We start from the raw sequence: 56,675 nt of genomic DNA, 5'->3' as shown, positions 1-56,675 counted from the left end.
CGTCACCGCCATCGGGCTCTACCAGATCTGGGGCGGCCAGCACCACAAGGCCTACAAGCCGCGCCGCTACCAGGTCTGCGGCCAGGCCGGGCCGCTCGGCTGGGAGATCCCGGCGGCGATCGGCGTCAAGAAGGCCCGCCCGGACGCGCAGGTCGTGGGCGTCGTCGGCGACTACGGCTTCCAGTTCCTCGTCGAGGAGCTGGCCGTGGCCGCGCAGTACAACGTGCCCTTCGTGCTCGTCATGCTCAACAACGAGTACCTCGGGCTGATCCGCCAGGCGGAGATCCCCTACGGAATGAACTACGAGGTGGACATCCACTACGACGAGTACGGCTCCGACAACGTCAAGATCATGGAAGCGTACGGCTGCGCCGGTCGGCGCGTCTTCGAGCCCGCCGAGATCCGGCCCGCGCTGGAGTGGGCGGTCAAGGAGGCCGAGCGCATCTCCCGCCCGGTGCTGGTGGAGATCATGATCGAGCGCGAGGCGAACACCCCGCACAGCCTGTCGTCCATCGACGCGGTGCGGGAGTTCGAGCCGCTCCCCGCCGGTTCGTGATGGCGCGTCACAATGGGGCACGCCTTCCTGCCCGCTCGCACCGGGCAGGAAGGCGCGTACGCGCATCGTAGTCACGGATCTGGGAGTTCGCAGTGGTGGAGCACGTCCTGGTCGCGCCGGACAAGTTCAAGGGGTCGCTGACGGCCGCCGAGGTGGCCCGGCACGTGTCGGCGGGGCTGGGCGTGCCGACCGTCGAGCTGCCGGTCGCCGACGGCGGCGACGGCACCGTGGACGCCGTCGTGGCCTGCGGGTTCACGCGCGTCTTCGCCGAGGTGACCGGGCCGGCGGGGCTGCCCGTCCAGGCGTCGTACGGCTGGCGCGACGACGGCGTGCCGACGGCGGTGGTCGAGCTGGCGGAGGCCTCGGGGTTGCGGCGGCTCCCGGGCGGGCTGGAGCCGCTCACCGCGACCAGCTACGGCACCGGCGAGCTCGTCGCCGACGCCCTGCGCCGCGGGGCGCGGCGGATCGTGCTCGGGCTGGGCGGGAGCGCCTGCACCGACGGGGGCGCGGGCATGGTCCAGGCGCTGGGGGCGCGGCTGCTCGACGCTTCCGGTGCCGACCTCGGCTTCGGCGGGGCGGCCCTGCGGTCGCTGGAGCGGATCGACCTGACCGGCTTTCCTGATTTGTCGGGCATCGAGGTGATCGTCGCCAGCGACGTCGACAACCCGCTGCTCGGCCCCAACGGCGCCGCCGCCGTCTACGGCCCGCAGAAGGGGGCCACGCCGGAGGACGTCGCGCTGCTGGACGCCGCGCTCGCCCGGTTCGCGGCGGTGGCCACGCACACGCATGGCCTGGTGGGGGCGGTCGAGCACGACGGGACGCCCCGGCCCATGGGCGTGGCGGGCGCTCCGGGGGCCGGGGCGGCCGGGGGAGTGGGCTTCGCGGCGCTGGCCTTCCTGGGGGCGGAGATCCGGCCGGGGATCGAGTACCTGCTGGACCTGCTGGGATTCGCGGAGCACGTGCGGGGCGCGCGGCTCGTCGTCACGGGGGAGGGGTCGCTGGACGAGCAGTCGCTACGCGGCAAGGCCCCCGTGGGCGTGGCCGCCGCGGCGGCCACGGCGGGCGTGCCCGTCGTCGCCGTCTGCGGCCGGCGGTCGCTGCCGGACGAGGACCTGCGGGCGGCCGGTATCGAGGCCGCCTACGCGCTCACCGACATCGAACCCGACCCCGCCCGCTGCATGGCCGAGGCGGGCCCGCTGCTGGAACGCCTCGCGGCCCGCATCGCCGCCGACCGCCTGTGAGGCACCCGTGACACCCTCCCACGCCTCCCTCACTCCTCCCCGGGCCCGCTCACACGGCGGCGGGAAACGGGCTATGACCAGGCCAGCCACGACGTGAGAGCAGGATGGGTGATATGAGCGACTACGACCTGGTGGTGCGGTCCCGCAGGGCGGTCACGCCCGAGGGGGAGCGGCCCGCGGCGGTGGCCGTGCGCGACGGAAAGATCCACGACATCCTCCCCCACGACGCCCCCGTCCACGCGCGCGAGGTGGCCGACCTGGGCGAGACCGCGCTCCTACCCGGCCTGGTCGACACCCACGTGCACGTCAACGAGCCCGGCCGGACCCACTGGGAGGGCTTCGCCTCGGCCACCAGGGCGGCGGCGGCCGGGGGCGTGACGACGATCGTCGACATGCCCCTCAACTCCGTCCCGCCCACGGTCGACGTCGAGGCCCTCCAGGCCAAGCGGCGCGCCGCCGAAGGCCAGTGCCTCGTCGACGTCGGCTTCTGGGGCGGCGCGATCCCCGGCAACCTCGGCGACCTCGTCAAGCTCCACGAGCAGGGCGTCTTCGGCTTCAAGTGCTTCCTGTCCCCCTCCGGCGTGGAGGAGTTCCCGCCGCTGACCCTGGAGGAGGTACGGCAGGCGCTGGAGGTGATCGCCGGGTTCGACGGGCTCATGATCGTCCACGCGGAGGACCCGGCGCTGCTGCGCGAGCCGTCCGGCCCGACATATCGCGAATTTCTGGACTCGCGCCCCGGCGAGTCCGAGCGCCGAGCCGTCGAGCAGGTGATCGGCCTCGCCCGCGAGACCGGCGCCCGCGTCCACATCCTCCACGTGTCGAGCGCCGAGTGCCTGCAGCCCCTGGAACACGCCAAGCGGGAAGGGGTCCGGATCACCGCCGAGACCTGCCCCCACTACCTCACCCTGGCCGCCGAGCAGGTCCCCGAGGGCCGCACCGAGTTCAAGTGCTGCCCGCCCATCCGCGACGCCGCCAACCGCGACCGCCTCTGGAACGGCCTGGCCACCGGGATCCTCGACTGCGTGGTCTCCGACCACTCGCCCTCGACCGCCGACCTGAAGGTCCCCGACTTCGCCCGCGCCTGGGGCGGCATCGCCTCGCTCCAGCTGGGCCTGCCCGCCGTGTGGACCGAGGCGTCGGCACGCGGCCACGGCCTGGCCGACGTGGCCCGCTGGATGGCCCAGGCGCCCGCCGCCCTGGCCCGCATCCCCGGCAAGGGCGCCATCGCCCCCGGCAACGACGCCGACCTGGTCGCCTTCGACCCGCGCGCCGACTTCCCGGTCGAGGCCGCGCGCCTGCACCACAAGAACCCGGTCACGCCGTACCACGGCCGCACGCTCAAGGGCCTCGTCACCGCCACATGGCTGCGCGGCCGCGAAGTCGACGGCGTGCCGCACGGCACCTTCCTGGAGAAAGCGAGCACCTGAATGCCATCCTTCACCGCCCTGCCCGACCTGGCGCTGCGCTCCTACGGCGGCTCGGTCGTGGCGGCCAGCGACGAGTCCTTCGCCGAGAAGGAGAGCCTCATCCGTCCGGGACGTCCCGGGTTCAAGGCGGAGACGTTCGGCAACAAGGGCCAGGTGTACGACGGCTGGGAGACCAGGCGCCGCCGCGAGCCCGGCCACGACTGGGCCATCGTCCGGCTCGGCCTGCCCGGCGTCATCCGCGGCGTCGTCGTCGACACGGCCTGGTTCAAGGGCAACTACCCGCCCCACGCCTCCGTCGAGGCCGCCGCGGTCGACGGCTACCCCTCGGTCGAGGAGCTGCGGCAGGCGGAGTGGGTGGAGATCGTGCCCAAGAGCGAGCTGAAGGGCGACGCCGAGCACCACTTCGAGGTCGCCGACGAGACCCGCTACACCCACGTGCGGCTCAACATCTTCCCCGACGGCGGGGTGGCCCGGCTGCGCGTCCACGGCGAGGTCCGCGCCGACCTGTCGGTCTACGAGGGGCTGGGCCTGGACCTGGCCGCCCTGGCCAACGGCGCCACCGCGACCGCGTCCAACGAGTTCTACTCGGCCCCTGACAACGCCATCGCGCCCGGCCTGGCCCGCCACCAGGCCGAGGGCTGGGAGACCGCGCGGCGGCGGGCCGAGGGCAACGAGTGGCTGCTCATCCGCCTGACCGCCCGCGGCGTCATCAAGCTGGCCGAGATCGACACCACGAACCTGCTGTTCAACGCGCCCGGCTGGATCTCGCTCACCGGCCTCGACGGCGACCGCGAGGTCGAGCTGCTGCCCAAGACCAGGGTCCAGCCCGACACGCCGCACCGCTTCCGCCTCCACGACGCGCCGCCGGTGACCCACGTGCGCGTGGACATCTACCCGGACGGCGGGCTGGCACGCGTGCGCCTCCTCGGCCACCCCGCCTGACCGCACCAGGTGGTCAGCGCCAGCCGGGTCAGTGCCAGATGGTCACGGTCCACCCGGCGGGCCGCTCGGTGTCCCTCGGGTGCTGGTAGGCCACCACGCCGGTGCCGGCGGCCCGCCGTACCCGCACCTTGAACCCGAGCTGCTCCAGCTCCCGCTTGGCGTCGCCGACCTGCTTGCCCAGCACCGAGGGCACGACCACGACCTGGGAGTCGTCACGGGCCTCGTGGTCGCCCCACGGCCAGACGAAGCTGAACCCGCAGTTCACGACCGTGATCTGGACCGCCTGGCCCTTGTCGATCTCGGTCTTGGCCTTGGGCACCTGGGCGATGACCGTGCAGGGTTCGTTGTCGTCGTTGACCTCGTGGACCTGGACCTGCAGGCCGAGGGACTCCAGGTGGGCCTTGGCCTCGTCTCTGGACATGCCGCCCACGTCCGGCATCGTCAGCCCCGCGCTGATGCGCAGCTCGACCGCCGTGCCCTCCTTGACCCGCTCGCCCGCCGGCGGCCGCGTCTCCATCACCAGGCCGCGCTGGACGTCGGGGTTCTCCATCCGCCTGACCTTGCCGACCTTCAGCCCGGCCTGCGTGATGAGCACGCGGGCCTGCTCCTCGGTCATGTCGCGCACGCCGGGGACCATCACGAGCTTGGGACCCAGCGACGGCACCAGCTGGACCGTGGACTTCTCCTCCACCTCCGTCCCGGCCGGCGGGTTCATCGACAGCACGCGCCCCTCGGGGACCTTGTCGTCGTGCCTGCCGTCGAGGACCTTGACGTCAAGGCCCAGGGAGGCCGCCTTCTGCTGCGCCGACACCAGGTTCAGCGACGTCAGGTCGGGCAGCGTGATCATGGTGGGCCGGCTGACGAACCACGCGGTCAGCCCGATGGCGACCACCATGAGGGCGGCCAGTCCCACGAGGAACCAATGGGGCCGCCAGCTGCGCCGGGCGGGCGGGGCGGTCAGGACGTCGGCACGCGGCTGGATGAGCGTGCGCTGGGGCGCGGGCGGCACGGTCGCGGGCGGTACGGGCCCGGGCGGTACGGCATGCGGCCCGGAGGCCATGGGCGGGGGCGTGAGCAGGTGGGCGCCGGACCCGGTCGGCGGCGTCGACAGGCGCGGCAGCAGCCGGTGCGCGTCGACCGCCGCCACCAGCATCGCCGAGGCGTCCTGGTAGCGCGCGGCCGGATCGTGGGCCGTCGCGGTGGCGACCAGCGTGTCGATCAGCGGCGAGGTCTCCGGCACCAGCGAGGAGGGCGGCGGCACGGTCTCGTGCACGTGCTTGTAGGCCACCGCCATCGGCGTCTGCCCGTCGTACGGCTGCCGCCCGGTCACCAGCTCGAACAGCATGATGCCCGAGGCGTAGACGTCGCTGCGCACGTCCGCCCCGCCCGTGGTCACCTGCTCGGGCGCCATGTAGCCGATCGTGCCGATCATCACGCCGGTGCGCGTCTGGTTGGTGGCCTCGATCGCCCGGGCCAGGCCGAAGTCGACGACCTTGACGCGGCCGTCGTCGGTCAGCAGCACGTTCTCCGGCTTGACGTCGCGGTGCGCCATGCCCGCCTGGTGGGCGGCGCCCAGCGCGGCGAGGACGGGAATCATGATCTCCAGCGCCTCGCGCGCGCTCAGCCTGCCCCGCTCGCGCAGGACGTCGCGCAGCGTGCGGCCCGGCACGTACTCCATCGACAGGTACACCACGTCGCCGTCGGTGCCCTGGTCGAAGACGTGCACGATGTTGGGATGCGACAGGCTCGCCACAGACTTGGCCTCGCCGATGAACCGCCGCACGAACGCGGGGTCCTCGGCGAGCGAGCGGTGCATCACCTTCACGGCGACCGTGCGGTCGAGCCGGACGTCCAGAGCGAGGTAGACCGAGGCCATGCCACCACGGGCGATCCGGGACTCGACGCGGTAACGCCCGTCGAGTAGCCGCCCGACGAGGGGGTCCGCAGTCGTCGTGTCCACGCCCCGAGTTTACGGGCGATTTGCCACCCGGAGTGGCCGGGCATCCGAAACCGATGCCGTTTTGATGGTCACCTTTGACGGCGCTCGCCGGGATGGCCGTCGAGAAGGCCGCCGGGATAGTCGTCGAGAAGGCCGAGGTAGGCGGCGAGCTGGGCCGAGCCTTCGAGCAGCGCCCGGCTGCGCCCCCGGAGCCTCCCCCGCCAGACGTCGAGCGTCTCCTCGAGCGGGACGACGCCGCCGGCCTGCCGTACCTGGGCGATGACACGGGCGATGTGGCCGAGCGGGTAGCCGCCGCGCCGGAGCTGGCGGGCCAGGTGGGCGTCGCGCACCGAGTCGGGCGGGTAGCGGCGGTAGCCGGTCGCCGGGTCGCGCTCCGGCCGCAGGATGCCCGCCCTCTCCCATTTGCGCAGCGTGGCCGGGTGCAGGTCCAGCCGGCGGGCCAGGACGCCGACGGTGACGGGCCCGCGGACCGCCTGCGCAGCCGGCGGGGTGCCCGCCAGTTCGGTGAGCGCTCCGGAGACCTCGTCGAGGGTGCGGCGCTCCTGGAGCAGTTCGGCGTGGCAGTGGCCGAGGAGGCGGAAGACCGCCTCCTCGTCGCGGGCGTTGGCCGCCCGCAGGACAGCGGCCGCGGCCTGGTGCCCGCAGCCCGGCCGCAGAGCCAGGAAGGCGCGCAGCGCCTGGGCGTGGAGCGGGGAGTACCGGCGGTATCCCTGGGGGCCGCGCGGGGCGGGAGGCAGGATGCCCTCCTCCTCGTAGTTGCGCACGGCCTGCGCGGACAGGCCGTGCTCACGCGCCAGATCGCTGGGCCGCAGCCGCGCGGCGTGCCCTGCCATGAGCCTCCCCGGTGAAGGTCGCCTCAGCCGACGGAGTAGTAGTCGCCGAGCGGCGTGCCGGGCGAGGAGGCCTGGGCGTAGCGGCGCCGGGGGATGCGGCCCGCCAGGCGCGCCAGGCGCCCCGCCCGCACGGCGTCGGCCATCGCGGCGGCCATCAGCTCCGGCCGCTGCGCCCGCGTCACCGCCGTCGCCAGCAGCACGGCGTCGCAGCCCAGCTCCATCGCCAGTGCCGCGTCGCTGGCCGTGCCGACGCCCGCGTCGAGGATCACCGGCACGTTCGCCGCCTCGACGATGAGCTCGATGCTGTGCGGGTTGCGGATGCCCAGCCCCGACCCGATCGGCGAGCCCAGCGGCATGACGGCCGCGCACCCCGCCTGCTCCAGGCGGCGGGCCAGCGCGGGGTCGTCGCCGATGTACGGCAGGACCACGAAGCCGTCGGCCACCAGCCGCTCGGCCGCGTCGAAGGTCTCGATCGGGTCGGGCAGCAGCGTCCGCTCGTCGGCGATGACCTCCAGCTTGACCCAATTGGTCTCCAGCGCCTCCCGCGCCAGCCGGGCGGTCAGCACCGCCTCGCCCGCCGTGAAGCAGCCCGCGGTGTTGGGCAGCACCTTGATGCCGCGCCTGCGCAGCACGTCGAGGACCGAGCCGCGGGCGGAGGGGTCCAGGCGGCGCATCGCGACCGTGGTCAGCTCGGTGCCGGAGGCGGCCAGCGCCTGGTCGAGCACCTCCAGCGAGGGCGCGCCGCCGGTGCCCATGATGAGCCGGGAGGAGAACTTCTCCCCGGCGATGACGAGCTCGTCCACGTCGCTCACCCGCCCCTGCTCATCCACCCTGCACCGCCGTCAGCACCTCCACACGGTCGCTCTCGCCGAGCGTCGTGCTGTCCCATGCGCCCCGCCGTACCACCTCGTCGTTGACGGCCACGGCCACGCCCGTCGTCTGGGCGGTCAGGATCCGCACGGCCTGCGCCACGGTCATACCGTCGGGCACCTCGCGAGGGGTGCCGTTGATCGTTATCTTCATCGGAACCTTTCCGGTGAGCACAACGCGGCCAGCTCGCTCTGCTCGCCCAGGACGATGGCCGCGGTGAGGGGGGCCAGCAGGACGCCGCCGCGGTGGTGGCCGGTGGCCAGGACCAGGCCCGGCGTGCCGCTCGGGCCGATCAGCGGGAGGTTGTCCGGCGTGCCGGGCCGCAGCCCGGCGATCGTCTCGGCCAGCTCCAGCTCGGTCACGCCCGGCACCAGCTCGTGGGCGTCCCGCAGCAGCTCGTACACGCCGCCCGCGGTGACCCTGGTGTCGAAGCCCAGCTCCTCCTGCGTCGCGCCGACCACGAGTTCGCCGTCGCCGCGCGGCACCAGGTACACGTGCGAGCCGTGCACCATGCCGCGCACGCACCTGGTCAGCAGCGGCTGGGGGGAGCGCAGGCGGATGATCTGCCCCTTGACCGGGCGCACCGGCACGTCGGCCAGCTCGCCGCTCCACGCCCCGGCGGCGAGGACGACGCGGTCGGCGTGGAGATCCCGGGCGTACGGCTCGGCCAGCCGTACCCCTCGGACGGCGCCTGCCTCGCGGAGCAGCCCGGTCACGCGGGCGGGGATCAGGGCGAAGCCGCGCCTGTCGAGAGCGGCGCGCAGGGCCCTGGTGACGCGGCGGGGGTCGACCCAGGCGTCGTCGGGGGCCAGCAGGCCGCCCCGCACGGCGGGGGAGAGCATGGGCTCCAGCCGCCGGCACTCGCGCCCGGTCAGCCGCTCGACGCGCAGGCCGAGCTTGTCCATGAAGCCGGCGAGCTCGTCGAGGACGGCCAGGTCGTCGGCGCTGAAGGCGACGTCGAGCGTGCCGTCCTCGCGCAGGTCGACGAGCGCGCCCGGCTCGCCGGACGCGGCTCCCGCGTCCGCCGCCAGCTCCGCCGCGAAGGCCGGCCACATGCGCAGCGAGGCGATGCCGAGCCGCAGCAGGGGCTCCTCGGTGTAGGTCACCTCGCTCACCGGGGCCAGCATGCCCGCCGCCGCGTGCGAGGCACCCGAGCAGGGGGCGGGGTCCACGACCGTGACGGGCCGCCCGGAGCGGGCCAGGCGCCAGGCGATCGCCAGCCCGGCGATCCCCCCGCCCACGATCACGTCCATGTCCGCTCCCTTCGCCGGCATGATCCGGATCAGGTGGCTTGCGGTCGAAGGCCCTCATCAGCCTTCCTCTCAGCCCGGTGCGGCCGGACTCCCGCGCGTCTTCCCGTCCCAGCCTACCCATAGGCTCGGAGCCGTGAATCACATCGTGGTGGTAGGCGCCGGCCTGGCCGGTGTGCGCACCGTGGAGGCTCTGCGCGCACGTGGGTACGAGGGCCGGATCACGCTGGTCGGCGAGGAGCGGCACCGTCCCTACGACCGCCCGCCGCTGTCCAAGGCGGTCCTGCTGGGCGAGGCGGACTCCTCGGCGGTCGACACCGACCTGGAGGGCCTGGGCGTGGACTTCCGCCCGGGCGTCGCGGCCAAGGCGCTGCGCGAGGGCGTCGTGGAGACCACCGAGGGCGAGCTGCCCTTCGACGGCCTGGCCATCGCCACGGGCGCCGAGCCGATCCGCCTGCCCGGCGAGGGCCCGCAGCACGTGCTGCGCACCATCGACGACGCCCTGCTCCTGCGCGCCCTCCTCGTCCCCGGCGCCCGCGTGGCGGTCATCGGGGCGGGCTGGATCGGCGCGGAGGTGGCGACCGCCGCCCGGCGGGCCGGATGCCGGGTGAGCGTGATCGAGGCCGGTCCCGCGCCGCTCAGCCATGCGCTGGGCGCCGAGGTCGGAGCCCGCATGCTGCCCTGGTACGACGGCATCGATCTGCGCCTGGACACCATGGTGAGCGAGGTGGACGAGGGCGGGGTCCACCTGGTCGGCGGGGAGTTCGTCGAGGCGGACGTGGTGGTGACCGGCATCGGCGTGCGCCCGGCGATCGAGTGGCTGGCCGACGCGGACATCGACCTGCACAACGGCGTGGTGACCGACGAGTGCCTGCGCACCTCGATGCCGAACGTCGTGGCCGTCGGCGACTGCGCCGCCTGGTGGTCGCGCCGTTACCGGACCCGCCTGCGCGTGGAGCACTGGGACACCGCGCTCAACGCGCCCGAGGTGGCCGCCGCGACCCTGCTGGGCCAGGAGGCCGTCTACGATCCGGTGCCGTACTTCTGGTCGGAGCAGTTCGGCCGCATGGTGCAGTACGCGGGCCACCACCGCGGCGCCCGCCTCGTGGAGCGCGGCGAGCAGACCCTCTGCTGGCTGACCGGCGACGACAGGCTGGCCGCGCTGCTGACCGTGGACCGGCCGCGCGACCTCGTCCAGGGCCGCAGGGTCATCGAGGGCGGGCGCGCCGTCGATATCTCACGCCTGGCGAATCCACAAGTACCTCTACGAGACTGTGTAGTTTGAGCAAGGACACCGTGTGGTAGTTGTGGTGTCGTGACGCTCACTGTTGCACAGATCGACCGGGAGACCGAGCAGCTCGTCAGCGAGTGGCTCACCCTTCCCGAGGTGGCCGAACGTCTCGAGATCACCCCCGCGCGGGCCAAGCAGCTGCTGAAGGACCACAAGCTGCTGGGCGTGCGCAGGGGCGGCGGCGGACCGCAGGTGCCCGCCGTGTTCCTCCACGGCAAGGAAGTGGTCAAGGGCCTCCCCGGCACGATCACGGTGCTGCTCGACGCGGGATTCGACGAGGTCGAGGCGCTGCGCTGGCTGTTCACCCCCGACGACTCGCTGCCCGGCTCGCCCATCGAGGCCATCAGGGCCGGTCGTCACACGGAGGTCAAGCGGCGTGCCCAGGCCCTCGCGTTCTGACGCGCTGAGACAGGCACGGCTCTACCTCTGCACCGACGGCCGCCGGGACAAAGGTGACCTGGCGGACTTCCTCGACGCGGTCCTGGCCGGCGGCGTCGACATCGTCCAGCTCCGGGAGAAGGGGCTGGAGGCGCGGGAGGAGCTCGCGCTGCTGGAGGTCTTCCGCGACGCGTGCGACCGCCACGGCAGGCTGCTGGCGGTCAACGACCGGGCCGACGTCGCCTACGCCGCCCGCCCCGACGTCCTCCACCTCGGCCAGGACGACCTGCCCGTGCCGGTCGCCCGCGAGATCCTGGGGGAGGACATCCTGATCGGGCGCTCCACCCACTCGCCGCAGGAGGCGTCGGCCGCCGCGGTGGAGGAGGGCGTGGACTACTTCTGCTGCGGCCCGATCTGGCCCACGCCCACCAAGCCCGGACGGCCCGCGCCCGGCCCGCCGCTGCTCAGGCACGCCGCCTCGCTCCGCACCGACCGGCCGTGGTTCGGCATCGGCGGCATCGACCTGGCCAACCTGGACGAGGTCATGTCGTACGGCGTGCGCCGCGTGGTGGTGGTCAGGGCGATCACCGAGGCGGACGACCCGGGGGCGGCGGCGGCCGAGTTCGCCAAGCGCCTGGCGAGCGCCTGAGCTCCCGCCCGACCTGATAAAGCGCGATAAGTCGCGATAAATCGGCTCAGGTCTTGCGGGAGGTGGCGGCCACGGCCAGCTCCGCGAGCGCCAGCCGGGCCTCCGCCGTGAGCGGCGCGCCGTCGAGCGAGGCGAGGGCCTCCTCCAGGTACTGGGCGATCAGGTCCTCGCACTCCTGCAGCGCGCCCGTGTCCTCGATGATCTCGCGCAGCGTGGCCACGCCGGCCTCGTCCAGCCGCGGGTCGCCCAGCAGCCGCCGCACGGTCCGGGCCTCCGCGGGCGACGCGGCGGCCAGCGTGCGGGCCACCAGCATGGTCCGCTTGCCCTCGCGCAGGTCGTCGCCCGCCGGCTTGCCGGTCTGCGCCGGGTCGCCGAACACCCCGAGGATGTCGTCGCGCAGCTGGAACGCGATGCCCACGCGCCTGCCGTACGCCTCGCACAGCTCGTCCATCCACGGCTCCAGGGCCGCGCGGCCGAGCACCAGGCCGAGCCTGAGCGGCTGCTCCACCGAGTAGCGGCCGCTCTTGTAGAGGGCCACACGCAGCGCCGACTCGAAGGTGTTCTCGCCGCCCGCCTGCTCCAGCAGGTCCAGGTACTGCCCCAGCATGAGCTCGGCGCGCATGTGGTCGTGGACCGGCTGGGCCGCCCTGAGCGCCTCCTCCGGCAGGCCGCTGCCGCTCCACATCTGGCCCGACCACAGCAGCAGCAGGTTCCCCAGCAGGATGGCCGCCCCCTCGCCGAACTGCTCGGCCGAGCCCTGCCAGCCGTTGCGCTCGTGCAGCGCCTGGAAGCGGCGGTGCGCGGCGGGCATGCCGCGGCGCAGGTCGCTCTTGTCCATCACGTCGTCGTGGACCAGGGCGCTGGCCTGCAGCAGCTCCAGCGAGGCCGCGGCGGCGACCATGGCCTGGCTCTCGCCGCCGCCCGCGCCGCGCCAGCCCCAATAGCAGAAGGCGGGGCGCAGCCGCTTGCCCCCGGCCAGCAGCTCCTCGGCGGCCTGGAAGATCGGATCGAACTCCGGCCCGTCGAGGACGGCGCGCTGCCGGTCGACGAACTCCCTCAGCGCGCGGTCGACCGCGATGCGGAGGGCGTCCATCCCGGCGGTGCTGGTGGTCATGCTGTGCTCCATGGTGAGCTGGTCGAGTCCCCTCACGCCCTGGCTCCGCTCGGTCATGACTTGAGAGTAGTGGCTGCCCGGTGCGCTGCCTGTCCCCGCGGGGGTCGGTACTCTTGACCCATGGCTCTGGGTCGCCCCTCCGTCCTTCCCACTCGCGTGCCGACGGTGCGCGAGTTTCTCGCCTCCGGGCGGCGGACGTTCTCCTTCGAGTTCTTCCCGCCGAAGACCGACGAGGGGGAGCGGCAGCTGTGGCGGGCCATCAGGGAGCTGGAGGCGCTGCGGCCCACGTTCGTGTCGGTGACGTACGGCGCGGGCGGCTCGACCCGCGACCGCACGGTCGACATCGTCGAGCGGGTGGCGCACGAGACCACCCTGACCCCGGTGGCGCACTTCACCGCGGTCAACCACTCGGTGCGGGAGCTGCGGCACCTGATCGGCCGCTTCGCCGACGCCGGGGTGCGCAACATCCTGGCCGTGCGCGGCGACCCCCCGGGCGATCCGACGGGCGAATGGGTCCCGCATCCGGAGGGGGTGCTGTACGCCGAGGAGCTCGTCCGGCTGATCCGTCAGTCGGGCGACTTCTGTGTGGGCGTGGCCGCCTTCCCCTACAAGCATCCACGCTCGCCGGACATCGAGTCCGACACCAAGTACTTCGTCCAGAAGTGCCGGGCGGGCGCCGACTACGCGATCACGCAGATGTTCTTCCGCGCCGACGACTACCTGCGGCTGCGCGACCGCGTGGCGGCCCAGGGCTGCGACACGCCGATCATCCCGTGCATCATGCCGGTCACCCAGATGAGCACGATCGCGCGCTCGGAGCAGCTGTCGGGCGCTCCGTTCCCGCCGGAGGTGGCCGAGCGCTTCGAGCGGGTCAAAGACGACCCGGCCGCGGTGCGCAGGCTGGGCATCGACCACGGCGCGGAGCTGTGCCGGCGGCTGCTGGACGAGGGCGCTCCCGGCATCCACTTCATCACCTTCAACCGCTCCAGTGCGGCGGCCGAGGTGTTCGAGCGGATCCGGCCGGCCGAGGCGCTGTCGGCCTGAACATCGGCCTGATCGCCGGGCGGGCGCGGCTCAGGGCTCGCGCGGCTCGCGCAGGGGGAGCGGCGCGCCCGCGATCGCGTACAGCTCCCGGCCGCCCGGGAAGACGAACTGGGTGAGCAGGTCGATGAAGCCCATCGACCGGTACAGATGGCGCGCGACCGTGGGCTGGTCGTGCGTCGACAGCACCACCGACCTTTCCCGCCGCTCCCGGCACAGCTCGACGAGCAGCGTCCGGCCGATGCCCTTGCCCTGGTAGTCGGGGAGCACGTGGATCTCGGCCAGCTCGAAGGCGTCGCCGAGCCAGGCGTCGGCCACCTGACCGCCCGCCTTGTCCGCCAGCGCCCTGTGCACCACGTCGTGCCACCACTGCCCGGGAGCGCCGTGGAAGCCGTAGGCGAACCCGACGGCCCTGCCGTACAGCTCGGCGAACAGGCACCGGAAGGCCGGATAGGCCGCGTGGCCACGCATGATCGCCTTTCTGCCGGGCAGCTGTTCCACAGGCGGTCGCATGGCCGCGGCGTAGATGTCGATCACCTCGTCCAGGCGATCGGCGAACTCCGCCGGGCCCGCGCCGCTCAGCTCGATCATTCGACGTCCACCGGGGTCCCTTCGGTGATGCGCACCAGCTCCTCGAAGGAGGTCGGGAAGACCGTGTGGGGATGACCGCCGGCGGCCCACACGACGTCGTGCTTGGCCAGCCACTTGTCCACCAGCGTCCGCACCGGGGCCGGATGGCCGGTGGGCGCCACCCCGCCGATGGGCTGCCCCGTGGCCGCGCGGACGAACTCCGGCGAGGCCCGCCGGACCTTGGCGACCCCGGCGACGCGGGCGATCAGCTCGACGTTCACCCGGTGCGCGCCGCTGGTCAGCACGAGCAGCGGCTCCCCGTCCGCCTCGAAGATCAGGCTGTTGGCGATCGCGCCGACCTCGCAGCCCAGCTGGGCCGCGGCGGCGGCGGCCGTGGGAGCGGGCTCCGGCAGGACCACGATCTCTCCCGCGGCGCCGAGTTCCCGCAGGGCCTCGGCCACACGCTGGGCGTTGGGGTGCAACTTTTCCGGCATGCGGCCACTCTAAACAGCTTGACCGGCGGATTACCCCGCCCAAGGGGTGCGCTAGTGTCACTTGATCTGATTGTTAACGCTTTTTGGGGTGATACCAGTGGGCATTGGCCAGAGGGGATTGGCTGTCGCGCTCCTGGCGACCGGCGCGCTGCTCGCTTCGGGCTGCGCGCAGGCCGCGACGGGCGCCCAGCCGGTCGCGCGTCCCCTCGCGGCCCAGGCGCAGGCCTGGGCGACCCCGGCGGCCGCGGGGGCGATCGGCGCTGCCGACCCCGTCGCGGCGCCGAGGAAGACACTGAAGCTGGGCGCCAAGGGCGCGGCCGTCAAGTGGCTGCAGACCCGCCTGAAGGAGCTCGGCTACATGCCCGGCAAGGTCGACGGCCGGTACGGCGGGACGACGCTCATGGCCGTGTGGGCCTTCCAGAAGGTCAACGGCATCAAGCCGACCAGCACCATCGGCAAGCGCACGTGGGCGGCGCTGGAGAGTCCCAGGACGCCGTCGGTGCTCGTGCCCAAGGGCAAGCCGACCAGGGTCGAGGTCAACCTGACCAGGCAGATCATGGTCCTGTACGTGGACGGCCGGCAGAAGCTGATCTCCCACGTCTCCTCGGGCAGCGGGATCCCGTACTGCGAGACGACCGTCTGGCAGGGCAAGAGCCAGCGGTTCTGCGGCTCGGCCAGGACGCCCACGGGCGACTACAAGACCACCTGGCGCAGGGACGGCTGGCACAAGTCCTACCTGGGCCAGCTGTACAACCCGATCTTCTTCAACGGCGGCATCGCGCTGCACGGCGCGCTGTCGGTGCCGCTCTACCCGGCCTCGCACGGGTGCGTGCGGCTGCCGATGAACGTCGCCGAGGTGCTGCCGGACATGCTGGGCACGGGCGTGCCCGTGCACGTGAGGGGCAAGTTCAAGCGCTGACCGGCCGCACGCCGGCGGATGAGAGGGGAGCGGGCCGCCCGGGCGGCCCGCTCCCTTCGTCGTTTCCGCGGACGTCGCACCACCAGGGCGAACGGCCGGACGCGGAGGGGAGATCTGACTGCCTTGATCGAACCCGTGTTCGGCGATTCGGTTGACACCACACGTGATCGAAATTATGTTCGACGTAGTGATGTGGGACTCGCGGCTCACGTCCGAGAGCCTGGTCGTGCCGTCGCTTCCCCCAAGCGGCGGCCACGGCCAGGCTCACCCGGGCAAGGGGCGCGTCCTCGTCGTCGGCGGAGACGAGTGGGCGCGTCCCGGCCGGACGGGGAGAGGGGAAGCTCCTCGTCCGGCCGCCCGGCGGAAATGTCGGTGCGGTCTGCGATTGTGGGCTTCACCGGCGAAACCTCAAGGAGGCTGGCAGATGACCGCTCGCCGAAGCGACGCGAACGGGCCCAGGCTTTCGCCCGCGGTCCGGGCGCACCTCAATGACGCACGTTCATGCCTGGCGGAGGCGGCGACCGCCCGCACCCCCGCTTCCCGATATGTGGCAGCGCACCTCGCGGCGCTGCGTGCCGCGGCGGCGATCCTGGCCGCGCGGCCCCAGCCCGTGCAGGGCCGCAGGCGCCGCCTGCGCAGCGCGTGGGAGCTGTTGCCCGAGGCCGAGCCGCAGCTGGCCGAGTGGGCCGCCTATTTCGCCGTGAGCGCCGCCAAGCGAGCCGCCGCGGAAGCGGGCATGGTCCGGAATGTGACGGCGGCCGACGCCGAGGAGCTCGTGGCCGAGGCGGAGACTTTTGTGGCGCGAGTGGAGGAGATCCTGGGCGTTCCCGCCCAGCCTCTTCTACCGCTCGGCATTCCCCTTGCCGGATGAGGGAGCCGGGTGAGCGAGCCGGCGGCCAGTGACGCCCGCCGGCTCTTCGCTGTGCCGTCACGCCGGTCCTGAAGCGAGTTTCCGCCCTCAAGGACGCCGGGAAAGCCGCGAAGCATCGAAAAGGGCGCGTCCTGGGGCGGACGCGCCCTTTCTCTCTTCGCCGGGGAGACATCCCGGCCGGACCCTGAGACGGGGCGGGGCCGGCCGGGCGCGTTCCCGCAAGCAGCCGATGCCGGAGGTGGCCGGTCTCAGAACGACTCGACGGCCCGGCGGGCCTCGGCGTCCAGCACACCCCAGCTGATCAGCTCTTCGGTCAGCTCGCTGGGCGACTTGTCGTAGATGACGGCAAGGGAGCGCAGGTCCTCCTGGCGGATGGACAACACCTTGCCGTTGTAGTCGCCACGCTGGCTCTGGATCGTGGCCGCGTAGCGCGCCAGCGCCCCGGCCTTCTCCTTGGGCAGCTGGGCCAGCCGCTCCAGGTCGATGACCAGCTTGGGCGTCGGCCCGAGCGGGCTCGGCGCGGTGCCGCCAGGCAGCAGCTCGGAGACGGGAACGCCGTAGAAGTCCGCCAGCTCGGCCAGCTTCTGCACGGTGACCGCACGGTCGCCGCGCTCGTAGGAACCCACGACCACGGCCTTCCAGCGGCCACGCGACTTCTCTTCGACTCCGTGCAGGGACAGGCCCTGCTGGGTGCGGATGGCGCGGAGTCGAGCACCCAGCGACTTTGCGTACTCAGACGGCATCGTGTGGCCCCCCGGCTTCTCTATGTAGTGCTCTCAGTATTGTGCATTGTCCTCCCTTGCGGCCTATGCCCCAGCCGCCGGGGGGTGTGATGCCGCGAGGCACCGTCGGCAGCCATGGCCCTGGTTGACCCAGAAACGCCGCGAGGGGTGGTTACGCACAGTGACGGTAAAGGTCCCATGGCCGAAGGTCAAGCTGATTGGAAAAAAGATGCCGAATCCGGTCCGGTGGGAACTGCCTCATAAGCCCCACCAGCTCCGTCTGTAGCGCTATGTCGTCATTGCCGGCCGGCGCCGCGGGCGCGCCGGCCGGCCCCGCCTTCACGCCGCGTCGCGCTCCAGAGGGCAGCTCATGCACCGCGGCCCGCCCCTGCCGCGGCCGAGCTCCGAGCCCCGAATCGTGATCACTTCGATACCGTGGGCCCGGAGGTGGTTGTTGGTCGTGGTGTTGCGCTCGTAGGCCACCACCACGCCGGGCCGGACGGCCAGCACGTTGCAGCCGTCGTCCCACTGCTCCCGCTCGGCGGCGTAGACGTCCTGCGTGGGGGTCAGGACCTTGATGTCGTCCAGCCCGATCGCGTGCGCGATGGCCCGGTGCATGTCCTCCGGCGGGTGGTCGGTGACCTTCAGCTCCTTGTCGGTGTCGCCCGGCTCGATGGTGTAGGAGGGCAGCATGCCGAGCCCGGCGTACTTGGTGAACACCCCCACGTCCACGTTGGTCATGACCGTGTCCAGGTGCATGAAGGCGCGGGCCTTCGGCATGTTCAGGGCGACGATCCGCTCGGCGGCCCCGGCGGCGAACAGGTTGTGCGCGAGCATCTCCACCGCCTGCGGCTGGGTGCGCTCGCTCATCCCGATCAGCACCGCGCCGTTGCCGATGACCAGCACGTCGCCGCCCTCGATCGTGGCGGGGGCGGTGGCCTGGCCCGGCATCCAGACGTGGTAGCCGCCCTCGTCCGGCCTGCCGTACCCGGAGGCGAACAGCGGGTGGTGGCGGTAGACGGCCTCCATGTTGACGGTCTCGCGCAGCCGCGCCTTCTTGCGCATGGCGTTGATGGACACGCCGTTGTAGACCCAGCAGGACGGGTCGCGCGTGAACAGGTGGTTGGGCAGCGGCGGCAGCACGAAGTCGTCCGGCTCCAGGGCGTGGAAGGCCACCGACTTGGGATCGCAGCCCAGCTCCTGCAGCTCCCGCTTGGTGATGCCCCCGGTCAGGTACGGCTGGAGCGTCGCGGAGTCCATCGAGTCCAGCGCGTTGCGGATGGCGTCGGCGGCCATGGGGCCGAACCAGCGGTCGTCGATGATGCCGTCCAGGATGTGCTTGCGCGCCTCGGGGATGTCGACGGTCTCGCTGAGCAGGCCGGAGAGCATGTGGACGGTGACGCCGAGGTCGCGCAGCACCGTCTGCCACTCCTGGTGCTCCTCCCGCGCGCGCTGCACCCACAGCACGTCGTCGAAGAGGAAGGAGGCCATGTTCGTGGGGGTCAGGCGCTTGAGCGCGAGGTCCGGCTCGTGCAGCAGCACCTGGCGGAGCCTGCCCACTTCCGAGTCAACGTGGAAGGTCATCGTCGTCCTCTCGCCTTGGTCCAAAGCAGACTCGTACCCCGGTGACCTGCTGTGAAGCGCCCGCACCCTTACGGCATCGCACCAGGTGGCGCCTGGTACTGTGGGCCTGGCCAACACCCTTTAAGACCCGTCCCGTGAGGCGGGAAAGGTGGTGAACTTCGTCATGTCCGATTCCAGGGCCGTTCTCGAAGGCCCGGACATCCATCGGGCGCTCACCCGCATCGCGCACGAGATCCTCGAGCGCACCAAAGGCGCCCGCGACGTCATCCTCCTCGGCATCCCCACCCGCGGCGCGACCCTCGCCAAGCGTCTGGGCGAGCGCATCGCGCAGGTCGAGGACGTCAAGGTGGCCTCCGGCTCGCTCGACGTCACCATGTACCGCGACGACCTGCGCTCGGGGCCCGCCCGCGCGCTCGGCCGCACCGAGCTGCCCGCCGACGGCGTCGACGACAAGCTCGTCGTGCTCGTCGACGACGTGCTCTACTCCGGCCGCACCATCCGCGCCGCGCTCGACGCGCTCAACGACCTGGGCCGCCCGCGCGCCGTCCAGCTCGCCGTCCTGGTCGACCGCGGCCACCGCGAGCTGCCCATCCGCGCCGACTACGTGGGCAAGAACCTGCCGACCGCCAAGAGCGAGAAGGTCAAGGTGCTGCTCACCGAGATCGACGGCCGTGACGCGGTGGAGCTGATCAAGTGAACAAGCATCTGATCTCCGCGGCCGACCTGTCCAAGGACGACGCGCTGCTCATTCTTGACACCGCCGAGGAGCTGGGGAAGGTCTCGGAACGCTCCATCAAGAAGCTCCCGACCCTGCGCGGGCGCACGGTGGTCAACCTCTTCTTCGAGGACTCCACGCGCACCCGCATCTCCTTCGAGGCCGCCGCCAAGCGCCTGTCGGCCGACGTGATCAACTTCTCGGCCAAGGGCTCCAGCGTCTCCAAGGGCGAGTCGCTGAAGGACACCGCGCTCACGCTGGAGGCCATGGGCGCCGACGCGGTGGTCATCCGCCACTCGGCCTCCGGCGCGCCGTACCGCCTGGCCACCTGGGTGCGCGGCAGCGTCGTCAACGCCGGCGACGGCACCCACGAGCACCCCACGCAGGCGCTGCTCGACGCCTTCTCCATGCGCCGCCGCCTGGGCTCGCTGGAGGGCCGGCGCGTCACGATCGTGGGCGACGTGCTGCACAGCCGCGTCGCGCGGTCCAACGTGCTGCTGCTGAACACGCTGGGCGCGGAGGTCACCTTGGTCGCCCCGCCCACCCTGCTGCCCGTCGCGGTCGACACCTGGCCCTGCCAGGTGTCCTACGACCTGGACGCGGTGCTGCCCAAGTCCGACGTCGTCATGATGCTGCGCGTGCAGAAGGAGCGGATGAACGCGGCGTACTTCCCGAGCGAGCGCGAGTACTCCCGCCGCTACGGCCTGGACCGCGACCGCTTCGCGCGGATGCCGGAAGAGGCGATCGTCATGCACCCCGGGCCGATGAACCGGGGCATGGAGATCGCCGCCGAGGTGGCCGACTCGCCGCGCTCGACCATCGTCGAGCAGGTCGCCAACGGCGTCACCATCCGCATGGCCGTGCTGTACCTGCTGCTCGGGGGAGAGATCTGATGCTCATCCGCAACGTCAGGATCCTCGGGGGCGACCCCGTCGACATCCTCGTCAGAGACGGGATCATCGCCGAGATCGGTACGGGGCTGGAAAGCGCCGGCCAGGCCGTCGACGGAGGCGGCGCGATCGCCCTGCCCGGCCTCGTCGACCTGCACACCCACCTGCGCGAGCCCGGCCGCGAGGACGCCGAGACCGTCCTGTCGGGCACCCAGGCCGCGGCCCGCGGCGGCTACACGGCCGTCCACGCCATGGCCAACACCTCGCCCGTCGCCGACACCGCCGGCGTGGTGGAGCAGGTCTGGCGGCTGGGCCGCGAGTACGGCCACTGCGACGTGCAGCCCGTCGGCGCGGTCACCGTCGGATTGGAGGGCCGCCAGCTGGCCGAGCTCGGCGCGATGGCCGACTCCGCCGCCCGCGTGCGCGTCTTCTCCGACGACGGCCGCTGCGTCGACGACGCGGTGCTCATGCGCCGCGCCCTGGAGTACGTCAAGGCGTTCGACGGCGTCGTCGCCCAGCACGCCCAGGAGCCCCGCCTCACGCAGGGCGCCCAGATGAACGAGGGCGTGGTCTCCGGCAGGCTGGGGCTGGCGGGCTGGCCCGCGGTCGCCGAGGAGGCGATCATCGCCCGCGACTGCCTGCTGGCCGCGCACGTCGGCTCCCGGCTGCACGTGTGCCACGTCTCCACGGCCGGCTCGGTGGAGATCATCCGCTGGGCCAAGTCGAAGGGCTGGAACGTCACCGCCGAGGTCACCCCCCACCACCTGCTGCTCACCGACGAGCTGGTGGAGGAGTCCCCGGTGGGCGCCTACAACCCGATCTACAAGGTCAACCCCCCGCTGCGCACCCACGAGGACGTCGCGGCACTGCGCGAGGCCCTGGCCGACGGCACCATCGACGCCGTGGCCACCGACCACGCGCCCCACCCGGTCGAGGACAAGGAGACCGAGTGGTCCGCGGCCGCCATGGGCATGATCGGCCTGGAGACCGCGCTCAGCGTGGTCCAGGAGGCCATGGTCGACACCGGGCTGCTGGACTGGGCCGGCGTGGCCGAGCGCATGTCGCTCGCCCCGGCCCGCATCGGCCGCCTGCCCGGCCACGGCCAGCCGCTCCAGGTCGGCGCCCCGGCCAACATCACGCTCTACGACCCTGACCACCGCGCCGAGGTCGACCCGTCGGGGTTCGCCTCCAAGAGCCGCAACACCCCCTACACGGGCATGACGCTGCCCGGCCGGGTGGTGGCCACGTTCCTGCGCGGCAGGCCCACCGTCCTCGAAGGGAAGCTGGTGTGAGTAACGCGATGCTCGTCCTGGAAGACGGCCGCGTCTTCCGGGGGACCCCCTACGGCGCCGAGGGCGAGACCTTCGGCGAGATGGTGTTCAACACCGGCATGACCGGCTACCAGGAGACCCTCACCGACCCCTCCTACCACCGCCAGATCGTCGCCATGACCGCGCCGCACATCGGCAACACCGGCGTCAACGACGAGGACCCCGAGTCCAGGCGCGTGTGGGTGGCCGGCTACGTGGTCCGCGAGCCGTCCCGCGTGGTGTCCAGCTGGCGCGCCACCGGCTCGCTGGAGGACTACCTCAAGCAGCAGGGCGTGGTCGGCATCGCCCTGCCCGGCACCCGCGCGCTGACCCGCCACCTGCGCGAGCGCGGCGCCATGCGCGCCGGGATCTTCAGCTCCCCGTTGCGGCCGGTGGAGGAGCTGGTCGAGCGGGTACGGCAGGCGCCCAAGATGGAGGGCTCGGCGCTCGCCGAGGAGGTCTCGACGGCCGAGCCGTACGTCGTGAAGGCCATCGGCGGCAAGCGCTTCACCGTGGCCGCCGTGGACCTGGGCATCAAGGGCATGACCCCGCAGCGGCTGGCCGAGCGGGGCTGCGAGGTGCACGTGCTGCCGGCCACGGCGACGTTCGAGGACATCCTGGCGGTCGAGCCGGACGGGGTGTTCTTCTCCAACGGCCCCGGCGACCCCGCCACCGCCGACGTCACCGCGCTGCGCAAGGTGCTGGAGGCGGGGATCCCGTTCTTCGGCATCTGCTTCGGCAACCAGATCTTCGGGCGGGCCCTGGGCCTGTCCACCTACAAGCTGCGCTACGGGCACCGCGGCGTCAACCAGCCGGTCCAGGACCGGCGCACCGGAAAGGTGGAGATCTCCGCGCACAATCACGGCTTCGCCGTCCGCGCCCCGCTGGACGGGCCGTTCGACACGCCGTACGGCAGGGCGGAGGTCTCGCACGTCAACCTCAACGACGGCTGCGTGGAGGGGCTGCGGCTGCTGGACAGGCCGGCCTTCAGCGTGCAGTACCACCCCGAGGCCGCCGCCGGTCCGCACGACGCCGCCTACCTGTTCGATGAGTTCTGCGAACTCATGGAGGCGGCGTCATGACGCCGCCACTGTGCCCCCAACCCCGTGTTCGACGAGTTCTGCGAGGTCATGTCCCGTGCCCAAGCGTGAAGACATCAGGTCGATCCTCGTGATCGGCTCCGGGCCGATCGTCATCGGGCAGGCCTGCGAGTTCGACTACTCCGGCACCCAGGCCTGCCGCGTGCTCAAGGCCGAGGGGTTCCGGGTGATCCTGGTCAACAGCAACCCGGCCACGATCATGACGGACCCGGAGTTCGCCGACGCCACCTACGTCGAGCCGATCACCCCCGAGTACGTCGAGAAGATCATCGCCAAGGAGCGGCCCGACGCGCTGCTGCCCACCCTCGGCGGGCAGACCGCGCTCAACACGGCCGTCGCCCTGCACGAGGCCGGGGTGCTGGAGCGGTACGGCGTCGAGCTGATCGGCGCCGACTTCGACGCCATCCAGGCGGGGGAGAACCGCGAGCGCTTCAAGGAGATCGTCGCCAAGGTCGCCCGCGAGCACGGGCTCAACGCAGACTCCGCGCGCAGCGTCATCTGCCACTCCATGGAGGAGTGCCTGCGGGCGGCGGGGGAGCTGGGCTACCCGCTGGTGGTCCGGCCCTCCTTCACCATGGGCGGCCTGGGCTCGGGCTTCGCCTACGACGAGGACGACCTGCGCCGCATCGCCGGGGCCGGGCTCGACGCCTCCCCGACCACCGAGGTGCTCCTGGAGGAGTCCATCCTCGGCTGGAAGGAGTACGAGCTGGAGGTCATGCGCGACAAGAACGACAACGTCGTCATCGTGTGCTCCATCGAGAACATCGACCCGATGGGCGTCCACACCGGCGACAGCGTCACCGTCGCGCCCGCGCTGACCCTCACCGACCGCGAGTACCAGAACATGCGCGACGTGGCCATCGCGGTCATCCGCGAGGTCGGCGTCGACACCGGCGGGTGCAACATCCAGTTCGCGGTCGACCCGCGGACCGGGCGCATGATCGTCATCGAGATGAACCCGCGGGTGTCCCGGTCGAGTGCGCTGGCGTCCAAGGCGACCGGCTTCCCGATCGCCAAGATCGCCGCCAAGCTGGCCATCGGCTACACGCTCGACGAGATCCCCAACGACATCACCGCCGAGACGCCGGCGTCCTTCGAGCCGACGCTCGACTACATCGTGGTCAAGGTGCCGCGCTTCGCCTTCGAGAAGTTCGCCGGGGCCGACCAGACCCTCACCACCCACATGAAGTCGGTGGGCGAGGCCATGGCCATCGGCCGCTGCTTCACCGAGGCGCTGCAGAAGGCGCTGCGCTCGCTGGAGAAGAAGGGCTCCGCCTTCACCTGGGCCGGTCCGGTGGGCCACAAGGACGACCTGCTGGCGGCCTGCCGTACCCCCCACGACGGGCGGCTGCGCACCATGCAGCAGGCCATCAGGGCGGGCGCCACGGCCGAGGAGCTGTATGACGCCACCAGCGTCGACCCGTGGTTCCTGGACCAGCTGTTCCTGCTGGAGGAGGAGGCTCGGGCGATCCGCGAGGCGCCCGAGCTGACCGCCGAGGTGATCGCGCGGGCCAAGCGGCACGGCTTCTCCGACGCGCAGATCGGCGAGATCCGCGGCATGGACGAGTCGCGGGTGCGCGACCTGCGCCACGCGCTCGGCATCCGGCCCGTCTACCACACGGTCGACACCTGCGCCGCCGAGTTCGCCGCCCGCACGCCGTACCTCTACTCCACCTACGACGAGGAGAGCGAGGTCCCGCAGGGCGAGCGGCCCAAGGTCATCATCCTGGGCAGCGGGCCCAACCGCATCGGGCAGGGCATCGAGTTCGACTACGCCTGCGTGCACGCCTCCTTCGAGCTGTCGCGCGCCGGGTTCGAGACCGTCATGGTCAACTGCAACCCCGAGACCGTCTCCACCGACTACGACACCTCCGACCGGCTGTACTTCGAGCCGCTCACCCTGGAGGACGTGCTGGAGGTGGTCCACGCCGAGCAGCAGACCGGCCCGGTCGTCGGCGTGATCGTGCAGCTGGGCGGGCAGACGCCGCTGGGCCTGGCGCAGGCGCTCAAGGACGCGGGCGTGCCGATCGTCGGCACCTCGCCCGAGTCGATCCACCTGGCCGAGGAGCGCGGCGCCTTCGGGCGCGTGCTGGCCGAGGCCGGGCTGCCCGCGCCCAGGCACGGCACCGCCACCACGGTGGCCGGGGCGCTGGAGGTGGCCGGGGAGATCGGCTACCCGGTGCTGGTACGGCCCAGCTACGTGCTCGGCGGCGCGGGCATGGCGATCGTCTACGACGACGAGACGCTGTCCACCTACATGGCGCGCCAGGAGGGCGGCCATCCGGTGCTCATCGACCGCTTCCTGGACGAGGCGGTCGAGATCGACGTCGACGCCCTGTTCGACGGTGAGGAGCTGTACCTCGGCGGCGTCATGGAGCACATCGAGGAGGCCGGCATCCACTCCGGCGACTCGGCGTGCGCGCTGCCGCCGATCACGCTGGGCGGGGCCGACATCAAGCGCATCCGCGCGGCCACCGAGGCCATCGCGCGGGGCGTGGGCGTGCGCGGCCTGCTGAACGTCCAGTACGCCATGTCCGCGGGCGTCCTTTACGTGCTGGAGGCCAACCCGCGCGCCAGCCGTACCGTGCCGTTCGTCTCCAAGGCGACCGCGGTGCCGCTGGCCAAGGCGGCGGCCCGCGTCATGCTCGGGGCGACGATCCGGGAGCTGCGGCGTGAGGGCATCCTGCCCGCCGAGGGCGACGGCGGCACGCTGCCGATGGACGCCCCGATCGCGGTCAAGGAGGCGGTGCTGCCGTTCAACCGCTTCCGCGGCGTCGACACCGTGCTGGGCCCGGAGATGCGCTCGACCGGCGAGGTCATGGGCATCGACGAGTTCTTCGGCATCGCCTACGCCAAGTCGCAGGCGGCGGCCTACGGCGAGCTGCCCACCAAGGGCCGGGCGTTCGTCTCGGTGGCCAACCGGGACAAGCGCCACATGATCTTCCCGGTGAAGGCGCTGGCCGACCTGGGATTCGAGATCCTGGCCACGGAGGGCACGGCCGAGGTGCTGCGCCGGCACGGCGTCCATGCCAAGATCGTGCGAAAGCAGAGCGAGGGGACCGGCCCGGGAGGTGAGCCCACGATCGTGCAGCGCATCCTCGACGGCGAGGTCGACCTGATCGTCAACACGCCGTTCGGCAGCCCCGGCCAGTCCGGGCCGCGCCTGGACGGCTACGACATCCGCACCGCCGCCGTGCTGCGCGGCATCCCCTGCATCACCACGGCCCAGGGACTGGCCGCCGCCGCGGCGGGCATCCAGGCCATCGTGCGGGGCGATGTGGGCGTACGGTCTCTCCAGGAGCACGCACGCGCATTGCGCGGAGAGAAAGCCGAACCGGACGCCTGGGCTCAGCGACGCTGACCCGGGCGCCAGGTGAGGCGGACTCGACCCATGGAAAGGGTGATGGGCCGCTGGCCACGACACCGGTGCAGGTCACCGGCACGGTGCTGACCACGCGCCGTGTCGACGCTTTCCATGCGCTGACCGTCGTGGCCCCCGGCATCGCCGAGCGCACACGGCCCGGCCACTTCGTGACCGTGGCCGTGGGCGGGCCGTCCACCTCCATGCTCACGCGCAGGGCGCTGTTCGTGCACGACGTCAAACCCGACTACGGCGGCACGGTGGAGCTGGTCTTCACCGTGCGCGGTCCCGGCACGCGCTGGCTGGCCGACCGGCGCGCCCGCGACCCGCTGGACCTGGTGGGGCCGCTGGGGCGGCCCTTCCCGGTGCCCCGCGACCCGGTCGCGTGCGTGCTCGTCGGCGCCGAGTACGGCTCGGCCGTGCTGTTCCCGCTGGCGGACACGCTGCTGGCGCGCGGCTGCCGGGTGGACTTCGTCCTGGGCGGGGCCGGCGCCGAGCGGGTCTTCGGCGCCATGCGGGCGCGGCGGGTCGCGCAGACCACCACGCTCACCACGGAGGACGGGTCGCTGGGGCTGCGCGGCAGGGTCGCCGACGCGCTCCCCTCGGTGATCGCCGACACGCGGGCGGACGCCGTCTACGCCTGCGGCCCCATGGACACCCTGCGTGAGGTCACGGCGGTGGCCATGAAGTTCGACATCCCGGTCCAGGTGGTCGTCGAGGAGGCGATGGCCTGCGGGGTCGGGATCTGCATGACGTGCGTGCTGCCGGTCATCGGCGAGGACGGGACCACGCGGATGGTGCGGGCCTGCGTCGAGGGGCCGGTCTTCCGGGGGGAGCGGGTGCGGTTCGAGGACGTGGGCACCATCCCGTTCGACGCGATCGGGGCGCCGGGCGGAGGTGCCCGCCATGCCGGTTGAGCCTCTGGGGCCGGGCGAGGCTCGGGGAGGTGGCGGGCGTGCCGGTTGACATGCGGACCTTCCTGGCGCACGTGGAGCTGGCCACGCCCGTGCTCACCGCGGCCGGGTGCGCGGGATCGGGGCGGGAGCTGGCCCAGTTCTTCGACCTGCACCGGCTCGGCGCGCTCGTCACGCCCTCGGTCACGATGGCGCCCCGGGCGGGCCGGCCCACCCCGCGCATGACCGAGACGCCCTCGGGCCTGCTCAACGCCGTCGGCCTGCAGGGGCCGGGCATCGACGCCTTTCTCGAGCGCGACCTGACCTGGCTGGCGCAGCGCGGCATCCGCACCATCGTGTCCATCGGCGGCGGCACCGTGGCGGAGTACTCCGCGCTGGCCCGCCGCCTCACCGACGCCCCCGGGGTCACGGCCGTCGAGGTCAACCTGGCCTGCCCCAACCTTGAGGACCGCGGCCGCGTCTTCGCCCGCGAGGGCGGCGCCGCCGCCGAGGTGGTCGCGTCGGTCCGGTCGATCCTGCGCGGCGACGTCCCCGTGATCGCCAAGCTGTCGCCCGACGTGGCCGACATCGTCGCCGTCGCCCGCGCGTGCGTCGACGCCGGAGCCGACGCCCTGTGCATGATCAACAATCCGCTCGGCATGAGCATCGACACCCTCACCCTGCGGCCGGCGCTGGCCGCGGTCACCGGAGGGCTGTCCGGCCCGGCCATCCTGCCGCTGGCCGTACGCTGCGTGTGGCAGGTCCACGAGGCGCTGCCCGGCGTCCCCCTGATCGGCGTCGGCGGCGTGCTCAGCGGTTCGGACGCCCTCCAGCTCATCCTGGCGGGGGCGTGCGCGGTCGGCGTCGGCACCGCCCTGTTCCACGACCCGTATGCGTGCCTGCGCATCGAGCGGGAGCTCGAGGACCTGCTGCAGGCCCGCGGATTCCAGCGGCTGGCCGACGCCGTCGGCCTGGCCCACCGACCGCCGGGAAGCTCCCCCCGGATCCCGCTCGAGGAGAACACACCGTGACGCCCGCACCCATCGCCGTCGCCCTGGACGCGCCCGACCTGGAGACCGCCGCACGCTGGGCCGCGCTGGTCACCCCCCACGTCAGCACGGTCAAGGTGGGGCTGGAGCTCTACCTTCGCTACGGGCCCGACATCATCGCCTCCCTCAGGGGCGCCAGCGGCGTGCAGATCTTCCTGGACCTCAAGCTGCACGACATCCCCAACACCGTCGCGGGGGCCGCCCGCTCGGTCCAGCGGCTGCGCCCCTCGATCCTCACCGTCCACGCGGCGGGCGGGGCCGCGATGATCCGCGCCGCGGTCGACGCCGCCCCGCACACCAAGATCGCCGCGGTGACCGTGCTCACGTCGCTGTCGGCGGCCGACCTGGACCTGGTGGGCTTTTCCGGACCGCCCGCCGACGTGGCGCGCCGCCTGGCCACGCTGGCCGTCTCCGCGGGCGCCACGGCGCTGGTGTGCTCGCCGCACGAGGTCGCCTCCGTGCGGGCCGAGGTCGGGCCGGACATCACGCTCATCACGCCGGGAGTACGGCCGGCCGGGGCGGACTCGCAGGACCAGGCCCGGGTGTCGACGCCCGAGCAGGCCCTGGCGGACGGGGCCGACCTGCTGGTGATCGGCCGGCCCATCACCGCCGCGCCGGATCCCGGGGCGGCCGCCGCGGCCATCGCGGCCTCGCTGCGCCGCCTGGCGGCCCGCTCCGGCTAGCGCGGACACCGGGCCGTCAGGGGCGCCGGGGGACGGGTTCGTCTCGGGCGGCGCTCGTCGCGCCGGGAAGCTCACGCGGGCGGGCGCCCGGAGCATGCCGCCTCGGCGCGGCGGCGGACGGCCGCCAGCCACACGCGCCGGATCAGGCCGCTGGGCAGGCGGACGACCAGCCAGTAGGGGCGGAACAGCAGCCTGGCGCGGGCACTGGTGGCCAGCACCCGCGTCTCGGTGACCAGCTCGGCGCCGGCCAGGCGGAAGCTCATGGCGATCTTGACGAGGTCCGGCGCGGTGAGGTCGCGCATCGCCGTACCGGGGGAGCCGGCGGGCAGCGCCACCCGGCGGCCGCCGGGCAGCCGGGCGACCGTCCCCACCACGATCTCGTCCGCGTCGCGGTCGAGCACCGCGAAGCCGTCGCCCAGCAGGCCGTCCAGCACCCGGGCCGAGGACGGCCGCCGCCGGGACCCGGGGAAGCGCAGCGCCATCAGCGCGCGGAAGACCGGCACCTCGGCCCAGGTGAGGTCCTCGATGGCGCGGAAGACCTGTTCGCGAGAAGCGTAGACCGGTGTCCGGTGCACTTCGCGGAAGTGCCACCGTGGCAGGATCTGCTGGAGTCCCATGCGGCCGATCGTCCGGCCGTGGCGGGTCCCGCCGCCTCCCCCGCGAGAGGGGTCGGCACCCCACTCCCGGGGGAGTCCGCCATGTCCGGATATGCCTAGTTTGTCCGTATATATCGGGATATTAGGCCCCGGTGTTTCTTTGGCGTGCCTTCTTTGGCGGAGCCGGACGCCCGGCGCGCCGCGGGATTCGGGCCTATGTCCCAATATGTTTCGGAAAAATCGCCCATCGCGAATTGAGGGTCGCCCGGCCGCCGGATGCCGCGCGGAGAACGGGAAGTGAGGGCGATTCGATAGACCCACGGTAATAATGCGGGCACTCACCGTGACGAAGTTGATTTTGTGATGAGAGAAACGCCGCTTGACGTTGCTAACGACACGTTGACCAGCTAGTTTCCCTTCCCGACCGAGTACATCGACAGAAATTCGAGGTGACCCGGCGTGGCTCTTCCTCCCCTGACCCCCGAGCAACGCGCGGCAGCTCTGGAGAAGGCTGCCAAGGCCCGAAAAGAGCGTGCCGAGGTCAAGAACGATCTCAAGCACGGCAGGATTGCTCTGGCCGAGGTGTTGAAGAAAGGGCAGACCGACGACGTCATCGGCAAGATGAAGGTGTCGGCTCTGCTGGAGTCGCTTCCCGGCGTCGGCAAGGTCCGCGCCAGGCAGCTGATGGAGCGGCTGCAGATCGCCGAGTCGCGCCGCGTGCGCGGTCTCGGCGCCAACCAGAGGGCAGCCCTCGAGCGCGAGTTCGGCGGTTCCGAGAGCTAATCTCGGATCCACACGTCCGCGCAGTCTCAGGGGGTAGGGAAGTGACCGACAGGTCCTGGTCCGGCACAGCGGGACAGATGGAGGTCGGTGACTTCCCGCCTTCGAAGCGTCGTCTGACGGTGCTGTCCGGGCCGTCGGGCGTCGGCAAGTCCACGGTCGTCGCCGAGCTCCGGCGCCACCACCCCGAGGTGTGGCTGTCGGTCTCGGTGACGACCAGGAAGCCCCGGCCGGGCGAGACCCACGGGGTGGAGTACTTCTTCGTCGACGACGAGGAGTTCCAGCGGCTGGTCGACCGTGGCGAGCTGCTGGAGTGGGCCGAGTTCGCGGGCAACCGCTACGGCACGCCGCGCCAACCGGTCCTCGACCGGCTCGCGCGCGGCGTCCCCACCCTGCTGGAGATCGACCTGCAGGGCGCCCGCCAGGTACGGCGGAGCATGCCCGAGGCGCTGCTGGTCTTCCTGGCCCCGCCCTCGTGGGAGGAGCTGGAGAAGCGGCTGCGTGGCCGGGGCACCGAGCCGGAGGACGTCATCGCACGCCGCCTGGAGGCCGGGCGGATCGAGATGGCGGCCGAGCCCGAGTTCGACACGACGCTGGTCAACACCGACGTCCACGATGTGTGCCACAGGCTGATAGCCTTGATGACCGACCCTCAGAAGGTCACCCCAGTTTCCAACCGAGAGGTCTGACAGACGTGGCAGGCACTGCCCCCGTGGCCGAGGGGATCACCAACCCGCCCATCGACACGCTGCTCGACATCGTCGACAGCAAATACTCCCTGGTGATCATGGGCGCCAAGCGGGCGCGCCAGATCAACGCCTACTACTCCCAGCTCGGCGAGGGCCTTCTGGAGTACGTCGGCCCGCTGGTGGAGACGCACGCCCAGGAAAAGCCGCTGTCCATCGCGCTGCGCGAGATCGCGGAGGGCCTGCTGACCGCCGAGCCGATCGAGGGCCAGGCCTGAGCCTCGGCGACGCATCGCTGGACAGGCTCGACGTGACCCCGCCAGTCGACACGCCCGCCGGCAGGGGCCGCCCGCGTGTCGTGCTGGGCGTCGGAGCGGGCATCGCCGCCTACAAGGCGTGCGAGCTGCTGAGGCTCTTCACCGAGTCCGGGCACGACGTGCGTGTCGTGCCCACCCGCGACGCCCTGCGCTTCGTCGGCGAGCCGACCTGGGCGGCGCTGTCCGGCCATCCCGTGGCCGCCGACGTGTGGGAGTCCGTCCACGAGGTGCCGCACGTGCGGATCGGCCAGGAGGCCGACCTCGTCGTGGTCGCCCCGGCGACGGCCGACATCCTGGCCAAGGCCGCCCACGGCCTGGCGGGCGACCTGCTCACCAACACGCTGCTCACCGCGCGCTGCCCGGTCGTGTTCGCGCCGGCGATGCACACCGAGATGTGGGAGCACCCCGCCACCCGCGCCAACGTCGCGACGCTGCGCGAGCGCGGCTCCATCGTGATCGACCCAGCCGTGGGCCGCCTGACCGGCGCCGACACCGGCCCCGGGCGGCTGCCCGACCCGGCCGAGATCTTCGAGGTGTGCCGGCGCGTCCTGCGCGGCCGCCCCCGCGACCTGGCGGGGCGCACCGTCGTCGTCTCGGCGGGCGGCACGCGCGAGGCCATCGACCCGGTGCGCTTCATCGGCAACCGCTCCTCGGGACTGCAGGGCTACGCCCTGGCCCGGACGGCTGTGGCCCGCGGGGCGGAGGTCGTGCTCGTGGCGGCGAACGTCGCCCTGCCCGACCCGGCCGGGGCCAAGGTGGTGCGGGTCGAGTCGGCGCTGGAGCTGCGCGAGGCGGTGCTGTCGGCCTCGGCGGGCGCCGACGTGGTGGTCATGGCCGCCGCCGTGGCGGACTTCCGTCCCGCCCAGGCGCGGGAGTCGAAGATCAAGAAGTCGTCCGGCGATCCCGAGCCCATCCAGCTGGTGAAGAATCCCGACATCCTGGCCGAGCTCGGCGAGCGCCGCAGGCAGGCGCCGCGGGCTGTGCCGTACCCGAGGGTGATCGTGGGGTTCGCGGCGGAGACGGACGACGTGCTGGCCAACGGCCAGGCCAAGCTCGCGGCCAAGGGGTGCGACCTGCTCGTGGTCAACCAGGTCGGCCGGGGGCTGGCGTTCGGCACGCCGGACAACGCGGCGACGGTGCTCGTCGCGGGCGGCGAGCCGGTGGAGATCCCGCGCGGGCCCAAGGACGACGTGGCCGACGCGGTGTGGGACCTGGTGGCGGCCAGGCTGGCCTGACCCGCGTCCGGCTCCGGGACGGCCGGTCGCGAGCTCTCCGGGGGCGGCTGGGCCGATCGCCCTCCTCCCGGACAGACCGGGCGTCCTCGCCGGACATGTGGACATACGCCTTATCCGATCACCTGTTGCGGCGTTTCGCCCACCTCCGGATACTTGGCCCGAAGGGGGACGCATGCCGGTGAGTTCCACGGTGAGAGAGCGATGCAGGACGCTGTTGGGCCAGGAGGACATCCGTTACGTCTTTCCGGCGCTCTCGACGGGACCGCCCGGCATGGCGGGCTTCCTCGTGGTCGTCACCGACCGCGCCGTCCACGTGCTCGCCACCCGGACGCTCAGGAGCGACCGCCCGACGTCGGTCTACGCGAGCCATCCCCGGGCCACCAGGCTCGGGCCGATCCTGTACGGCACCGGGCCGCTGATCGAACTCGGGTCGCTGGTCCTGGAGTTCGACGAGGAGTACGCGGCCGTGGTCAACGCCGCCGACGCCGAGGTGTTCGCCCCCGAGACCCTGCCGCCCGACCCGCTGCCCGACCTGTGATGCCCGCGGGCGGAGCCGGGCCCGGGCGATTTCGCGACAGCGACCCGGGTAAGGCTACACTCGGCGAAGCCTTCCGCGTTCATCCCGCACAGGCACACACCGTCAGCAGCCGCTGCATGAGGAGCCACTGAGTTGTCCCGTCGCCTTTTCACCTCCGAGTCGGTCACCGAGGGCCACCCGGACAAGATCGCCGACCAGATCAGTGACGCGATTCTCGACGCCATGCTCAAGGACGACCCCAAGAGCCGGGTCGCCGTCGAGACGTTGATCACCACCGGCCAGGTCCACGTCGCGGGCGAGGTGACGACGGAGACCTACGTCGACATCCCCTCGCTGATCCGGGAGAAGATCCTGGAGATCGGCTACGACGCCTCCCACAAGGGTTTCGACGGAGCCTCCTGCGGCGTGTCGGTGTCCATCGGCGCGCAGTCGCCCGACATCGCCCAGGGCGTCGACGACGCCTACGAGCACCGTGAGGAGGGCATCGGCGACGAGCTCGACCGGCAGGGCGCGGGCGACCAGGGGCTGATGTTCGGCTACGCCTGCCGCGAGACCCCCGAGCTGATGCCGCTGCCGATCATGCTGGCCCACCGGCTGGCCAAGCGGCTCGCCGAGGTGCGCAAGTCCGGCGTGGTGCCCTACCTGCGCCCGGACGGCAAGACCCAGGTCACCATCGAATACGACGGCGACAAGCCGGTGCGTCTCGACACGGTCGTCGTCTCCACCCAGCACGCGGCGGAGATCGACCTCAAGGAGATGCTCACGCCCGACATCCACGAGCACGTCGTCGAGCACGTGCTCAAGGGCCTCGACATCCAGACCGAGGGCTACCGGCTGCTGGTCAACCCGACGGGCCGCTTCGAGATCGGCGGTCCCATGGGCGACGCGGGGCTGACGGGCCGCAAGATCATCATCGACACCTACGGCGGCATGGCCCGCCACGGCGGCGGCGCCTTCTCCGGCAAGGACCCCTCGAAGGTCGACCGGTCGGCCGCGTACGCGATGCGGTGGGTGGCCAAGAACGTGGTGGCCGCCGGGCTGGCCGACCGCTGCGAGGTGCAGGTGGCTTACGCCATCGGCAAGGCCCACCCGGTGGGCCTGTTCGTGGAGACCTTCGGGACCGAGCAGGTGCCGGTGGAGCGCATCCAGGACGCGGTGCTCCAGGTGTTCGACCTGCGCCCGGCGGCGATCATCCGCGACCTCGACCTGCTGCGGCCGATCTACTCCGAGACCGCCGCCTACGGGCACTTCGGGCGGGAGGGCTTCTCCTGGGAGTCGACCGACCGGGCCGAGGCCCTGCGCCAGGCAGCCGGTCTCTGAGATCTCCAAGATCTCCAAGATCTCCGGGAGGGACCTCCCAGAAGGGAGACGTCCGGAGGCGGGCGCCGCGTTCCCCTGCGGGTGCGTGGCGTCCGTTTCGTTCGCGTGCCCTTGACCGGGTCGCGCCGCCGACCCGATTCCACGACCGACCTGGCCAGTGACCGGCCGAGCCACGTGCCGGCCGACTCGCGCCGCCGCCCGGTCACGCTGCCGGCCAAGTCGTCCACAGGCGCGGGCAAGCGTCCGCCGCCGTCGGCGGCATCTGGTAGACCTGTGGTTCGTGCCTGAGACCGACGACGCCCTGCTCCCGCTGGAGGCGGTGGGGGCGGCGGCGAAGCCTGCCAAGGGTGCGCCGGTCCCGGCTCCGTCCCGGCCCGTCGCACGGGTGGCGGTCGACACCCCGCTTCCTCACCTGGACCGGCCGTTCGACTACCTCGTGCCCGAGTCCCTGCACGAGGCCGCCCAGCCGGGCGTGCGGGTGCGGGTGCGGTTCGCCGGCAAGCTCGTCGACGGCTTCCTGCTGGACCGGGCCGACGACACCGGGCACGAGGGCAGGCTCGTCCCGCTGGAGCGGGTGATCTCGCCCGAGCCGGTGCTCACTCCGGAGATCGCGGGGCTGGCCCGCGCGGTGGCCGACCGTTACGCGGGCACGCTCGCCGACGTCCTGCGCTTGGCGATCCCACCCAGGCACGCCAGGGTGGAGGCCGAATCCGCGACCGTCGGCGAGGACGGCGGCAAGGGGAAAGACAAGGCCGGCGGCGAGGTCGGCGGCGGGGAGAGCAGCAGGAGCAGCGGCGAAGACGGCGACGAGGGCCGCGACAAGGACAACGGCGGGGACGGTCGCGAGGGCCGCGACAAGGGCCGTGACGGAGATCGCGGGAAGAGCGGCGGCGAGGGCAGCAGCGAGGACAACAGCGAAGACAGCGGCGGGGACAGAGACGGGAACAGCAGCAAGGACAACGGCGAGGGCCGCGGCGGAGAGAGCGGGGAGAGCAGCGGGGAGGGCGCGGAGAGCCCGTCGCCCGGCGCGGAGAGCCCGCCGCCCAGTGCCGCCCACTGGGCCGACTATCCCATGAGCGCCTCCTTCCTCGACGCCCTCCGGCGCGGACGCGCGCCCAGAGCCGTGTGGGGCGCCCTGCCGGGCAGAGGGTGGGCCGAGCCGATCGCCGAGGCGGTGGGCGCGACGCTGGCGGGCGGGCGCGGCGCCGTGGTGGTCGTGCCGGACGGCAAGGACGTCGCCCTGGCCGACCAGGCCTTCGCCGAGATCCTCGGCCCCGGCAGGCACGTCGCGCTGACCGCCGGGCTGGGGCCCGCCGAGCGCTACCGCCGCTGGCTGAAGGTGCTCAGAGGCGAGGTCAGGGCCGTGGTCGGCACCCGGGCCGCGATGTTCGCCCCGGTGCGGGACCTCGGCCTCGCGGTGATCTGGGACGACGGCGACGACCTGCACGCCGAGCGGCTCGCGCCCTACCCCCACGCCCGCGAGGTCCTGGCCCTGCGCGCGCACCGGGCGGGAGCGGCGATGCTGATCGGCGGATACGCCCGCACCGCCGAGGCCACCCAGCTCATCGCCACCGGCTGGGCGCGTCCCCTCCTGGCGGCCAGGCAGACCGTCAGGGCCGTGGCGCCGCTGGTGCGTCCGGCGGGTGAGGACGCCGAGCTGGCCAAGGACGAGGCGGCCAGGGCGGCGCGGCTGCCGAGCCTGGCCTGGCGGGCGCTGAAGGAGGGCCTGGAGCACGGGCCCGTGCTGATCCAGGTGCCCAGGCGGGGATACGTCCCGGTGATCGCCTGCCGGCACTGCCGGGCGCCCGCGCGCTGCTCCCAGCCGCCGACGCGCGTGCCGTACCTCCAGCAGGCCGGCGAGCCGCCCCTCCAGCAGGGCCTGCCGTACGGCCAGGAGGGGCCGGGCTGCCACGGGCCGCTGGCGCTCAGGGCGGGGCACGCGGCGCCGTACTGCCGCTGGTGCGGCCGCGTGGACGCGGCCTGGCGGTGCCCGAGGTGCGGCGGCGCGGGCCTGCGCGCGGTGGTCATCGGAGCCCGGCGCACGGCCGAGGAGCTCGGCAGGGCGTTCCCGTCGGTGCCGGTCAAGACGTCCGGACGGGACGGCGTGCTCGCGACGGTCGGGCCGCAGCGCGCCCTCGTCGTGGCCACGCCGGGGGCCGAGCCGGTGCCAGAGGGCGGGTATGCCGCGGCCGTGCTGCTCGACGGCTGGGCCCTGCTGGGCCGGGCGGACCTGCGGGCGGCCGAGGAGACGGTGCGCCGGTGGATGAACGCGGCGGCGCTGCTGCGCCCGAGGGCCGAGCTGGTCGTGCTGGCCGACGCGGCCCTCCCGGCCGTGCAGGCGCTGGTCCGCTGGGACCCGGTGACGCACGCCGAACGCGAGCTGGCCGAACGGGCCGAGCTGGGCTTCCCGCCCGCCGTGCGGATGGCCACCCTGACCGGCGCCGCCGCGGCGGTCCGGCAGATGCTGGAGGAGGTACGGCTGCCGCGCGACGCCCAGGTGCTCGGCCCGGTCCCGGTCGACGACGCCGGCCGCGAACGCGCCATGATCCGCGTGCCCCGGCAGGAGGGGCCGGCCCTGGCGGCGGCGCTGAAGGCGGCCGGCGGCGTGCGGGCGGCGCGCAAGGCCCCCGAGGTGGTCAGGGTGAGCGTCGACCCCCTCGACCTGGTCTGACAAACCGTAGGAGCGTCCCCGTTACCAAGACGAGACGTCGCCCGCAGGCGTGAATTCGCAGGTCAGACGGTGTGGCGGCGCTCGAAGGTCCAAGGGGTGGGTCCGACATTGGTAGCGTCTCCCTGTGTCCATCGAATGGGTGAACCGAGCCATCGACGACCTGCGAGCGTGGGGGCGCGAGCAGCATGTCGAGGTGGATGCCGACGAGGTCCGGCTGCTGTGCGACTACGCCAGCGACTACCTGAGCGTCGAGCGGCTGGGCGACTTCACCCCGTCGACCTTCGACGAGCTGCTGCTGTCGATCTACCCGCGCAAGGTCATCACGCCGCCGGAGAGCGCGGCGGAGACCGTGGCCGCGGCGCACACCCTGGTGGACTTCCTGCTCGCCAGGGGCGAGATCGACCAGGCCAGGGCCGACGCGATGCGGGAGCGGCTGGCCGACATCGCCGAGAAGATGCCCGCCGCGCTGGCCGACCCGGCCAACTTCGGGGTGACCAAGAGCCTGTTCAGCTCCATCGGGCCGGAGGCGCTGGAGCAGCCGGTCTCGATCCCGTCGGGCGAGCCGTCGCCGCTGCCCGCCGTACGGCTGGCGCCACGGGAGGAGCTGGAGGCGGCCGCGCGTGCCGTCCCCCTGCTCAACGACCCGGACACCCCGCTCGGCCTGCCGCCCGGCGGCGACCCGCTCGACCGGTGGACGCTGCTGGTGGAGCAGGTGATGGAGCGTGACACCGGCGGGGCGGTCACCGGGTCGCGCGCGCTGGACGCGGAGCTGCACGACCTGTTCGACATGCTGTATCGGCTGCAGCTGCCGGTGCCGGCGTCGCTGGTGGCGGAGTACGTCGAGGAGGTCGTGGAGGACCGGGTCGACGTCGGGCGGGCGCTCGACGGCCTGGCGCGGTGCGGGCTGGTGGAGGTGTCGGGGGAGCCGGGGGAGCCCGGCGGGACCGTGGCGCTCACGCCGCTGGCGGTGTGGGGCCTGCGCGAGTACTACCTCGAGCGCGGCGTCGACTCCCCGGAGGCGCCCGATCTGGCCGACGCCGACGCGATGGGGCTGATCGAGGGGCTGCTCCAGGGCATCCCGACCGAGCTGGCCGAGGAGGACATCCGGCGCTGGCTCGAGGGGCGGACCCCGGCGGAGGCCGCGGCGGAGCTGCTGGGCACGGCCTCGGGGGCGCCGGCCGTGGCGCGGGGCATCGCGATCACGATCGTCGACCGGCTGGGGCCGGAGGCCGAGCCGGCGGTGCGCGCCTGCCTGGACGACCCGGAGCTGCGGCCGCACGCCATCCACTGGCTGTCGGCCAGGGGGCTGCCGGCGCCGCCGCTCACGCGCGAGGAGCTGCTGTGGGTGAGCGTGGACATGCTCGCGCTGGCGATGCCGGCGGCGCAGGAGGATCCGGAGATGTTCGCCGAGAACATCGCCGCCTCCGGGCCGCCCGCGCACATGATCGAGGAGATGTGGCGGGTCGACCATCCCGACGTGGTCGAGGTGCTGGAGCTGCTGGGGCGCGCCCTGCCCGACGGCAAGCTGGCCAAGGCCGCGCGGAAGGCGGCGCTCAAGGCCCGCTCCCGGGCGATCGGCTGAAGCGGCGCTCCCGCCGGCGGTGCCGAACGGGCTAACCGTGTTACTGGTGTGCAGTAAGTTGCCTGAGTGGCAAACAACGTCTTCGACCTGTCCGCCTTCAAGGTCGCGGCCGGGGCCGGATGGCCGGCGGCGACCAGGCCGGACCGGCCCGCCACCACCGGGTGCGGCTGCCCGGCGTGCCGGCGCCTGAGCTTCCCCCCGGTGGACATCGCGACCGACGCCGAGCTGGCCGCGCAGGTGGCGGCGGTGCCGCTGGTGCGCGACGCCGTACGGCTGGCCGCCTGGACCGGTGTGCGGCCGGTCATCTCCGGCGGGCACCTCACGGAGGCCGACGCCACACGGGCCGGACTGGAGCTGGACATCACCCCCTCCAGGCTGCGCCTGGCCTGGATCGTGGCGGTCAACGGCCGCCTGCTGACGATCGCCCGCGGCCACGCGGCTCCCGGCCCGTTCACCCTGGACCGGGGCGACGGCGCCACGCTGGAGTTCTGGGACGGCGTGGTCATGGACGTCCTGGACCGCGCGGAAGACGGGCTGACCGGCTCGGCGCTCATCGACGAGCACCTGGTCGAGACCCTCGCCACCGTCTACTCGGTCCGCGCCGGCGTGTCGGTCGCCGCCCTGGCGCGCGGCATCCTGCAGTCCCACGAGGTCGCCTGCGGGCCCTACCCCGGCAGGTCGGTTCTTCACGAGCTCCAGGCGGCCCTGGACCTGCTGGCGTACTGCGGCCTGGTGGAGCCCAGCGGGGCCGGGCGAGTCAGGCTCACGCCGCTGGGGGTGTGGGGCGTGCGGCAGGACCTGCGCCGCGAGGGCCACGACGTGCCCACGGTCGCCCAGGTGGAGGTGTTCGCCGAGCTCGACGCCCCGCGGCTGGTGGCCGCCATGGTGGCCGGCGAGGTCACCCCCAGCGCGATCGGCACCTGGCTGGAGCGCCGCCCGCCGATCGACGCGGCCGAGGCCCTGGTCGCGATCGCCGCCCGGGGCAACCCGGGCGAGCGTGGAGTGGTCCGCACGATCCTGGACGAGCTGGGCCCCGAGGCCGAGCCCGCGCTGCGCGCCGCGCTCCGGGAGCCGTCACTGTGGCGCTACGCCGCGTCCTGGCTGCACATCCGCGACCTGGACGCCCCGCCGCTGGCGCCCGAGGACCACACCTGGCTGGCCGTCGACACGCTCGCGGCCCTGCTGTACCTGTCCGACGCCCCGGCCACGCTCGGCGGCCTGGACGAGGACCTGGCCGGGCTCGTGACGCGGCTGCCGGAGGCGGACCACCCCGACGGCCTGGCCGTCCTGGACCTGCTCGCCTCCCACCACGACGACCCCGCGGTGGCCAAGCTGGCGCGCAAGGCGGCGATGCGGGCCCGATCGCTGAGCGCCCTTAAACTGGAGTGATCCCGCGAGGAAACGGAGAGGTCACTTGGCGATCCAGAAGATCAGGTTGTTCGGAGATCCGGTGCTGCGCACCCCGGCGGCGCCGGTCGTCGACTTCGACAAGGAGCTCCGCAAGCTGGTGAAGGACCTCACCGACACGATGCTCGACGCGCCGGGCGCGGGCCTGGCGGCGCCGCAGATCGGCGTGGGGCTGCGGGTGTTCACCTACTACGTCGACGACCAGCTGGGCCACCTGGTCAACCCCGACCTGGACCTGTCGGAGGACAAGGACGAGGAGGGCGAGGAGGGCTGCCTGTCCTTCCCCGGCCTGAGCTTCCCGACCCCGCGCGCCGTCCGGGCCGTCGCCAAGGGCTTCAACATGTACGGCGAGCCGATCGTGCTCGAGGGCACCGACCTGATGGCCCGCTGCTTCCAGCACGAGACCGACCACCTCGACGGCATCCTGTTCATCGACCGGATGGACCCCAAGCAGCGCAAGCTCGCGATGAAGGCCATCCGCGAGGCCGAGTGGAGCGGATTGCAGCCGCCCACCGTCAAGTTCTCGCCCCACGCGACCCGCGGGAAGGCGCTCTAGCCATGCGCCTGGTCTTCGCCGGCACGCCGCAGACCGCGCTGCCGTCGCTGCGCGCGCTCATCGGCTCGCCCCGCCACGAGGTCGTCGCCGTGGTCACCAGGCCCGACGCGCAGTCCGGCCGCGGGCGCAAGGTGCATCCCTCGCCCGTGGCGCAGCTGGCCGAGGAGTCCGGCATCGAGATCCTGCGCCCCGCCAAGGCCTCCGACCCCGCCTTCCTGGAGCGGCTGCGGGAGCTGGCGCCCGACTGCTGCCCGGTCGTGGCCTACGGCGCGCTGCTGCCCCAGGCCGCGCTCGACATCCCCCGGCACGGATGGGTCAACCTGCACTTCTCCCTGCTGCCCGCGTGGCGCGGGGCGGCTCCGGTGCAGCACGCCGTCCTCCACGGCGACGAGATCACCGGGGCGTGCACGTTCCAGATCGTCAAGGAGCTCGACGCCGGGCCCGTCTACGGGGTGCTCACCGAGCGGATCCAGCCGCACGACACCAGCGGCGCCCTGCTGGAACGGCTTGCCGAGGCGGGGGCGGAGTTGCTGGTCGCCACCCTCGACGGGATCGAGGACGGCACCCTGGAGGCCCGGCCGCAGCCGCCGGAGGGCGTCTCCTACGCCCCCAAGCTCACGGTCGACGACGCCCGCGTCGACTGGGCCGCGCCCGCGATGCGCATCGACCGGCTCATCCGGGCCTGCACCCCCAGCCCGGGCGCGTGGAGCGAGTTCCGCGGCCAGCGGGTCAAGCTGGGCCCGGTACGGCTCGCGCCCGGCGCCGAGCGGCTCAAGCCGGGCGAGATCTCGGCCGGCAAGAAGGCGGTCCTGGTCGGCACGGGGACGCACCCCGTGGAGCTGGGCGAGGTGCAGCCGCAGGGCAAGCGGGTGATGACCGCGGTGGAGTGGGCCCGCGGCGTGCGGCCGGCGCCCGAGGACCGGCTCGCCTGATGGCGGCACGCGACGACTCGGGCACCGGCGGGCGAGGGCGGGGCGGCTCTCGCGGACGGGGCGACTCCGGCTCTCGCGGGCGGGGCCGTGGCGGGTCGCGCGGGCACGCGGGCCGTACCGGAAAGCCGCCCCGCGACGAGGCCCGCAACGCCGCCTACGACCTGATGAGGGCGGTCGGCGAGCGCGACGCCTACGCCAACCTGCTCCTGCCCCGCCTGCTGCGCGAGCGTGGGCTGACGGGCCGCGACGCCGCCCTGGCCACCGAGCTCGCGTACGGCACGCTGCGCGGCCAGGGTACCTACGACGCGATCATCGACGTGTGCGTGGACCGCCGCCCCGACCCCGACGTGCTCGACGCCCTCCGCCTGGGCGCCCACCAGCTGCTGCGCATGCGCATCCCGCCGCACGCCGCCGTCGGCACCACCGTCGACCTGGCGCGGCTGCGCATCGGCCCGGGCGCGGCGAAGTTCGTCAACGCGGTGCTGCGCAAGGTCGGCGCGCGGACCCTGGAGGAGTGGACGGCCATCGTCGCCCCCTCCGCGGAGGAGGACCCGGTCGGCCACCTGGCGGTCGTGCACAGCCATCCGCGCTGGATCGTCTCGGCCCTCCGCGACGCGGTGGGGGAGCGGGAACTGCCCGCCCTGCTGGAGGCCGACAACGCCCGCCCGGCGGTCACGCTGGTCGCCCGGCCGGGCCGCGCCTCGGTGGAGGAGCTGCTGGAGGCCGGGGCGCGGCGGGCGCGCCTGTCGCCGTACGCCGCCTACCTGCCGGAGGGCGACCCGGGGAGGATCCCGGCGGTGGCCGAGTATCGCGCCGCCGTCCAGGACGAGGCCAGCCAGCTCGTCGCCCTCGCCCTCACGCGCGTGCCGCTCGACGGCCGCGAGCGGGAGGTCTGGCTGGACATGTGCGCCGGTCCCGGCGGCAAGGCGGGCCTGCTCGACGCCATCGCGACGCACGGCGACCCGGCGGGCCCGGGCTCCCCGGCAGCCGAGGGCTCGCCGGCCCCCGTGGCCTTCCCCGGCGGCGCCCGGCTGCTGGCGGCCGACGTGCAGCACCACCGCGCCCGCCTGGTCCGCCAGGCCACCGCCGACGCGGCCGTGATCACCGCGGACGGCACCGAGCCGGCCTGGCGCCCGGGCGCCTTCGACCGGATCATGCTCGACGCGCCCTGCACCGGACTGGGCGCCCTGCGCCGCAGGCCCGAGGCCAGATGGCGGCGCGGCGCGGCCGGCGTCCCCGAGCTGACCGCGCTCCAGCGGCGCCTGCTCGACAGCGCGATCGACGCCCTGCGTCCCGGCGGCGTCGTGGCGTACGTCACCTGCTCGCCGCACCTGGCCGAGACCCAGGTGGTCGTCGCCGACGCGCTCAAACGCCATCCGGAGCTGGAGCAACTCGACGCACGCGCCTTCCTGCCCGAGGTGGACGGCCTCGGCGACGGCCCGCACGCCCAGTTCTGGCCGCACCGCCACGGCACCGACGCGATGTTCCTGGCCCTGCTGCGTAAGGCGGGATGAGCGGCCGCCGCGCGAAGGTCGAGGCCGCCGCGTCCTAGACTCGGTGCCATCATGGCCGTACAGATCTCACCCAGCATCCTGTCCGCCGACTTCGCCAGGCTCGCCGACGAGGCCGCGCGGGTGCCCAACGCCGACTGGCTGCACGTCGACGTCATGGACTACCACTTCGTGCCGAACCTCACCCTCGGCCTGCCCGTCGTGGAGGCGCTGCTCAAGGCCACCACCACGCCCCTCGACTGCCACCTGATGATCGAGGACCCCGACCGGTGGGCGCCCGCGTACGCCGAGGCGGGCGCGGGCAGCGTGACCATCCACGCCGAGGCGGCCAAGGCGCCGGTGCGGACCCTGCGGCAGATCCGCTCGGCGGGGGCGCGGGCGGGGCTCGCGCTGAATCCGGGTACGGCGGTGGAGCCGTACGAGGACCTGCTCGGGGAGATCGACATGCTGCTGCTCATGACGGTCGAGCCGGGCTTCGGAGGGCAGCGCTTCCTCGACATGGTGCTGCCGAAGATCCGGCGCGCCCGCCGGCTCATCGACCGGCACGGCGGCCAGGTGTGGCTGCAGGTCGACGGCGGCGTCGCCGAGGACACCATCAAGCGCTGCGCCGAGGCGGGCGCCGACGTCTTCGTCGCGGGCAACGCCGTGTACGGCGCCGCCGACCCCGCCGAAGCCGTCGACCGCCTCCGCGCCCTCGCGGAGACTAGATGACCATGCCGAAGTCCACCGTTATCTCGTCGAGCTCGGGGATCATCATGGTGGTCCCCGACTGCTCGCCGGCCCATTTCCGGGGCTGCGCGGTGACGAACCCGAGCGCCCGCTGAATGTCGGCCCGTTGCGTCGGCGTGATGCCGGAGATGTAGTAGACGTACACGCGCGAGGTGAGCGCGGATCCCTTGCTCCGTATGTAGCGGTCGTAAAGGCTGAGGGCCTCGTCGAGCTCTATCGAGGTGCCGTCGGTCCACCGCTCGTCATAGGTGATCGTCGTCCTGCCCGCGGTCATGTGGAGCTGGTGCCTGGCCCAGTCGATGCGGAGCGCGAGCTGGCACCAGATGAGGCCGCTCGTGTCCTCGCCGCAGATGGTGATCTTCTCGATCCACTGGTTCCGTATCCCCCTGGACACCTTCTCGATGGTGGAGGAGGCGATGTAGGTGCGGCGAAGGGCGATGCGCACCTGGGAGATCAGCGCGTCCATCCGCGTCAGGGTGAAGGAGGTCGTCTCCGTTCGGGATCTGGCGTAGGTGAATGCCACGGGTTGCTCCACAGGTGGTTGACGTGACTGCTGGCTTCCCGGATGGCGTGGCCGGTGGCGATGATGTCCGCCAGGGTGACGTTCCGGGGAATCCTGGGCTGGAGCCCGTCGGAGATCCGCTTCATCGCCTCCAGCGGCCCGATGGCGGCGATGTGTTCCCATAACAGGTTGTCGGCCAGGTCGTTCCTGATGGCCGCGAAGAACGCGATCGGCATGCCGGGGAACTCCTCCAGCAGCGCCGGATGGCCGCCTTCCAGCTCGGGGAAGATGCTCGCCAGGACCGCGGCCTTCTCCTCGCGAGAGGGCACCCACGGAAACGACCGCATGCGCCCCGGCCGAATCAGCGGGCCGTAGAGCTTGGTGAAGTCGTTGGCCGTGAGAATGATCGGCACACGCCGTACCCGCTGGCCGTCGACGTCGTGTGGGAAATCGGCCAGATGCATCAGCTCACCGAAGATGTTCTGCCGATTCACGGTGTACTGGACCATGTCGCCCCAGTTGCCGATGGCGGCGTCGATGTCGTTGAAGATCAGCACCGCCGGGTGGAAACCGCGGCCGCCGTTCGCCCTGATCCTGGCGCATTTCAGGTACTTGTCCCTGACCAGCCTGGCTGGCTCGCCCGCCTCCACACTCTCCAGCTCGCCGCCCGAGACGAGCACCGGCTCGATCCCGAGCTGCTCGATGAGTCTTTCGCACTGGTAGGTCTTGCCCTCGCCGGACGGACCGTGAATGCCGAGGATCAGCGGCGTTGACGGGTCCGGGACGGGCATGAGGTTCTTGTACAGGTGCAGGATGACTTCGCGGCGGAATCTGTGCGAGATCTTCGTGTCACTCATCGCCCGTCCTGTGCCTGCTCGGCTCCGGCGGGTTGACACGCCGCTCGTGGACGCGCCGCTTCATCGCCTCCAGCTCCGCCCGCCACAGCTCCGAGTCCGGGCCGGTGCCCTCGATTCGCTCGTACTGGACGGCATCGGCCGGATTCTCCGCCGGGGGCCGCGGTGGGCCCAGCGGGAGGCCGAGGGACGCCCTGCGCTGGGCGACGATGTCGTTGAGCCGGGCGAGCTGTTCGACGAGCAACTGCTCCCGCACGTCGGGCGTGTTCTTCTTGGCCACCTGCCTGGCGAGCTTGACGCCGCCGAGCGGCCCGACGGTGAGGTCGGGGTTGCGCTTGACGATCTCCGCGATCTCGTCCATCACCTTCCGGACGACCTCATCCAGTTGCTCGGTGCTCAACGATGCGCGTTCGCGGGCGATCGAGGCGGCGGCGGCCTCGATCTCCTGTTTCCGTGCGGTGTCCCGCTTGCCCCGCATCAAGTCGACGATGATGGATGAGACGACGCCTTGAGCCACCGCGATCGCGAACTCGATGATCATTGCCACCCGCCGAGGTCGGTTCCGGGTTAAGGCTCCCAGCGCGGAGAGCGGAGCGGCAATGCGTAGTTATGCCCATTACTTTTGCCCGCTGCCCTGTGTCCGTCGCCGACCGTCGGAGGGCCGTGTAGGTCCGCGCCAGCGTGGGTAACCATCCACTTACAGGAGGTGGGAGCATGGACCACGGTCTCTTCGGCCCCCAGTCGGTGACCTGGCGCGTGATGGGCGAGCCGATCCTGCTGGTCGGCGGCTTCCGAGCCCTGCTGATGCAGGGCCTGCACCCCCGCGCCATGCGCGGCGTGCTGCAGAACTCCGCCCTCATGGACCCCCGCGAAGCCTGGTCGCGGTTCATGCGCACGAGCGAGTTCGTCCGCGTCAGGACCTACGGGACGCTCGAAGAGGTGGAACGGGCCGGGCGCAGGGTGCGCCGCATCCACGCCACCCTGACCGCGCTCGACCCCGACACCGGCGAGCGCTACCACCTCGACGACCCCGAGGCCCTGCGCTGGGTGCACGTCGGCGAGGTGGACTCCTACCTGTCGGTCGCCCGCCGCGCCGGGGTGCGCCTGAGCGACGAGGAGGCCGACCGGTTCGTCGCCGAGTGGCGGCGCGCCGCCGAGGTCGTGGGCCTGAGCGCCGACGAGGTGCCCGGCAGCGTCGCCGAGCTGCGTGACTACATCGCCGCCCAGCGTCCGGGCCTGCGGTTCGTGCCGGAGGCGGCCCACCCGCTGCGGCTGTCGTTCAGCGCCCCGCTGCCCCTCAAGCTCGCCCCGCTGCGTCCCGTGCTGCCCGCGCTCACCCTGCTCGCCTTCGCCACCCTGCCGCGCTGGGCGAGGCGGCTGTACGGGCTGCCCGCCACCCCGGTGGGCGACCTGTGGGCCACCGCCACGCTCAAGACCCTGCACACCAGCCTGGGCCTGGTGCCCGCGCAGGTGCGCTACGGGCCGGACGCCCGGCGGGCGCGGAGCCTCATGGCCGCGTGAGTTTGACCAAGCGATCGCTTGGTTGACATGATGGGGGTGCCTCGCGCCCGCCGTTTCCGGCATGGCACACTTGGAGGAGTCATTTCGAGCTAGCGTGCTCCGGGGTCGGTGAAAGTCCGAACCGGCGGTGACAGTCCGCGACCCGGCCGAAGCCATCGGCCGGTTGACCCGGTGGAATTCCGGGACCGACGGTGAAAGTCCGGATGGGAGGAAGCACGCGGGTGTCCGGCCAGGCGGCCGGGCGCCTTCGTCGATGCTGACGCATCGCGGCAAGACCCCCGGGGCAGCTCCTTGCGAAGCAGGAGGTCCAGGGGGTGGACGAGACCACCGGCGCCCGCTCGGCGCCGCCGCGCCCTCGCGGCGCGGCCGCGTCCCGCCGCCGGGCCCTCCCCGCGTCATGCGACTCCCCGCGTCCTGACCGCTTCAGGGAGCTCCCCGCGTCCTACGGCTCTCCGGGCCGCGTGCCCGCCTGTGCTCGCCGTACGAGAAACCCGTCCCCGCCGCCGGGCACCCGTGCCCGCCACGGTGTTCGCCACGGTGCCCGCCGTACCCCGACGGCCCCTCCCAGGAAGCCCCGAGGCGTCGGACGGGTTCCTCAACGACAACGACCATCGGCCCGGACCCCGCGCCCGCGCGGGGCCGGCACCCCCACGAGTGCTAAGGAGCGGTGATGTTCACCGGGATAGTCGAGGAAACGGGCGAGGTCGTCGCCCTCGAAACGCTGGGCGACTCGGCCCGGCTCGCGGTGCGCGGCAAGACGGTGACCCAGGACGCCCGGCACGGCGACTCCATCGCCGTCGACGGCGTGTGCCTGACCGTCGTGGACGTCGAGGACGAGGTGTTCACGGCCGACGTGATGCGGGAGACGCTGGAGCGCACCGCGCTGGCGCGGCTGGAGCCCGGCGCGAGGGTGAACCTGGAGCGAGCCGTACGGGCCGACCAGCGGCTGGGCGGCCACATCGTGCAGGGCCACGTCGACGGCACCGGCACGATCGTCGAGCGCGTGAAGGGCGAGCGGTGGGACGACGTGCGCATCTCGCTGCCGCGTGAGCTGAACCGCTACGTGGCCGAGAAGGGCTCGATCGCCGTCGACGGCGTCAGCCTCACGGTGACCACGGTGGACGAGGACGGCTTCGGGGTCAGCCTCATCCCCACCACGCTGGAGTTGACCACGCTCGGCGGCAAGCGGGTCGGCGACCGCGTCAACCTCGAGGTCGACGTGATCGCCAAGTACGTCGAGAAGCTGGTGGCGCGATGAACTGGGCCGAGGCGGGATTCCAGCTGCTTGGCCTGCACGTGCTGTGGACCGACTTCGTGGGCAGCATCGCCGCGCTCATCCCGGTCCTGCTCGCCATGCGCAAGTCCATCTGGAACTGGCCCATCCAGTTCGCCGCCGCCGTGCTGCTGATCATGGCGTACGCCACCATCCCGGCCGCCGGCAGCATCCTGAAGAACGCGATGATGGCCCTCCTGGCCGTCTACGGCTTCTGGAAGTGGCAGCGCGGCATCCGCGAGGAGGGCGAGCTCGTCATCCGCCAGGGCACCGCCCGCGAGCGGCTGGGCATGCTGGCCGCGATCGTGCTGGGCACCGCGGCCTTCTGGGTCTTCTTCTACCTGACCGGCTGGTCGTGGGGCGAGCACGCGCAGCCGCCGGAGAAGTACTTCCTGATCGCGGCCGACGCCTACATCTTCGTCGGCGGCGCGGTGGCGACCTGGGCGATGAGCAGGGCGCTGGTCGAGTTCTGGATCATCTGGATCCTCGTGGACCTCGTCGGCGTGCCGGTCGCCTTCCGGGGCGGCATCTACTTCAACGGCTCGGTCTACGTCGTCTTCTTCGTCCTGGCCGTGATCGGCTTCGTCAACTGGCTCAAGCAGTCGCGGCGCCCGGCGGTGGCCCATGCTTGACCCGATCCGCTTCGACCCGGTCGAACGGGCCGTCGCCGACATCCGCGACGGCCGACCGGTGGTGGTCGTCGACGACGAGAACCGCGAGAACGAGGGCGACCTGATCTTCGCCGCCGCCAAGGCCACCCCCGAGCTGCTGGCCTTCACCATCCGCCACACCAGCGGCGTGATCTGCGTGCCGATGGAGGGCAAGGAGCTGGACCGGCTCGGCCTGCCGCTCATGGTCCACGACAACCGCGAACGGCTGCGCACCGCCTACACGGTCAGCGTCGACGCCCGCGACGGGATCACCACCGGCATCTCGGCCGCCGACCGCGCCAAGACCATCCGCACGCTCGCCGACTCCGCCACCGAGCCGCAGGAGCTGGTCCGCCCCGGCCACATCTTCCCGCTGCGCTACCACCCGGGCGGGGTGCTGGTACGGCGCGGCCACACCGAGGCCGCGGTCGACCTGGCGCGGATGGCCGGGCTGCGCCCCGCAGGCGTGCTCGCCGAGATCGTCAACGACGACGGCACCATGGCCCGCCTGCCGGAGCTCAGGCAGTTCGCCGACGCCCACGGCCTGGCGCTGATCTCCATCGAGCAGCTGGCCGACTACCGCCGCCGCACCGAGAGCATGGTCACCCGCGTGGCCACCACCCGCCTGCCCAACAGGCACGGCATGTGGCAGGCCTACGGCTACGCCAGCGCCCTGGACGGCGGCGAGCACCTCGCGCTGGTCCTGGGCGACGTCGAGGGCGGCGAGAACGTCCTGGTCCGCGCCCACTCCGAGTGCCTGACCGGCGACGTGTTCGGCTCGCTGCGCTGCGACTGCGGCGTCCAGCTGGACACCGCGATGGCCGCCATCGCCGCCGAGGGCCGGGGCGTGGTCGTCTACGTGCGCGGGCACGAGGGCCGCGGCATCGGCCTGCTGGCCAAGCTCAAGGCGTACGGGCTGCAGGACAACGGCGTCGACACCGTCGACGCCAACCTGGAGCTGGGGCTGCCGGTGGACGCGCGGGAGTTCTCCAACGCCGGGCAGATCCTGGCCGACCTGGGCGTCAAGTCGGTCCGGCTGCTGACCAACAACCCGGCCAAGGTCCGCGGCATGGACGGCTACGGGGTCAAGGTGCTGGGACGCGAGCCGATGCCGGTGGCGGCCAACCCCCACAACGAGAAGTACCTGCAGGCCAAGCGCGACAGGTTGGGGCACTACACATGAGCGGACAGGGCAGGCCCGCGGCAGCTCCCGTGGCGGCCGAGGGGCTGAGCGTGGGCATCGTCGCCGCCAGCTGGCACGCCCAGATCACCGACCAGCTGGTGGCGCGGGCCCTGCGGGCCTGCGAGGACAGCGGCGCGCAGGCGGCCGTCGTGCGCGTGGCCGGGTCGCTGGAGATCCCCGTGGTCGCCCAGCGCCTGGCCCGCCGGCACGACGCCGTGGTGGCGCTGGGCGCGGTGATCAGGGGCGAGACGGCGCACTTCGACTACGTCTGCGAGTCCGTCACGGCCGGGCTCACCCGCGTGTCGCTGGATGAGGAGACGCCGGTCGGCAACGGCGTGCTCACCTGCGACACGCTGGAGCAGGCGCTGGCGCGCGCCGGACTGCCCGGCAGCGTGGAGGACAAGGGGTACGAGTCCGCCGTGGCCGCCCTGGAGACCGCCCTGGTGCTGCGGAGCCTGTAGGTTTACTAGCCGTGGCCGAGCACGTGACCCCGCCCGACCTGCCCGTGGTCTGGCGTCCCCGCCGTGGCAGGATCGTCGCGTACGGCTTCGCCGTGCTCATCGTGCTCGGCGCGGTGGTGATGGCCGTCCTCATCGCCGAGCCGTTCGCGCTGTCGGACCGGATCGCGCTGGTCGTCTTCGCCGGGCTCGTCGCCTGGGTGCTCCACCTGCTGGGAAGGGTGCGCGTGGAGGCCGACGAGCAGGGCATCACCGTCGTCAACCCCCTGCGCACCCACCGGCGGACCTGGGCCGAGGTGATCGACGTCTCCCTTGTCCCGGGCGAGCCCTGGCCCAGGATCGACTTCTCCGACGGCACGACCGTCGGCGCGATGGGCATCCAGGGCTCGGAGAAGGCCCGGGCCCGCAGGGCCACCGCCGAGCTGGAAGCCCTGATCCACAGCCGCGGCGAGGCCGCCGAGGGGCCGTAAGCTGAAAGCGTGCCCAGTGAAACAGCGCAGGCGCGCACGCTCAGGGCGGTCGACATCGAATCGCCCAGCAAGCTCATCGAGCTGCTCGACCGGCACGCCTACCTGGCCGACGAGGGCCTGGCCACGGCCGCCTTCCTCGCGCTGCGGATGGGACGGCCGCTGTTCCTGGAAGGGGAGGCCGGGGTCGGCAAGACCGAGCTGGCCAAGGTCCTGGCCGAGCTGCTCGAGGCGCCCCTCATCCGGCTGCAGTGCTATGAGGGCATCGACTCGGCCCAGGCCCTGTATGACTGGGACTTCGCCCGCCAGCTGCTGCACCTGAAGGCGGCCGAGGCGGCGGGCGTCACCGACGTGGCCAAGCTGGAGGGCGAGGTCTACGACCGGCGCTTCCTCATCGCCCGGCCGCTGCTGAAGGCGCTGGAGACCCAGCCGAGCGTGCTGCTGGTCGACGAGGTCGACCGGGCCGACGACGAGTTCGAGGCGTTCCTGCTGGAGGTGCTGTCGGACTTCACCATCTCCATCCCCGAGCTGGGCACGATCCGCGCCGAGACGCCGCCGGTGGTGGTCGTCACCTCCAACCGCACGCGCGAGGTCCACGACGCGCTCAAGCGGCGCTGCCTGTATCACTGGCTGGAGCACCCCGACTTCGACCGTGAGGTGGCCATCCTGCTGCGCCGCCTGCCCGGCTGCACCGAGGAGCTGGCCACGCAGGTCGCCAGGGCGGCCGAGCGGCTGCGCGCCGCCGAGCTGGTCAAGCCGCCGGGGATCGCCGAGACCATCGACTGGGCCGAGGCGCTGATGACGCTCGGCGCCCGCGAGCTCGATCCCGACCTGGCCGCCGTCACGCTGGGCGCGGCGCTGAAGTACCGCGAGGACGTCCAGACCGTGCTGGAGAGGCGGCTGCTGTGAGCCTGGCCGCCACCATGATCGGCTTCGCTCGCACGCTGCGGGCGGCGGGGGTGGCGGCCGACCACGAACGCACGCAGAACCTCCTGCGCGCCCTGGAGCACCTCGACGTCACCGACCGCGAGGAGGTCTACTGGGCGGGCCGCCTGACCATGTGCGCCTCGCCCGACGACCTGCCCCGCTACGACCGCTGCTTCGCCGCCTACTTCGGCGGGCTGCGCGCGAGCCGTACGGCGGCCAGGACGGTCACCCGGGGCGTGGCGGCGGCCGAGGAGGGGACCGGCGAGGGCGAGGGGCGCGTGCTGCGCGTCAGCGCGAGCCGGGCCGAGGTGCTGCGGCACCGCGACGTCACCCGGCTGACCGACGCGGAGCGGGCCGAGGTGCACCGGATGCTCGCGCTGCTGGCCGGGCGGCGGGCGCGGCGCCGCTCCAGGAGGTTCCGCGCGGCCCGCCGCGGCCGGCTGGACCGGCAGCGGACCATCCGGGCGGCGCTCAAGCGCGGCGAGGTCGCGCGGCTGCTGCACCGCGTGCACGGTACCCGCCCGCGCAGGGTCGTGCTGCTGGCCGACATCAGCGGGTCCATGACCGGCTACGCCGAGACGCTGCTGCGCTTCGCCCACGCGCTGGTCAGGAGCGAGCCAAGGGCGACCAGGGTGTACTCGGTGGGCACCAGGCTCACCCCCGTCACCGCCGAGCTGCGCCACCGCGACCCGGGCACCGCGATGGCCGAGGTGTCCAGGGCCATCCCCGACTGGAGCGGCGGCACCAGGCTGGGGGAGGAGCTGCGGGACTTCCTGCGGCGGCACAGCGCCCGCGGCGCGATCGTGGTTATCGCCTCCGACGGGTGGGAGCGCGGCGACCCGTCGCTGCTGGGGGAGCAGATGGCCCGGCTGTCCCGGCAGGCGCACAAGGTCATCTGGGTCAACCCGCACAAGGGACACGAGGGCTTCCAGCCGCTGACCGGGGGCATGCGAGCGGCTCTGCCGTACATCGACGAGCTGGTGGCCGGGCACAGCCTGGCCGCCTACGAGGACCTCAGCGAAAGGCTCGCCCATGCGTGACGTGCTGCCCGACATCATGCGGTGGTGGCGGTCCGGACTGCGCTTCGGCCTGGCCACGGTGGTGAGCACCTTCAAGAGCGCGCCGCGGCCCCCGGGCGCGGCCATGGCGGTGCGCGGGGACGAGGTGGTCGGCAGCGTCTCCGGCGGATGCGTCGAGGGCGCGGTGTTCGAGCTGGCCGCCGAGATCGACGAGCCGGTGCTCCAGCGGTACGGCGTGAGCGACGACGAGGCGTTCGCGGTGGGCCTGACCTGCGGCGGCATCATCGACGTCTTCGTCGAACCCGTCTCGATCGAGACATATCCGGAAATGGGGGACATCTACGAGTCGGTACGGCGGCACGAGCCCGTCGCCGTCGCCACGATCATCTCCGGCCCCGGCAGGGTCGGCGCGCGCCGCGTCGTCTGGCCCGACCGCGCCGGCGGCTCCCTCGGCGTGCCGCGGCTCGACGACGCGGTCGACGACGACGTGCGCGGCATGCTGGCCCAGGGCCTGACCGGCGTCCGGCGGTACGGCCCGCAGGGCGAGCGCCGCCTGGACGAGCTGGCCGTTTTCGTCCAGTCCTTCGCTCCGCCGCCCAGGATGCTGGTGTTCGGCGCGATCGACTTCGCCGCCGCGGTCGCGCGGATCGGCAAGTTCCTCGGCTACCACGTCACCGTCTGCGACGCCCGGCCGGTCTTCGCCACCGCCAAGCGCTTCCCCGACGCCGACGAGGTCGTGGTGAAGTGGCCGCACGACTACCTGTCGTCGGTCAAGGTGGACGAGCGGACCGCGATCTGCGTGCTCACCCACGACCCCAAGTTCGACGTGCCGCTGCTGGAGGTCGCCCTGCGGACCCCGGCCGGCTACGTGGGCGCCATGGGCTCGCGCCGCACCCACGAGGACCGGCTCAAGCGCCTGCGCGAGGCCGGGCTGAGCGAGGAGGAGCTGTCCCGCCTGCGCTCGCCCATCGGGCTGGACCTCGGCGCCCGCACCCCCGAGGAGACGGCCGTGTCGATCGCCGCCGAGCTCATCCAGACGCGCTGGGGCGGCAGCGGCCGGCCGCTGACCGACACCGACGGACGCATCCACGGCGAGCCCTGACCGGGTCCCGGACCCGGCGTATACACAAACAGTCGCCGGAGGATTACCGTCGAAAGATGTCCTCCGAGTTGACCAGGCGAGGATTTCTGGGCGGTGCGGCCGCCGTGACGCTGGCCGCCTGCGCCAGCGAGACCGAGGGGCCCCGGCCGACCGGCCAGGCCGCCGGGGGTCCCCAGGTCACCTACGCTCCTCCCACCTCCAAGCTCTCCGGCGACCTCACCATCCTGATGTGGTCGCACTTCGTCCCCAGCCACGACGCCTGGTTCAAGGGGTTCGTCCAGGACTGGGGCCGCCGCGCGGGCGTCAACGTCCGCGTCGACCAGATCTCCGTCAACGACCTGCCCGCCCGCATCGCCGCGGAGATGCAGGCCGGCCAGGGACACGACCTGCTGCAGAACATCACCACGCTCTCGCAGTACGAGCCCGGCGTGCACGACCTGACCGACGTGGTGAAGGAGGCCGACAACCGCTGGGGCAAGCAGCTGGACCTGTGCCGCAAGTCCTCCTTCAACCCCAACACCGAGAAGTTCTACGCCTTCTCGCCCGGCTGGTCCCCCGACCCCGGCGACTACCGCAAGTCCCTGTGGAGCGAGGCCGGCTTCCCCAACGGCCCGGCCACCTGGGACGACCTGCTGCGGGGCGGCGCGGAGATCAAGAGGCGCAAGAACGTCCAGATGGGCCTGGGCATGGCCCAGGAGGTCGACTCCAACATGGCCGCCCGCGCCTGCCTGTGGTCCTTCGGCGCCGCCGAGCAGAACGAGCAGGAGGAGGTGACGCTCAGGTCCGACGCCGCGGTGGCGGCGGTGGAGTACATGGTCCGCCTGTTCAAGGAGACCATGACGAACGAGATCTTCTCCTGGAACGCCGCGTCCAACAACCAGGGCCTGGTCGCGGGGAAGCTGTCCTACATCCTCAACTCGATCTCCGCCTGGCGCACCGCCCAGAGCGCCAACCCGGCGGTGGCCGACGACATCTTCTTCGTCCCGGCGTTGCGCGGCCCCGCCAAGGCGCTGGCCGCCCAGCACGTCATGTACAACTGGATCATCCCGCGGCACGCCCGCAACGTGGACGCGGCCAAGGAGTTCCTGCTGCACTACACGGCCAACTTCGCGGCCGTGACCTACCACTCGCGGCTGTATGACCTGCCGGCCTGGCCGTCGCTGGTGCCGCAGCTGAACGGCTGGCTCGACAACGACCCGTTCGGCGCGAAGCCGGCGAACAAGCTGTCGCTGCTCAAGACGGCCGTCGACTGGAGCGTCAACATCGGCTACCCGGGCCCGGCCAACCCGGCCGTCGGGGAGGTGCTGGGCACGTTCGTGCTGCCCAACATGATGGCGCGGGCGGCGCGTGGCGAGGCGACCCCGGCCAGGGCCGTCCAGGACGCCGACCGCGAGGTCCGCCGCATCTTCGACAACTGGCGCCGGCGCGGCCTGGTGGCCGGATGAGCGCGCCCGAGCCGCGGAGCGGAGCGGAGCCATGAGTACAGTCGAAGTGCGCGACCTCGTCAAGCACTACGACAAGGTGCGCGCGGTGGACGGGGTCTCGCTGCGCAGCGCCGACGGCGAGTACCTGGTGCTGCTCGGGCCCAGCGGCTGCGGCAAGACCACCCTGCTGCGCACCATCGCGGGGCTGGAGCAGCCGACCTCGGGCCAGGTGCTCATCGGCGACCAGGTGGTCAACGACCTGCCGCCGCGCGCCCGCAAGATCGCCATGGTGTTCCAGTCCTACGCGCTGTACCCGCACAAGACGGTCCTGGCCAACATCGTCTTCCCGCTCAAGGCCGAGGGGATGGACAAGCGGGCGCGCGAGGAACGCGCCCGCTGGGCGGCCGGGCTCCTCGGCATCGAGCACCTGCTGGACCGCAAGCCGCGGCAGCTGTCGGGCGGGGAGCGGCAGCGGGTCGCGCTCGCCCGCGCCCTGGTCCGCCAGCCGCGCGTGTTCCTGCTCGACGAGCCGCTGTCCAACCTCGACGCCAAGCTGCGCGCCTCGGCCCGCGACGAGCTCAAGCGCTTCCAGCAGGAGATCGGGACGACCACCATCTACGTCACCCACGACCAGACCGAGGCCATGGGGCTGGGCGACCGCATCGCGGTCCTGGAGTCCGGCACGCTCCGGCAGATCGGGCGGCCCATCGAGGTCTACGACGACCCGGCCGACACCTTCGTGGCCACCTTCATCGGCTCGCCGCCCATGAACCTCGTGCCGCGCGACGGCCGCCTGGTCGGCTTCCGCCCCGAGCACCTGCTGCCCTTGGAGCTCGGCGCCGAGGACCGGGTGACGCTCAAGCTCGACGTCGACCGGATCGAGTACCTGTCGGGGGACCGGCACGTGTACGGCACCGCCACCGGCCTGGGGGAGCCGACCCGCGTCATCGCGCGCCTGCCCGCCACCGTCCTGACCCCCATCGAGCCGGGGCGCACCTACGACTTCTCCATCCGGGGCGAGAAGCTGCGCTACTTCGACGCCGCCACGGGCCGCCGGACGGACCCGCCATGACCGGGGGAGCCAGGCGCACCCTGGCCGACCGGGAGGGCGCGCTCGCCTGGCTGTTCATGCTGCCGTCGGTGATCTACATCCTGGCCCTCGTGGCCGTGCCGTTCGCGCTGGCCGTCGCGCTGGCGTTCTCCGACGTCACCGTGGGCGACCCGAGCTTCGACTGGGCCGGGTGGGCCAACTTCGCCAGGAACTTCGACGACCCGGTGTTCTGGCGCGCCCTGGGCAACACCTTCCTGTTCACCGCCGTCTCGATGCTGCTCATCGTCGTCTTCGGCAAGATCCTGGCCAACATCCTCGTCGCCGACTTCAGGGGCAAGTGGCTGATCCGCTTCCTCGTCCTGCTGCCGTGGACCACCCCCGTCGCGCTGAGCGCGGTCGCCTGGCTGTGGCTGCTGGACTCCATCTACTCCCCGATCGACTGGGTGCTGCGCAGGATCGGCCTCATCGAGGGCAACCTCAACTGGCTCGGCGAGCCGACCCTGGAGATGGTCTCCGTGATCGCCGTCCACGTCTGGCGCCTGACCCCGCTCGCCGCCGTCATCGTCATGGCCGGCCTGGTCGCCATCCCGAGGGAGATCGAGGAGGCGGCCAGGATGGACGGGGCGGGGTTCTGGCGGCGGATGTTCGAGGTGACCATCCCGCTGACGCTT

At 72.5% G+C, this 56,675-nt stretch carries 57 protein-coding genes and 1 riboswitch (2 of these 58 cut by a window edge); of the genes, 43 read left to right on the top strand and 14 right to left on the bottom strand.

The genetic code is table 11. From position 1 onward, the window contains the following. From gcl to alc, 4 genes are all read left to right on the top strand, one after another. A protein-coding gene (gene gcl, locus BSB02_RS03850) for a glyoxylate carboligase (RefSeq protein WP_206184500.1) crosses the window boundary here: on the top strand, positions 1-556 show its final stretch. It extends 1,145 nt beyond the left edge of the window; the window shows 556 of its 1,701 coding nt (coding positions 1,146-1,701); its start codon lies off the left edge, out of view; the stop codon is at positions 554-556. Positions 557-651: 95 nt separating this feature from the next. After that, positions 652-1,797 (top strand): glycerate kinase, encoded by a 1,146-nt coding sequence (locus BSB02_RS03845; protein ID WP_084956994.1) that lies wholly within the window; start codon positions 652-654, stop codon positions 1,795-1,797. Between the two features lie 113 nt (positions 1,798-1,910). Continuing rightward, positions 1,911-3,224, top strand: a complete 1,314-nt coding sequence (gene allB / locus BSB02_RS03840) for an allantoinase AllB (RefSeq protein WP_084956781.1) — start codon at positions 1,911-1,913, stop codon at positions 3,222-3,224. Next, positions 3,225-4,166, top strand: coding sequence for an allantoicase (alc, locus tag BSB02_RS03835; RefSeq protein ID WP_084956780.1), 942 nt, complete (start codon positions 3,225-3,227; stop codon positions 4,164-4,166). A gap of 28 nt (positions 4,167-4,194) precedes the next feature. Here the strand turns inward: alc and pknB are convergent, their stop codons facing one another. The 5 genes from pknB to thiO form a co-directional block, all read right to left on the bottom strand. After that, positions 4,195-6,126, bottom strand: a complete 1,932-nt coding sequence (gene pknB, locus BSB02_RS03830) for a Stk1 family PASTA domain-containing Ser/Thr kinase (RefSeq protein ID WP_084956778.1) — start codon at positions 6,124-6,126, stop codon at positions 4,195-4,197. A gap of 68 nt (positions 6,127-6,194) precedes the next feature. Then, entirely contained in the window at positions 6,195-6,959 is a 765-nt protein-coding gene (locus BSB02_RS03825; protein WP_084956776.1) for a MerR family transcriptional regulator, read from the bottom strand. 23 nt (positions 6,960-6,982) lie between these two features. Next, entirely contained in the window at positions 6,983-7,771 is a 789-nt protein-coding gene (locus BSB02_RS03820; RefSeq protein ID WP_084956774.1) for a thiazole synthase, read from the bottom strand. A 10-nt stretch (positions 7,772-7,781) separates the two neighbouring features. Next, on the bottom strand, positions 7,782-7,982 hold the full coding sequence (gene thiS / locus BSB02_RS03815; protein WP_084956772.1) for a sulfur carrier protein ThiS: 201 nt from the start codon (positions 7,980-7,982) through the stop codon (positions 7,782-7,784). Further along, on the bottom strand, positions 7,979-9,082 hold the full coding sequence (thiO, locus tag BSB02_RS03810) for a glycine oxidase ThiO (protein ID WP_084956770.1): 1,104 nt from the start codon (positions 9,080-9,082) through the stop codon (positions 7,979-7,981). Before thiO ends, thiS begins: the two co-directional genes overlap by 4 nt. A 133-nt stretch (positions 9,083-9,215) precedes the next feature. Here thiO and BSB02_RS03805 point away from each other — a divergent pair, with 133 nt between their 5' ends. From BSB02_RS03805 to thiE, 3 genes are read left to right on the top strand one after another with little or no spacing between them, the layout of a single operon-like run. Continuing rightward, entirely contained in the window at positions 9,216-10,364 is a 1,149-nt protein-coding gene (locus BSB02_RS03805; protein ID WP_084956768.1) for an NAD(P)/FAD-dependent oxidoreductase, read from the top strand. A gap of 30 nt (positions 10,365-10,394) precedes the next feature. Next, positions 10,395-10,769 (top strand): Rv2175c family DNA-binding protein, encoded by a 375-nt coding sequence (locus BSB02_RS03800; RefSeq protein WP_084956766.1) that lies wholly within the window; start codon positions 10,395-10,397, stop codon positions 10,767-10,769. Then, on the top strand, positions 10,747-11,397 hold the full coding sequence (thiE, locus tag BSB02_RS03795; protein ID WP_084956764.1) for a thiamine phosphate synthase: 651 nt from the start codon (positions 10,747-10,749) through the stop codon (positions 11,395-11,397). The genes BSB02_RS03800 and thiE overlap by 23 nt, the downstream gene beginning before the upstream one ends. Before the next feature lie 46 nt (positions 11,398-11,443). On the opposite strand, the gene BSB02_RS03790 is transcribed toward thiE, so the two are convergent. Then, a complete protein-coding gene (locus BSB02_RS03790) occupies positions 11,444-12,511 on the bottom strand; it encodes a polyprenyl synthetase family protein (RefSeq protein ID WP_084956992.1) in 1,068 nt (355 codons plus the stop codon). Between the two features lie 120 nt (positions 12,512-12,631). Between BSB02_RS03790 and metF the strand changes: the two genes are divergently transcribed. Further along, positions 12,632-13,555 (top strand): methylenetetrahydrofolate reductase [NAD(P)H], encoded by a 924-nt coding sequence (gene metF, locus BSB02_RS03785; RefSeq protein ID WP_084956762.1) that lies wholly within the window; start codon positions 12,632-12,634, stop codon positions 13,553-13,555. A gap of 30 nt (positions 13,556-13,585) precedes the next feature. On the opposite strand, the gene BSB02_RS03780 is transcribed toward metF, so the two are convergent. Both BSB02_RS03780 and BSB02_RS03775 read right to left on the bottom strand, forming a co-directional pair. After that, entirely contained in the window at positions 13,586-14,143 is a 558-nt protein-coding gene (locus tag BSB02_RS03780) for a GNAT family N-acetyltransferase (protein WP_084956760.1), read from the bottom strand. Then, entirely contained in the window at positions 14,140-14,616 is a 477-nt protein-coding gene (locus BSB02_RS03775; RefSeq protein WP_084956759.1) for a YbaK/EbsC family protein, read from the bottom strand. The genes BSB02_RS03780 and BSB02_RS03775 overlap by 4 nt, the downstream gene beginning before the upstream one ends. Positions 14,617-14,734: 118 nt before the next feature. Here BSB02_RS03775 and BSB02_RS03770 point away from each other — a divergent pair, with 118 nt between their 5' ends. Beyond that, the gene (locus tag BSB02_RS03770; RefSeq protein WP_240506156.1) at positions 14,735-15,535 is read left to right on the top strand and encodes a L,D-transpeptidase family protein; all 801 of its coding nucleotides are present in this window, start codon (positions 14,735-14,737) and stop codon (positions 15,533-15,535) included. Between the two features lie 175 nt (positions 15,536-15,710). Beyond that, complete coding sequence (locus BSB02_RS43265) at positions 15,711-16,406, top strand: SAV_6107 family HEPN domain-containing protein (protein ID WP_338064319.1); 696 nt, start codon at positions 15,711-15,713, stop codon at positions 16,404-16,406. Between the two features lie 248 nt (positions 16,407-16,654). On the opposite strand, the gene bldD is transcribed toward BSB02_RS43265, so the two are convergent. Then, the gene (bldD, locus tag BSB02_RS03760; RefSeq protein WP_084956753.1) at positions 16,655-17,149 is read right to left on the bottom strand and encodes a transcriptional regulator BldD; all 495 of its coding nucleotides are present in this window, start codon (positions 17,147-17,149) and stop codon (positions 16,655-16,657) included. A 318-nt stretch (positions 17,150-17,467) separates the two neighbouring features. Next, positions 17,468-18,712, bottom strand: coding sequence for an arginine deiminase (locus BSB02_RS03755; protein ID WP_084956751.1), 1,245 nt, complete (start codon positions 18,710-18,712; stop codon positions 17,468-17,470). Between the two features lie 163 nt (positions 18,713-18,875). Between BSB02_RS03755 and pyrR the strand changes: the two genes are divergently transcribed. The 8 genes from pyrR to pyrF all read left to right on the top strand — a co-directional run bounded on the left by pyrR (position 18,876) and on the right by pyrF (position 28,713). Continuing rightward, complete coding sequence (pyrR, locus tag BSB02_RS03750) at positions 18,876-19,409, top strand: bifunctional pyr operon transcriptional regulator/uracil phosphoribosyltransferase PyrR (protein WP_084956990.1); 534 nt, start codon at positions 18,876-18,878, stop codon at positions 19,407-19,409. Beyond that, positions 19,406-20,320 carry an aspartate carbamoyltransferase catalytic subunit gene (locus tag BSB02_RS03745; protein ID WP_084956749.1) on the top strand — a complete coding sequence of 305 codons (915 nt, stop codon included), beginning with the start codon at positions 19,406-19,408 and terminating at the stop codon, positions 20,318-20,320. Before pyrR ends, BSB02_RS03745 begins: the two co-directional genes overlap by 4 nt. Further along, positions 20,320-21,609 carry a dihydroorotase gene (locus tag BSB02_RS03740; RefSeq protein WP_084956747.1) on the top strand — a complete coding sequence of 430 codons (1,290 nt, stop codon included), beginning with the start codon at positions 20,320-20,322 and terminating at the stop codon, positions 21,607-21,609. Before BSB02_RS03745 ends, BSB02_RS03740 begins: the two co-directional genes overlap by 1 nt. Positions 21,610-21,617: 8 nt before the next feature. Next, positions 21,618-22,709 carry a glutamine-hydrolyzing carbamoyl-phosphate synthase small subunit gene (gene carA, locus BSB02_RS03735; RefSeq protein ID WP_084956745.1) on the top strand — a complete coding sequence of 364 codons (1,092 nt, stop codon included), beginning with the start codon at positions 21,618-21,620 and terminating at the stop codon, positions 22,707-22,709. Positions 22,710-22,764: 55 nt separating this feature from the next. Next, positions 22,765-26,088 carry a carbamoyl-phosphate synthase large subunit gene (gene carB, locus BSB02_RS03730; protein WP_084956743.1) on the top strand — a complete coding sequence of 1,108 codons (3,324 nt, stop codon included), beginning with the start codon at positions 22,765-22,767 and terminating at the stop codon, positions 26,086-26,088. A 65-nt stretch (positions 26,089-26,153) separates the two neighbouring features. After that, positions 26,154-27,005 (top strand): dihydroorotate dehydrogenase electron transfer subunit, encoded by an 852-nt coding sequence (locus BSB02_RS03725; RefSeq protein WP_206184491.1) that lies wholly within the window; start codon positions 26,154-26,156, stop codon positions 27,003-27,005. Positions 27,006-27,043: 38 nt separating this feature from the next. Then, positions 27,044-28,012 carry a dihydroorotate dehydrogenase gene (locus BSB02_RS03720; protein ID WP_240506154.1) on the top strand — a complete coding sequence of 323 codons (969 nt, stop codon included), beginning with the start codon at positions 27,044-27,046 and terminating at the stop codon, positions 28,010-28,012. Continuing rightward, on the top strand, positions 28,009-28,713 hold the full coding sequence (gene pyrF, locus BSB02_RS03715; protein WP_084956737.1) for an orotidine-5'-phosphate decarboxylase: 705 nt from the start codon (positions 28,009-28,011) through the stop codon (positions 28,711-28,713). The genes BSB02_RS03720 and pyrF overlap by 4 nt, the downstream gene beginning before the upstream one ends. A 71-nt stretch (positions 28,714-28,784) precedes the next feature. Here pyrF and BSB02_RS03710 read toward each other — a convergent pair whose 3' ends face one another. Then, on the bottom strand, positions 28,785-29,330 hold the full coding sequence (locus BSB02_RS03710) for a hypothetical protein (protein ID WP_084956735.1): 546 nt from the start codon (positions 29,328-29,330) through the stop codon (positions 28,785-28,787). Positions 29,331-29,768: 438 nt separating this feature from the next. Between BSB02_RS03710 and mihF the strand changes: the two genes are divergently transcribed. From mihF to rpe, 13 genes are all read left to right on the top strand, one after another. Then, the gene (gene mihF / locus BSB02_RS03705) at positions 29,769-30,092 is read left to right on the top strand and encodes an integration host factor, actinobacterial type (RefSeq protein WP_084956733.1); all 324 of its coding nucleotides are present in this window, start codon (positions 29,769-29,771) and stop codon (positions 30,090-30,092) included. A 77-nt stretch (positions 30,093-30,169) separates the two neighbouring features. Next, positions 30,170-30,778: a guanylate kinase gene (gene gmk, locus BSB02_RS03700; protein ID WP_084956731.1), complete on the top strand. Its 609-nt coding sequence runs from the start codon at positions 30,170-30,172 to the stop codon at positions 30,776-30,778. 5 nt (positions 30,779-30,783) lie between these two features. Next, positions 30,784-31,053 (top strand): DNA-directed RNA polymerase subunit omega, encoded by a 270-nt coding sequence (rpoZ, locus tag BSB02_RS03695; protein WP_084956729.1) that lies wholly within the window; start codon positions 30,784-30,786, stop codon positions 31,051-31,053. A gap of 32 nt (positions 31,054-31,085) precedes the next feature. Next, a complete protein-coding gene (coaBC, locus tag BSB02_RS03690; RefSeq protein ID WP_084956727.1) occupies positions 31,086-32,327 on the top strand; it encodes a bifunctional phosphopantothenoylcysteine decarboxylase/phosphopantothenate--cysteine ligase CoaBC in 1,242 nt (413 codons plus the stop codon). Positions 32,328-32,517: 190 nt separating this feature from the next. Continuing rightward, complete coding sequence (locus BSB02_RS03685) at positions 32,518-32,865, top strand: hypothetical protein (RefSeq protein ID WP_240506153.1); 348 nt, start codon at positions 32,518-32,520, stop codon at positions 32,863-32,865. Positions 32,866-32,997: 132 nt separating this feature from the next. Continuing rightward, positions 32,998-34,185 (top strand): methionine adenosyltransferase, encoded by a 1,188-nt coding sequence (gene metK, locus BSB02_RS03680; protein WP_084956723.1) that lies wholly within the window; start codon positions 32,998-33,000, stop codon positions 34,183-34,185. Between the two features lie 280 nt (positions 34,186-34,465). Beyond that, positions 34,466-36,856 (top strand): primosomal protein N', encoded by a 2,391-nt coding sequence (locus BSB02_RS03675; protein ID WP_084956721.1) that lies wholly within the window; start codon positions 34,466-34,468, stop codon positions 36,854-36,856. A gap of 124 nt (positions 36,857-36,980) precedes the next feature. Further along, complete coding sequence (locus BSB02_RS40450; RefSeq protein ID WP_084956719.1) at positions 36,981-38,438, top strand: hypothetical protein; 1,458 nt, start codon at positions 36,981-36,983, stop codon at positions 38,436-38,438. A gap of 66 nt (positions 38,439-38,504) precedes the next feature. Next, entirely contained in the window at positions 38,505-39,827 is a 1,323-nt protein-coding gene (locus BSB02_RS03665; RefSeq protein WP_206184490.1) for a hypothetical protein, read from the top strand. Positions 39,828-39,852: 25 nt separating this feature from the next. Further along, positions 39,853-40,401, top strand: coding sequence for a peptide deformylase (gene def, locus BSB02_RS03660; protein WP_084956717.1), 549 nt, complete (start codon positions 39,853-39,855; stop codon positions 40,399-40,401). Between the two features lie 2 nt (positions 40,402-40,403). Then, a complete protein-coding gene (fmt, locus tag BSB02_RS03655; RefSeq protein WP_084956715.1) occupies positions 40,404-41,333 on the top strand; it encodes a methionyl-tRNA formyltransferase in 930 nt (309 codons plus the stop codon). Continuing rightward, entirely contained in the window at positions 41,333-42,847 is a 1,515-nt protein-coding gene (locus BSB02_RS03650) for an RsmB/NOP family class I SAM-dependent RNA methyltransferase (protein ID WP_084956986.1), read from the top strand. The genes fmt and BSB02_RS03650 overlap by 1 nt, the downstream gene beginning before the upstream one ends. Before the next feature lie 51 nt (positions 42,848-42,898). Continuing rightward, on the top strand, positions 42,899-43,555 hold the full coding sequence (gene rpe / locus BSB02_RS03645; protein ID WP_084956712.1) for a ribulose-phosphate 3-epimerase: 657 nt from the start codon (positions 42,899-42,901) through the stop codon (positions 43,553-43,555). On the opposite strand, the gene BSB02_RS03640 is transcribed toward rpe, so the two are convergent. The 3 genes from BSB02_RS03640 to BSB02_RS03630 are packed head-to-tail and all read right to left on the bottom strand — an operon-like array spanning position 43,548 to position 45,470. After that, positions 43,548-44,039 carry a hypothetical protein gene (locus tag BSB02_RS03640; protein WP_084956710.1) on the bottom strand — a complete coding sequence of 164 codons (492 nt, stop codon included), beginning with the start codon at positions 44,037-44,039 and terminating at the stop codon, positions 43,548-43,550. The two genes, rpe and BSB02_RS03640, sit on opposite strands and share 8 nt — an antisense overlap. Positions 44,040-44,044: 5 nt before the next feature. Continuing rightward, complete coding sequence (locus BSB02_RS03635; protein WP_084956708.1) at positions 44,045-44,932, bottom strand: AAA family ATPase; 888 nt, start codon at positions 44,930-44,932, stop codon at positions 44,045-44,047. Then, entirely contained in the window at positions 44,925-45,470 is a 546-nt protein-coding gene (locus BSB02_RS03630) for a hypothetical protein (protein WP_084956706.1), read from the bottom strand. The genes BSB02_RS03635 and BSB02_RS03630 overlap by 8 nt, the downstream gene beginning before the upstream one ends. Positions 45,471-45,643: 173 nt before the next feature. Between BSB02_RS03630 and BSB02_RS03625 the strand changes: the two genes are divergently transcribed. The 12 genes from BSB02_RS03625 to BSB02_RS03570 all read left to right on the top strand — a co-directional run. Continuing rightward, positions 45,644-46,450: an oxygenase MpaB family protein gene (locus BSB02_RS03625; protein WP_084956704.1), complete on the top strand. Its 807-nt coding sequence runs from the start codon at positions 45,644-45,646 to the stop codon at positions 46,448-46,450. A 90-nt stretch (positions 46,451-46,540) separates the two neighbouring features. Next, positions 46,541-46,671, top strand: a riboswitch (FMN riboswitch). 449 nt (positions 46,672-47,120) lie between these two features. Continuing rightward, positions 47,121-47,708 carry a riboflavin synthase gene (locus BSB02_RS03620; protein WP_084956702.1) on the top strand — a complete coding sequence of 196 codons (588 nt, stop codon included), beginning with the start codon at positions 47,121-47,123 and terminating at the stop codon, positions 47,706-47,708. After that, complete coding sequence (gene pnuC / locus BSB02_RS03615; RefSeq protein WP_084956700.1) at positions 47,705-48,355, top strand: nicotinamide riboside transporter PnuC; 651 nt, start codon at positions 47,705-47,707, stop codon at positions 48,353-48,355. The genes BSB02_RS03620 and pnuC overlap by 4 nt, the downstream gene beginning before the upstream one ends. Continuing rightward, positions 48,348-49,556: a bifunctional 3,4-dihydroxy-2-butanone-4-phosphate synthase/GTP cyclohydrolase II gene (locus BSB02_RS03610; protein ID WP_084956698.1), complete on the top strand. Its 1,209-nt coding sequence runs from the start codon at positions 48,348-48,350 to the stop codon at positions 49,554-49,556. Before pnuC ends, BSB02_RS03610 begins: the two co-directional genes overlap by 8 nt. Beyond that, on the top strand, positions 49,553-50,017 hold the full coding sequence (gene ribH / locus BSB02_RS03605; protein WP_084956696.1) for a 6,7-dimethyl-8-ribityllumazine synthase: 465 nt from the start codon (positions 49,553-49,555) through the stop codon (positions 50,015-50,017). The genes BSB02_RS03610 and ribH overlap by 4 nt, the downstream gene beginning before the upstream one ends. Positions 50,018-50,028: 11 nt before the next feature. Then, a complete protein-coding gene (locus BSB02_RS03600; RefSeq protein ID WP_084956694.1) occupies positions 50,029-50,484 on the top strand; it encodes a PH domain-containing protein in 456 nt (151 codons plus the stop codon). A 9-nt stretch (positions 50,485-50,493) separates the two neighbouring features. Continuing rightward, positions 50,494-51,390, top strand: coding sequence for an AAA family ATPase (locus tag BSB02_RS03595; protein WP_240506152.1), 897 nt, complete (start codon positions 50,494-50,496; stop codon positions 51,388-51,390). Beyond that, positions 51,387-52,448 (top strand): vWA domain-containing protein, encoded by a 1,062-nt coding sequence (locus BSB02_RS03590; protein WP_240506151.1) that lies wholly within the window; start codon positions 51,387-51,389, stop codon positions 52,446-52,448. The genes BSB02_RS03595 and BSB02_RS03590 overlap by 4 nt, the downstream gene beginning before the upstream one ends. Next, the gene (locus BSB02_RS03585; protein WP_084956692.1) at positions 52,441-53,529 is read left to right on the top strand and encodes an XdhC family protein; all 1,089 of its coding nucleotides are present in this window, start codon (positions 52,441-52,443) and stop codon (positions 53,527-53,529) included. The genes BSB02_RS03590 and BSB02_RS03585 overlap by 8 nt, the downstream gene beginning before the upstream one ends. A 56-nt stretch (positions 53,530-53,585) precedes the next feature. Then, complete coding sequence (locus tag BSB02_RS03580; protein ID WP_143590197.1) at positions 53,586-54,974, top strand: ABC transporter substrate-binding protein; 1,389 nt, start codon at positions 53,586-53,588, stop codon at positions 54,972-54,974. Between the two features lie 31 nt (positions 54,975-55,005). Next, entirely contained in the window at positions 55,006-56,025 is a 1,020-nt protein-coding gene (locus BSB02_RS03575) for an ABC transporter ATP-binding protein (RefSeq protein WP_084956690.1), read from the top strand. After that, positions 56,022-56,675, top strand: the 5' portion of a protein-coding gene (locus tag BSB02_RS03570; protein ID WP_084956688.1) for a carbohydrate ABC transporter permease. Its footprint extends 246 nt past the window's final position; only the first 654 of its 900 coding nucleotides appear in the window; its start codon is at positions 56,022-56,024; the stop codon falls past the right edge of the window. The genes BSB02_RS03575 and BSB02_RS03570 overlap by 4 nt, the downstream gene beginning before the upstream one ends.

It is taken from the genome of Thermoactinospora rubra, from assembly GCF_002093975.1.
Lineage (GTDB): Bacteria > Actinomycetota > Actinomycetes > Streptosporangiales > Streptosporangiaceae > Nonomuraea > Nonomuraea rubra_A.
This window is presented reverse-complemented; position numbering and strand designations above follow the sequence as displayed.

Coding starts and splice junctions, on each gene's coding strand:
- fmt (WP_084956715.1), top strand. CDS start 40,404: ATGCGCCTGGTCTTCGCCGGCACGCCGCAGACCGCGCTGCCGTCGCTG.
- BSB02_RS03650 (WP_084956986.1), top strand. CDS start 41,333: ATGGCGGCACGCGACGACTCGGGCACCGGCGGGCGAGGGCGGGGCGGC.
- BSB02_RS03610 (WP_084956698.1), top strand. CDS start 48,348: ATGCTTGACCCGATCCGCTTCGACCCGGTCGAACGGGCCGTCGCCGAC.
- allB (WP_084956781.1), top strand. CDS start 1,911: ATGAGCGACTACGACCTGGTGGTGCGGTCCCGCAGGGCGGTCACGCCC.
- BSB02_RS03640 (WP_084956710.1), bottom strand. CDS start 44,039: ATGGACGCGCTGATCTCCCAGGTGCGCATCGCCCTTCGCCGCACCTAC.
- thiS (WP_084956772.1), bottom strand. CDS start 7,982: ATGAAGATAACGATCAACGGCACCCCTCGCGAGGTGCCCGACGGTATG.
- BSB02_RS03775 (WP_084956759.1), bottom strand. CDS start 14,616: ATGCCGGAAAAGTTGCACCCCAACGCCCAGCGTGTGGCCGAGGCCCTG.
- BSB02_RS03585 (WP_084956692.1), top strand. CDS start 52,441: ATGCGTGACGTGCTGCCCGACATCATGCGGTGGTGGCGGTCCGGACTG.
- BSB02_RS03755 (WP_084956751.1), bottom strand. CDS start 18,712: ATGACCTTCCACGTTGACTCGGAAGTGGGCAGGCTCCGCCAGGTGCTG.
- BSB02_RS03625 (WP_084956704.1), top strand. CDS start 45,644: ATGGACCACGGTCTCTTCGGCCCCCAGTCGGTGACCTGGCGCGTGATG.
- ribH (WP_084956696.1), top strand. CDS start 49,553: ATGAGCGGACAGGGCAGGCCCGCGGCAGCTCCCGTGGCGGCCGAGGGG.
- BSB02_RS03740 (WP_084956747.1), top strand. CDS start 20,320: ATGCTCATCCGCAACGTCAGGATCCTCGGGGGCGACCCCGTCGACATC.
- pnuC (WP_084956700.1), top strand. CDS start 47,705: ATGAACTGGGCCGAGGCGGGATTCCAGCTGCTTGGCCTGCACGTGCTG.
- BSB02_RS03780 (WP_084956760.1), bottom strand. CDS start 14,143: ATGATCGAGCTGAGCGGCGCGGGCCCGGCGGAGTTCGCCGATCGCCTG.
- gmk (WP_084956731.1), top strand. CDS start 30,170: ATGGAGGTCGGTGACTTCCCGCCTTCGAAGCGTCGTCTGACGGTGCTG.
- bldD (WP_084956753.1), bottom strand. CDS start 17,149: ATGCCGTCTGAGTACGCAAAGTCGCTGGGTGCTCGACTCCGCGCCATC.
- BSB02_RS03575 (WP_084956690.1), top strand. CDS start 55,006: ATGAGTACAGTCGAAGTGCGCGACCTCGTCAAGCACTACGACAAGGTG.
- alc (WP_084956780.1), top strand. CDS start 3,225: ATGCCATCCTTCACCGCCCTGCCCGACCTGGCGCTGCGCTCCTACGGC.
- BSB02_RS03580 (WP_143590197.1), top strand. CDS start 53,586: ATGTCCTCCGAGTTGACCAGGCGAGGATTTCTGGGCGGTGCGGCCGCC.
- rpe (WP_084956712.1), top strand. CDS start 42,899: ATGGCCGTACAGATCTCACCCAGCATCCTGTCCGCCGACTTCGCCAGG.
- BSB02_RS03825 (WP_084956776.1), bottom strand. CDS start 6,959: ATGGCAGGGCACGCCGCGCGGCTGCGGCCCAGCGATCTGGCGCGTGAG.
- BSB02_RS03710 (WP_084956735.1), bottom strand. CDS start 29,330: ATGGGACTCCAGCAGATCCTGCCACGGTGGCACTTCCGCGAAGTGCAC.
- pyrR (WP_084956990.1), top strand. CDS start 18,876: ATGTCCGATTCCAGGGCCGTTCTCGAAGGCCCGGACATCCATCGGGCG.
- BSB02_RS03620 (WP_084956702.1), top strand. CDS start 47,121: ATGTTCACCGGGATAGTCGAGGAAACGGGCGAGGTCGTCGCCCTCGAA.
- carA (WP_084956745.1), top strand. CDS start 21,618: ATGCTCGTCCTGGAAGACGGCCGCGTCTTCCGGGGGACCCCCTACGGC.
- BSB02_RS03635 (WP_084956708.1), bottom strand. CDS start 44,932: ATGAGTGACACGAAGATCTCGCACAGATTCCGCCGCGAAGTCATCCTG.
- BSB02_RS03790 (WP_084956992.1), bottom strand. CDS start 12,511: ATGACCACCAGCACCGCCGGGATGGACGCCCTCCGCATCGCGGTCGAC.
- BSB02_RS03630 (WP_084956706.1), bottom strand. CDS start 45,470: ATGATCATCGAGTTCGCGATCGCGGTGGCTCAAGGCGTCGTCTCATCC.
- metF (WP_084956762.1), top strand. CDS start 12,632: ATGGCTCTGGGTCGCCCCTCCGTCCTTCCCACTCGCGTGCCGACGGTG.
- thiO (WP_084956770.1), bottom strand. CDS start 9,082: ATGGACGTGATCGTGGGCGGGGGGATCGCCGGGCTGGCGATCGCCTGG.
- BSB02_RS43265 (WP_338064319.1), top strand. CDS start 15,711: ATGTTCGACGTAGTGATGTGGGACTCGCGGCTCACGTCCGAGAGCCTG.